Annotated in this window: 61 protein-coding genes and 3 riboswitches (1 of these 64 running past the window's edge); of the genes, 35 read left to right on the forward strand and 26 right to left on the reverse strand. The window is 56.9% G+C overall.

Annotated elements, in window-relative coordinates:
- Positions 1-89: 89 nt before the first annotated feature.
- The gene (speE, locus tag G3578_RS15715) at positions 90-986 is read left to right on the forward strand and encodes a polyamine aminopropyltransferase (RefSeq protein ID WP_165213911.1); all 897 of its coding nucleotides are present in this window, start codon (positions 90-92) and stop codon (positions 984-986) included.
- 81 nt (positions 987-1067) lie between these two features.
- Here the strand turns inward: speE and G3578_RS15720 are convergent, their stop codons facing one another.
- Positions 1068-2081: a DL-endopeptidase inhibitor IseA family protein gene (locus G3578_RS15720; RefSeq protein WP_165213912.1), complete on the reverse strand. Its 1014-nt coding sequence runs from the start codon at positions 2079-2081 to the stop codon at positions 1068-1070.
- Between the two features lie 223 nt (positions 2082-2304).
- Between G3578_RS15720 and G3578_RS15725 the strand changes: the two genes are divergently transcribed.
- From G3578_RS15725 to G3578_RS15760, 8 genes are all read left to right on the forward strand, one after another.
- On the forward strand, positions 2305-2553 hold the full coding sequence (locus G3578_RS15725; protein WP_165213913.1) for a GlsB/YeaQ/YmgE family stress response membrane protein: 249 nt from the start codon (positions 2305-2307) through the stop codon (positions 2551-2553).
- A 174-nt stretch (positions 2554-2727) separates the two neighbouring features.
- On the forward strand, positions 2728-3375 hold the full coding sequence (locus G3578_RS15730; RefSeq protein ID WP_241254657.1) for a CPBP family intramembrane glutamic endopeptidase: 648 nt from the start codon (positions 2728-2730) through the stop codon (positions 3373-3375).
- A gap of 229 nt (positions 3376-3604) precedes the next feature.
- Positions 3605-4816, forward strand: coding sequence for an MFS transporter (locus G3578_RS15735; protein ID WP_165213914.1), 1212 nt, complete (start codon positions 3605-3607; stop codon positions 4814-4816).
- Between the two features lie 153 nt (positions 4817-4969).
- Positions 4970-5446 carry a MarR family winged helix-turn-helix transcriptional regulator gene (locus tag G3578_RS15740; protein WP_165213915.1) on the forward strand — a complete coding sequence of 159 codons (477 nt, stop codon included), beginning with the start codon at positions 4970-4972 and terminating at the stop codon, positions 5444-5446.
- 39 nt (positions 5447-5485) lie between these two features.
- Positions 5486-7099, forward strand: a complete 1614-nt coding sequence (locus G3578_RS15745; protein WP_165213985.1) for an MDR family MFS transporter — start codon at positions 5486-5488, stop codon at positions 7097-7099.
- Between the two features lie 141 nt (positions 7100-7240).
- Positions 7241-8068, forward strand: a complete 828-nt coding sequence (locus G3578_RS15750) for an aldo/keto reductase (RefSeq protein WP_165213916.1) — start codon at positions 7241-7243, stop codon at positions 8066-8068.
- A 369-nt stretch (positions 8069-8437) separates the two neighbouring features.
- Entirely contained in the window at positions 8438-10294 is a 1857-nt protein-coding gene (locus G3578_RS15755; protein ID WP_165213917.1) for a WG repeat-containing protein, read from the forward strand.
- Between the two features lie 101 nt (positions 10295-10395).
- Positions 10396-11280 (forward strand): GNAT family N-acetyltransferase, encoded by an 885-nt coding sequence (locus G3578_RS15760; protein ID WP_165213918.1) that lies wholly within the window; start codon positions 10396-10398, stop codon positions 11278-11280.
- A 90-nt stretch (positions 11281-11370) separates the two neighbouring features.
- On the opposite strand, the gene G3578_RS15765 is transcribed toward G3578_RS15760, so the two are convergent.
- From G3578_RS15765 to G3578_RS15780, 4 genes are read right to left on the reverse strand one after another with little or no spacing between them, the layout of a single operon-like run.
- Positions 11371-12099, reverse strand: coding sequence for a fumarate reductase iron-sulfur subunit (locus tag G3578_RS15765; protein ID WP_165213919.1), 729 nt, complete (start codon positions 12097-12099; stop codon positions 11371-11373).
- Positions 12100-12128: 29 nt separating this feature from the next.
- Positions 12129-13952 (reverse strand): fumarate reductase flavoprotein subunit, encoded by a 1824-nt coding sequence (locus G3578_RS15770; protein WP_165213920.1) that lies wholly within the window; start codon positions 13950-13952, stop codon positions 12129-12131.
- Positions 13953-13955: 3 nt separating this feature from the next.
- Positions 13956-14585 carry a succinate dehydrogenase/fumarate reductase transmembrane subunit gene (locus G3578_RS15775; RefSeq protein ID WP_206529744.1) on the reverse strand — a complete coding sequence of 210 codons (630 nt, stop codon included), beginning with the start codon at positions 14583-14585 and terminating at the stop codon, positions 13956-13958.
- A 47-nt stretch (positions 14586-14632) separates the two neighbouring features.
- The gene (locus tag G3578_RS15780) at positions 14633-14800 is read right to left on the reverse strand and encodes a hypothetical protein (protein WP_165213922.1); all 168 of its coding nucleotides are present in this window, start codon (positions 14798-14800) and stop codon (positions 14633-14635) included.
- Positions 14801-15038: 238 nt separating this feature from the next.
- Here G3578_RS15780 and deoD point away from each other — a divergent pair, with 238 nt between their 5' ends.
- The 5 genes from deoD to G3578_RS15805 all read left to right on the forward strand — a co-directional run bounded on the left by deoD (position 15039) and on the right by G3578_RS15805 (position 18662).
- Positions 15039-15746 carry a purine-nucleoside phosphorylase gene (deoD, locus tag G3578_RS15785; RefSeq protein ID WP_165213923.1) on the forward strand — a complete coding sequence of 236 codons (708 nt, stop codon included), beginning with the start codon at positions 15039-15041 and terminating at the stop codon, positions 15744-15746.
- A gap of 112 nt (positions 15747-15858) precedes the next feature.
- Positions 15859-16305 (forward strand): SRPBCC family protein, encoded by a 447-nt coding sequence (locus tag G3578_RS15790; RefSeq protein WP_165213924.1) that lies wholly within the window; start codon positions 15859-15861, stop codon positions 16303-16305.
- A complete protein-coding gene (locus G3578_RS15795; RefSeq protein ID WP_165213925.1) occupies positions 16289-16648 on the forward strand; it encodes an ArsR/SmtB family transcription factor in 360 nt (119 codons plus the stop codon). The genes G3578_RS15790 and G3578_RS15795 overlap by 17 nt, the downstream gene beginning before the upstream one ends.
- A gap of 93 nt (positions 16649-16741) precedes the next feature.
- Positions 16742-17563, forward strand: a complete 822-nt coding sequence (locus G3578_RS15800) for an alpha/beta fold hydrolase (protein WP_165213926.1) — start codon at positions 16742-16744, stop codon at positions 17561-17563.
- Between the two features lie 133 nt (positions 17564-17696).
- Positions 17697-18662 (forward strand): SPL family radical SAM protein, encoded by a 966-nt coding sequence (locus G3578_RS15805; RefSeq protein WP_165213927.1) that lies wholly within the window; start codon positions 17697-17699, stop codon positions 18660-18662.
- A 175-nt stretch (positions 18663-18837) separates the two neighbouring features.
- Here the strand turns inward: G3578_RS15805 and G3578_RS15810 are convergent, their stop codons facing one another.
- Both G3578_RS15810 and G3578_RS15815 read right to left on the reverse strand, forming a co-directional pair.
- Positions 18838-19512, reverse strand: coding sequence for a DUF2642 domain-containing protein (locus tag G3578_RS15810; protein WP_165213928.1), 675 nt, complete (start codon positions 19510-19512; stop codon positions 18838-18840).
- 27 nt (positions 19513-19539) lie between these two features.
- Positions 19540-20892, reverse strand: coding sequence for an arsenic transporter (locus G3578_RS15815; protein ID WP_165213929.1), 1353 nt, complete (start codon positions 20890-20892; stop codon positions 19540-19542).
- 358 nt (positions 20893-21250) lie between these two features.
- Here G3578_RS15815 and G3578_RS15820 point away from each other — a divergent pair, with 358 nt between their 5' ends.
- From G3578_RS15820 to motB, 5 genes are all read left to right on the forward strand, one after another.
- The gene (locus tag G3578_RS15820; RefSeq protein WP_165213930.1) at positions 21251-21709 is read left to right on the forward strand and encodes a Rok-like winged helix domain-containing protein; all 459 of its coding nucleotides are present in this window, start codon (positions 21251-21253) and stop codon (positions 21707-21709) included.
- Positions 21710-21773: 64 nt separating this feature from the next.
- A riboswitch (cyclic di-GMP riboswitch) is annotated at positions 21774-21857 on the forward strand.
- 89 nt (positions 21858-21946) lie between these two features.
- A complete protein-coding gene (locus G3578_RS15825; protein WP_165213931.1) occupies positions 21947-22423 on the forward strand; it encodes a hypothetical protein in 477 nt (158 codons plus the stop codon).
- Between the two features lie 85 nt (positions 22424-22508).
- Positions 22509-23282 (forward strand): siderophore-iron reductase FhuF, encoded by a 774-nt coding sequence (gene fhuF, locus G3578_RS15830; RefSeq protein WP_165213932.1) that lies wholly within the window; start codon positions 22509-22511, stop codon positions 23280-23282.
- A gap of 176 nt (positions 23283-23458) precedes the next feature.
- The gene (gene motA / locus G3578_RS15835) at positions 23459-24271 is read left to right on the forward strand and encodes a flagellar motor stator protein MotA (protein ID WP_165213933.1); all 813 of its coding nucleotides are present in this window, start codon (positions 23459-23461) and stop codon (positions 24269-24271) included.
- Positions 24264-25043 (forward strand): flagellar motor protein MotB, encoded by a 780-nt coding sequence (motB, locus tag G3578_RS15840; RefSeq protein ID WP_165213934.1) that lies wholly within the window; start codon positions 24264-24266, stop codon positions 25041-25043. The genes motA and motB overlap by 8 nt, the downstream gene beginning before the upstream one ends.
- 153 nt (positions 25044-25196) lie before the next feature.
- Here the strand turns inward: motB and G3578_RS15845 are convergent, their stop codons facing one another.
- From G3578_RS15845 to G3578_RS15860, 4 genes are all read right to left on the reverse strand, one after another.
- On the reverse strand, positions 25197-25676 hold the full coding sequence (locus tag G3578_RS15845) for a low molecular weight protein-tyrosine-phosphatase (RefSeq protein WP_165213935.1): 480 nt from the start codon (positions 25674-25676) through the stop codon (positions 25197-25199).
- An 80-nt stretch (positions 25677-25756) separates the two neighbouring features.
- Positions 25757-26881: a site-2 protease family protein gene (locus tag G3578_RS15850; protein WP_165213936.1), complete on the reverse strand. Its 1125-nt coding sequence runs from the start codon at positions 26879-26881 to the stop codon at positions 25757-25759.
- 77 nt (positions 26882-26958) lie between these two features.
- Entirely contained in the window at positions 26959-27255 is a 297-nt protein-coding gene (locus tag G3578_RS15855; protein WP_165213937.1) for an iron-sulfur cluster biosynthesis family protein, read from the reverse strand.
- Positions 27256-27327: 72 nt separating this feature from the next.
- Complete coding sequence (locus G3578_RS15860; protein ID WP_165213938.1) at positions 27328-27681, reverse strand: DUF3905 domain-containing protein; 354 nt, start codon at positions 27679-27681, stop codon at positions 27328-27330.
- A 174-nt stretch (positions 27682-27855) separates the two neighbouring features.
- Between G3578_RS15860 and G3578_RS15865 the strand changes: the two genes are divergently transcribed.
- Positions 27856-28692 (forward strand): glycosyltransferase family A protein, encoded by an 837-nt coding sequence (locus G3578_RS15865; protein WP_165213939.1) that lies wholly within the window; start codon positions 27856-27858, stop codon positions 28690-28692.
- Positions 28693-28987: 295 nt separating this feature from the next.
- Here G3578_RS15865 and sspK read toward each other — a convergent pair whose 3' ends face one another.
- Positions 28988-29116: a small acid-soluble spore protein K gene (gene sspK, locus G3578_RS15870; protein WP_165213940.1), complete on the reverse strand. Its 129-nt coding sequence runs from the start codon at positions 29114-29116 to the stop codon at positions 28988-28990.
- A gap of 86 nt (positions 29117-29202) precedes the next feature.
- Here sspK and G3578_RS15875 point away from each other — a divergent pair, with 86 nt between their 5' ends.
- The 6 genes from G3578_RS15875 (at position 29203) to thiO (ending at position 33330) form a co-directional block, all read left to right on the forward strand.
- The gene (locus G3578_RS15875) at positions 29203-29487 is read left to right on the forward strand and encodes a DUF3886 domain-containing protein (RefSeq protein WP_165213941.1); all 285 of its coding nucleotides are present in this window, start codon (positions 29203-29205) and stop codon (positions 29485-29487) included.
- Positions 29484-29642 (forward strand): hypothetical protein, encoded by a 159-nt coding sequence (locus tag G3578_RS15880; RefSeq protein WP_165213942.1) that lies wholly within the window; start codon positions 29484-29486, stop codon positions 29640-29642. The genes G3578_RS15875 and G3578_RS15880 overlap by 4 nt, the downstream gene beginning before the upstream one ends.
- A 389-nt stretch (positions 29643-30031) precedes the next feature.
- The gene (locus tag G3578_RS15885) at positions 30032-30211 is read left to right on the forward strand and encodes a hypothetical protein (RefSeq protein ID WP_165213943.1); all 180 of its coding nucleotides are present in this window, start codon (positions 30032-30034) and stop codon (positions 30209-30211) included.
- Positions 30212-30339: 128 nt separating this feature from the next.
- A complete protein-coding gene (locus G3578_RS15890; RefSeq protein WP_165213944.1) occupies positions 30340-31701 on the forward strand; it encodes a glucose-6-phosphate isomerase in 1362 nt (453 codons plus the stop codon).
- Entirely contained in the window at positions 31688-31933 is a 246-nt protein-coding gene (locus G3578_RS15895; RefSeq protein ID WP_165213945.1) for an excisionase family DNA-binding protein, read from the forward strand. Before G3578_RS15890 ends, G3578_RS15895 begins: the two co-directional genes overlap by 14 nt.
- A gap of 72 nt (positions 31934-32005) precedes the next feature.
- A riboswitch (TPP riboswitch) is annotated at positions 32006-32119 on the forward strand.
- Between the two features lie 59 nt (positions 32120-32178).
- Positions 32179-33330: a glycine oxidase ThiO gene (thiO, locus tag G3578_RS15900; RefSeq protein WP_241254658.1), complete on the forward strand. Its 1152-nt coding sequence runs from the start codon at positions 32179-32181 to the stop codon at positions 33328-33330.
- Positions 33331-33365: 35 nt separating this feature from the next.
- On the opposite strand, the gene G3578_RS15905 is transcribed toward thiO, so the two are convergent.
- Positions 33366-34517, reverse strand: coding sequence for a glycosyl hydrolase family 18 protein (locus G3578_RS15905; RefSeq protein ID WP_165213946.1), 1152 nt, complete (start codon positions 34515-34517; stop codon positions 33366-33368).
- Between the two features lie 155 nt (positions 34518-34672).
- Here G3578_RS15905 and G3578_RS15910 point away from each other — a divergent pair, with 155 nt between their 5' ends.
- Positions 34673-35080, forward strand: coding sequence for a YugN family protein (locus G3578_RS15910; RefSeq protein ID WP_165213947.1), 408 nt, complete (start codon positions 34673-34675; stop codon positions 35078-35080).
- Positions 35081-35269: 189 nt separating this feature from the next.
- Here the strand turns inward: G3578_RS15910 and G3578_RS15915 are convergent, their stop codons facing one another.
- Positions 35270-35629: a L,D-transpeptidase gene (locus G3578_RS15915; protein ID WP_165213948.1), complete on the reverse strand. Its 360-nt coding sequence runs from the start codon at positions 35627-35629 to the stop codon at positions 35270-35272.
- 163 nt (positions 35630-35792) lie between these two features.
- Here G3578_RS15915 and G3578_RS15920 point away from each other — a divergent pair, with 163 nt between their 5' ends.
- Entirely contained in the window at positions 35793-36593 is an 801-nt protein-coding gene (locus G3578_RS15920) for an NAD kinase (protein WP_165213949.1), read from the forward strand.
- A gap of 21 nt (positions 36594-36614) precedes the next feature.
- On the opposite strand, the gene G3578_RS15925 is transcribed toward G3578_RS15920, so the two are convergent.
- Entirely contained in the window at positions 36615-37352 is a 738-nt protein-coding gene (locus tag G3578_RS15925; RefSeq protein WP_165213950.1) for an SDR family NAD(P)-dependent oxidoreductase, read from the reverse strand.
- 82 nt (positions 37353-37434) lie between these two features.
- Between G3578_RS15925 and G3578_RS15930 the strand changes: the two genes are divergently transcribed.
- Positions 37435-38658, forward strand: coding sequence for a WD40/YVTN/BNR-like repeat-containing protein (locus G3578_RS15930; protein WP_165213951.1), 1224 nt, complete (start codon positions 37435-37437; stop codon positions 38656-38658).
- A gap of 258 nt (positions 38659-38916) precedes the next feature.
- On the opposite strand, the gene G3578_RS15935 is transcribed toward G3578_RS15930, so the two are convergent.
- From G3578_RS15935 to G3578_RS15955, 5 genes are all read right to left on the reverse strand, one after another.
- Positions 38917-39654: an exonuclease domain-containing protein gene (locus tag G3578_RS15935; protein ID WP_165213952.1), complete on the reverse strand. Its 738-nt coding sequence runs from the start codon at positions 39652-39654 to the stop codon at positions 38917-38919.
- A complete protein-coding gene (locus G3578_RS15940) occupies positions 39654-40736 on the reverse strand; it encodes a DUF294 nucleotidyltransferase-like domain-containing protein (protein ID WP_165213953.1) in 1083 nt (360 codons plus the stop codon). Before G3578_RS15940 ends, G3578_RS15935 begins: the two co-directional genes overlap by 1 nt.
- Positions 40702-42051 carry an ammonium transporter gene (locus G3578_RS15945; RefSeq protein ID WP_165213954.1) on the reverse strand — a complete coding sequence of 450 codons (1350 nt, stop codon included), beginning with the start codon at positions 42049-42051 and terminating at the stop codon, positions 40702-40704. Before G3578_RS15945 ends, G3578_RS15940 begins: the two co-directional genes overlap by 35 nt.
- 132 nt (positions 42052-42183) lie before the next feature.
- On the reverse strand, positions 42184-43464 hold the full coding sequence (locus G3578_RS15950; protein WP_165213955.1) for an MFS transporter: 1281 nt from the start codon (positions 43462-43464) through the stop codon (positions 42184-42186).
- A 297-nt stretch (positions 43465-43761) separates the two neighbouring features.
- Positions 43762-44052, reverse strand: coding sequence for an ArsR/SmtB family transcription factor (locus tag G3578_RS15955; protein WP_165213956.1), 291 nt, complete (start codon positions 44050-44052; stop codon positions 43762-43764).
- 474 nt (positions 44053-44526) lie between these two features.
- On the opposite strand from G3578_RS15955, the gene G3578_RS15960 reads away from it, so the two are divergent.
- From G3578_RS15960 to safA, 3 genes are all read left to right on the forward strand, one after another.
- The gene (locus tag G3578_RS15960; protein ID WP_165213957.1) at positions 44527-44859 is read left to right on the forward strand and encodes a toprim domain-containing protein; all 333 of its coding nucleotides are present in this window, start codon (positions 44527-44529) and stop codon (positions 44857-44859) included.
- Positions 44860-44937: 78 nt separating this feature from the next.
- Positions 44938-45150, forward strand: coding sequence for a hypothetical protein (locus G3578_RS15965; RefSeq protein ID WP_165213958.1), 213 nt, complete (start codon positions 44938-44940; stop codon positions 45148-45150).
- Positions 45151-45188: 38 nt separating this feature from the next.
- A complete protein-coding gene (gene safA, locus G3578_RS15970) occupies positions 45189-45785 on the forward strand; it encodes a SafA/ExsA family spore coat assembly protein (RefSeq protein WP_206529758.1) in 597 nt (198 codons plus the stop codon).
- A gap of 141 nt (positions 45786-45926) precedes the next feature.
- On the opposite strand, the gene G3578_RS15975 is transcribed toward safA, so the two are convergent.
- The gene (locus G3578_RS15975) at positions 45927-46715 is read right to left on the reverse strand and encodes an undecaprenyl-diphosphate phosphatase (RefSeq protein ID WP_165213960.1); all 789 of its coding nucleotides are present in this window, start codon (positions 46713-46715) and stop codon (positions 45927-45929) included.
- Positions 46716-46934: 219 nt separating this feature from the next.
- On the opposite strand from G3578_RS15975, the gene G3578_RS15980 reads away from it, so the two are divergent.
- Positions 46935-47813: a CvfB family protein gene (locus G3578_RS15980; RefSeq protein ID WP_165213987.1), complete on the forward strand. Its 879-nt coding sequence runs from the start codon at positions 46935-46937 to the stop codon at positions 47811-47813.
- Between the two features lie 34 nt (positions 47814-47847).
- On the opposite strand, the gene G3578_RS15985 is transcribed toward G3578_RS15980, so the two are convergent.
- The 4 genes from G3578_RS15985 to G3578_RS16000 form a co-directional block, all read right to left on the reverse strand.
- Positions 47848-49674 (reverse strand): APC family permease, encoded by a 1827-nt coding sequence (locus G3578_RS15985; RefSeq protein WP_165213961.1) that lies wholly within the window; start codon positions 49672-49674, stop codon positions 47848-47850.
- Positions 49675-49790: 116 nt separating this feature from the next.
- Positions 49791-49915: riboswitch (cyclic di-AMP (ydaO/yuaA leader) on the reverse strand.
- Between the two features lie 192 nt (positions 49916-50107).
- On the reverse strand, positions 50108-52030 hold the full coding sequence (locus tag G3578_RS15990) for a TRAP transporter permease (RefSeq protein ID WP_165213988.1): 1923 nt from the start codon (positions 52028-52030) through the stop codon (positions 50108-50110).
- Positions 52031-52048: 18 nt separating this feature from the next.
- The gene (locus tag G3578_RS15995; RefSeq protein ID WP_165213962.1) at positions 52049-52579 is read right to left on the reverse strand and encodes a DUF1850 domain-containing protein; all 531 of its coding nucleotides are present in this window, start codon (positions 52577-52579) and stop codon (positions 52049-52051) included.
- A gap of 6 nt (positions 52580-52585) precedes the next feature.
- The gene (locus G3578_RS16000) at positions 52586-53587 is read right to left on the reverse strand and encodes a TAXI family TRAP transporter solute-binding subunit (RefSeq protein WP_165213963.1); all 1002 of its coding nucleotides are present in this window, start codon (positions 53585-53587) and stop codon (positions 52586-52588) included.
- A 187-nt stretch (positions 53588-53774) separates the two neighbouring features.
- Here G3578_RS16000 and G3578_RS16005 point away from each other — a divergent pair, with 187 nt between their 5' ends.
- Positions 53775-54836 carry a tetraprenyl-beta-curcumene synthase family protein gene (locus G3578_RS16005; RefSeq protein WP_241254659.1) on the forward strand — a complete coding sequence of 354 codons (1062 nt, stop codon included), beginning with the start codon at positions 53775-53777 and terminating at the stop codon, positions 54834-54836.
- Here G3578_RS16005 and G3578_RS16010 read toward each other — a convergent pair whose 3' ends face one another.
- Positions 54837-55010, reverse strand: a complete 174-nt coding sequence (locus tag G3578_RS16010) for a DUF5325 family protein (RefSeq protein WP_165213964.1) — start codon at positions 55008-55010, stop codon at positions 54837-54839.
- A gap of 135 nt (positions 55011-55145) precedes the next feature.
- Here G3578_RS16010 and G3578_RS16015 point away from each other — a divergent pair, with 135 nt between their 5' ends.
- Positions 55146-55162, forward strand: the 5' end (the start) of a protein-coding gene (locus tag G3578_RS16015; RefSeq protein WP_165213965.1) for a PilZ domain-containing protein. It continues 595 nt past the right edge of the window; 17 of the gene's 612 nt are visible here — the first part of the coding sequence; its start codon is at positions 55146-55148; the stop codon falls past the right edge of the window.

The raw sequence follows: 55162 nt of genomic DNA on the forward strand, positions 1-55162 counted from the left end.
GTGTTTTTGTGCCATTGAAACAGAGCAGGATGCGAAAATCCTGCATATTTTATGTAGACAATGCCAGAGTGAAACGGAAGGTGAGGGGGATGACGGATCGGGACTCTCTTACGTGCTACCGGAAAGACGATCGCGGGATTCTTTGGCTGTGGAATTACGTGGAAAAGATTCGCGTGAAAACCGGCTATAAAATCAGCACGCTGCTTCATTATGAGCAATCCCCGTTTCAAGAGATCAGTATTGTCGAGACGAAAGGCTTTGGGAGAATGCTGGTATTGGATGGAACCCCGCAGGTCTCGACCAAGGATGGATTTATTTACAACGAAATGATCAGCCATATTCCCATCGTGACCCATCCGGACCCGAAGAAGGTGGCCATGATCGGCGGGGGAGACTGCGGGCCTGCGCGGGAGGCGATGAAATATGCAGGCCTTGAGCAGATCGATGTGGTGGAGATTGATCAGCGGGTGACGGAGGTCTGCCGGTTATGGTTGACGCCTGCCTCCTATTATGAACACGATCAGCGGGTCCGCATGGTTCATCGCGATGGTCTGGAGTGGGTTCAGGCGCACAAGGGAAGCTATGACATCCTGATCATTGACCGGCCGGATCCCTACGGCCCCGCAAAGAAGCTGTACAAACCGGAATTTTACCAGCATGTGTATGATTGTCTGACCGATGACGGCGTCGTTGTCATTCAGTCAGGCTCTCCCTTTTACAACACGTCCACGCTGAAAGGGACGGTCAACAACCTGCGGGCATTATTCCCCATCGTCCGCACGTATTTGGCAGCCATCCCGCTTTTCCCCAGCGGCATCTGGAGTTTTACGCTTGCCTCCAAGAAGTGGGACCCTGTTCAGGCAGATCTGAGCCGGCTGCAGCATACGGATACGCAGTATCTTGACCCGGAGGTGTTTCGTTCCGCCTTTGTGCTGCCGAAATACGTGAGAACGATCGTGGATGAAGGGGCCACTGAAGGTCGCTAACCATGGCGGCGGTCGGAGGAGCTCATCCCAAGCAATGGCAAGCAAAGAAACCGAGGCGAAATCCTCGGTTTCTTTGCGGGTTTATCGGATCATGCGCGGAGAAGTGGCAATTCTCCACACGCCATTCTTTTCATACACAAACGACACGGTAAACGTCTCGGTCTCGCTTTCTCCGAGGGGCACCTCAAGGGTAGCGGTCGCCTGCTGCCCGTTTTGCTGCAGCTTCACCACTTTTGCTTTTCCCCAATCCCGCAAGCTGCCGCTGTCCGCATCCGGTTGTGCCAAGCGTTCCCCTTCCACGATCAACTGCTTGGAGGCGAGCAGGTCGTTGAGATAAGTCTGAACGGCATCGGCAGCGTATACATCGCGGAGATAAGCGGTCAGTTCTTCCGTTGTGTCGATATCTTCGCTCAGCCATCGATATACCGTATCCGTCCCCGCAGGCGTAAATTGGGGGGAAGCCGGATACGGATATCCTTTTCCGCCGCTCGCCAGATACCAGTATCGTTTCTGGGCTTCTGCCACCAAGCCAAGAACCGTTTCATTCGTTAATTGTTCTGACCATGGTTCCATGCCCGTATCGTATTGGACGGGGGTATACTTGTCGATGAGCCAGTAACCCTCCTGTTTTTTCACGGTAACGGCGACATTTTCATTGCCCAGATAACCCAGGGAGGTATATTCGAATAACTGCAGGTTGTATTCCGTCGTGGCGTCATCTTTTTCCACGCTCTTCACCACGCGGTATCCTTTCACCCAGGGAGAAGAACCGCCCAACACCCAGTTCTGCCCGGCAAATTGCGCATAGCTGCGCGGTTTTTCTTCCGGCGTCAGGATGGCGAAGAGCAATGCCCCGTTTCGCGTCTGCAGACTTTTCACAAACATGTCGATGGCTTTCTCCGCCGTATCCGGCCGAACGGCCAGCTCCAGCTGCTCCAGCCGAAGCTGTTCGGCGGACTGCGCAGCTGCAGCCCCTTTTGTGGCGGGATTGCTGACGCTGCCGGCGTTGGCCCATGCAGCAGCGGGGAGAGACACGGCAAGCAGCAGACCGGCTGCAATCATTTTTGACGATAAGGAAACAACGCTTTTGTTCATGGTGTAGCCCTCCATTTTGAGAAATGATTCCAATTGGTTAGACGGAAAGTTTGGTCGTGGGTTTCACCAGATACGGAAATTTTTGCAAGGCACGCCCCCGTTTCGGACCGGGCAAACGTGCAGGAACACTTTTGTGCGAACCAAATATGATAGTAGCAGACAGATAAGCTTCCTCATCGGTCATCATGAAATCGTTATCATCACATGAAAGGAGTGGATGGCGATGTTCTGGATTGTCTGGGCTGTGGTTGGCTTGGTTGTCTGGGGGATCATGAGCTACTGGCAGACAGGGGCACTGGCCGGCAAGGGGTGGTGGGCATCGCTGATCGCTGCGCTGGTTGGCAGCTGGCTCGGGGATTTGCTGCTGGGCGACTGGGGCTGGTTGGCTGCGGGGTACAACGTGATTGCCGGTGCCATCGGCGCCATCGTGCTTACCTGGCTGTGGAGCCTGGTCAGCAAAAAACGGGACTGAACACGCATGACGGCTTGAACTGAACAACTGCCGTGTTTCCTTTGGCGAAACACGGCTTTCTTCTTGGGGAGAGGTACTATGGAAAGATAGTACTACTCTCTTTTCTTATGACCCGATAAGATGTGTGTGATAGAAATACCAGGAAGTGGTGGAGATATGATGAGGCAGAGTATCATGATGCTTGGACCCGCTTTGATGATTCTGGCAGGCTTGCAGGTGATGAACAGTGTACCGTTCACGTTTCTTCTTTTTTACGGTTGGCTCCTTGCCGTTCCTTTCGGCGATCTGTTCGGTATCCAAAGAAAAAGATGGTCGGAGGCAATGCGGTATTTGGGATTCCTTCCTCATCGCACCAATGTATGGCTTGGTATGGGGTTGGGACTCCTTTTCTTTCTGGCGATCATGCTCGGCGGGTATTTTCTGCAGGAAGAGCTGTTTGACAAAGCCAGCTTGCAGGCGCTGTTGGCAAAATGGCATTTTTCGGGGGATCATGTCATTTGGTATATGCTGATCTTGATGCTTGTGAATCCGTTTCTGGAAGAAATGTACTGGCGGGGGTATGTGTGGAGGAAGCTGGAAGGAAGATTCCGCCCAAGCACGATCATGCTTCTTACCTCTTTGGGCTACAGCGTTTACCATGTTCTTTCCGTCATCTCTTTGTTTGCCTGGCCGTTTAACCTGATTGTGATGATTCCCGTCTTTCTGGCCGGCATGATCTGGGCCATGATGAGGCAGCTGCATCGTTCGCTGTGGGGCTCGATCATCAGCCATCTTTTGGCGGATGCCGGGATCATGGGGGTATACGCCCTGTTTTTGGCCTGACTGGATCTGCATCGGCAAACGTGAGCCGCCCTGCTGTCGACCTGGAGGCGGTTCAAAATGTAATTGGTTTCTTTTTGGTCATCTGTTTACCAATCAAATGTTAAGAACTATAATAATATTTGGATATGATGTTAACAAAATGTAAACTGCCTACCCAAGAAGGAGTCCTCCAGCATGCGGAAGGACTTTTCACTTTTCATGCAAATCATGCAAAGAAGGCGCATAGCGAATGAACTGGAAACGAACATTATGGATTTTGTGGGCGGCCAATTTTATCGCGGTATCCGGCGTCAGCCTGATCATCCCGTTTTTGCCCTTGTTTATCGAAGAACTGGGGGTTCATCAGATGGCGGAGGTGGCGCAGTGGACGGGATGGATCTTTGCGGCCCAATCCGTTACGGCGGTTATTTTCCAGCCTTTGTGGGGCTCTCTGGCGGATAAGTACGGGCGCAAGGTGATGCTTCTGCGCGCCGGGATCGGGATGGGGGTCATGACCATCATCATGGGCTTTGCAAACGCCCCGTGGCAATTGCTGGTATTGCGCCTGGTCAACGGCATCTTTTCCGGCTTTATTTCGATGTCGATCTCGCTGCAGGCATCTGTTACGCCCGATGAACATTCAGGCAAGGCATTGGGAACGCTGCAGACCGGCCAGATGGCCGGAAGCCTGATCGGCCCGCTCGGCGGCGGGGTGCTGGCGGAAGTGTTCGGCTTCCGGAGCGTTTTTGTTATCACCGGTTTGCTGCTCCTGCTCGCTTCCTTGATTGTGGCCATGTTTGTGAAAGAGAATGTGTCGGCCAAGTCCTGGCAGATCAAGGCAGAGGGGAATGGGGCGGCGGCTGCGGCCTGGGCGGAACTGCTTCCGCTCCTTCCCGTATTCATTGCGACCATGGTGACACAAGTCGGGATGATGTCCATCCAGCCCATTCTGACGATCTATACCAAAATGCTGTATCATGGCTCCCATTTGGAACTGATTGCAGGGCTTGTCGTGGCGATGGCCGGGATCGCCAACCTGATCGGTTCTCCCCTGCTCGGCCGCATCGGGGACAGGATCGGGCAGCGGAAAGTGCTGATCCTGTCGTTGACGATGGCGGCGGTCACCTTTGTGCCGCAAGCATTGACACACAGCATCCTCGTCCTGCTGGTGAGCCGTTTTCTGCTCGGCTTGTTTGTCGGAGGCATGCTGCCCTCGCTCAACGTGTTGGTGAAAAAGCTGGCCCCACGGCAGATGCAGGCGAAAGCGTTCGGCTTCAACTCGTCCAGTCAATTTCTGGGGAACCTGTTGGGACCGCTGATCGGCAGTTCGGTTGCGGCCTCCTATGATATCCGTTATGTCTTCTATATCACCATGGGCGTGCTGCTGTCCAATGCGCTTCTGATCCTGTGCAGCCGCAAGCTGGAAATCCCGGTGAGACCGGAAACCTCCCATCTCGAGTAGATGGTTTTTTTTTCAGGAAATGAATGCCATGGGGTTGACATCATTGTTTTACACCGTATATATTTAAACAGGTTAAATATTATCATCATTAGAATTTTAGTAAGAAAGATATACGACAGGCGCTCCATGCGACGCTGACAGAGGTGATTGATCATGCAGCCAAACGATGAGATTGAAGCTAGTATCGACAGGCTTCAGCTGGCGTTCGCCAAAACCATGAGGAAATTGGGGCCGGAGCTGTCTGAACAGGAACCGGCTTTGACCGGGCCCCAATTTTTTATTTTGAACCTGCTTTCCAAAAAGGGAAGGTGCACCGTGACGGCATTGGCGGAGGAAATGCGGGTGAAGCCGAGCGCGATTACGGCCATGGTGGATCGTTTGGTGAAGCATGGGTTTGTCCTGCGGGACCGGGATGAACGGGACCGCAGAGTGGTGTATGTCCAACTATCCGGGACGGGCGCCAAGGTGTTGGAGCAGGCTGCGCAAAAGCGCAAGCAGATTATCCGGAAGTACCTGAGCCAACTGGAACATGCGGAATTGGAATCCCTCGTCCGTATTTTTGAGAAGCTGGCTCGCATTGTCACAAGAGACTCCGCGCATGAAGATCTTGGACAACCAGAAAAGGAGTGAAGGTTGATGACAGAGAAAGAAGCAGTATTCTCCGGCGATATCGGAAATGAAGAAAACAAGCGAGGCGTCCTCATTGCAGGACTTCTGATCGCGATGCTTTTCGCGGCGTTGGACAATACCATCGTCGGGACAGCCATGCCGCGCATCGTCGGCGAACTTGGCGGCTTGGGGGTCATGACGTGGCTGACCACGGCTTATTTGCTCAGTTCCACCGCCGTCGTCCCGATCGCGGGGAAACTGGCTGATATACTTGGCCGCAAAGCGGTTTACGTGGCCGGATTGGTGCTGTTTATGCTTGGTTCCGCGCTGTGCGGTGCGGCACAATCGATGACGGAGCTGATCATCTTCCGCGGTTTGCAGGGGATTGGCGGCGGCGTCATGATGCCGATGGCCATGATTATCATCGGCGATCTGTTCACCGGCGAGCAGCGCGCCAAATGGCAGGGGATCTTTGGGGCGGTCTTTGGTCTCTCCTCCATCATTGGTCCCCAGGTGGGCGGATGGATTGTAGACGCGGCCAACTGGCGATGGGTGTTTTACATCAATCTGCCGGTCGGGATTCTCGCCACGGTATTGATCGCGTTGGGGCTGCGCAGCCATTCCGCAAAGGATGCTCCCAAGATTGACGTTTGGGGCATGGTTACCATGATCGTCGGGGTGGTCAGCCTGCTGTTGGCCTTGACATTGGGCGGGAAAGACTACGCCTGGACATCCTGGCAGGAACTCTCGCTCTTTGCATTATCCCTGGTCTCTCTCGCTGCATTTGTCATCGTGGAATCCAAAGTGAGCGATCCCATTCTGCCGCTGCGCCTCTTTCAAAACAGAACGTTTACCCTGATCAACGGCATCGGGTTTCTGATGGCTGTCGGCATGTTTGGGGCGATCATGTTTGTTCCGCTGTTTATGCAGGGGATCGTGGGCATCAGCGCCTCTTCGTCCGGCACGATCATGCTTCCGCTGATGCTCTCCATGATGGCCATGAGCATCCTGGGCGGCAGGATGGTGCGCAAAATCGGGGCACGTACCCAGATGATGGCCGGCATGCTCATCATGGGGGCAGGCTTCTGGCTCTTATCCACCATGGGGATGGACACGTCGAAAATGACGGCGATGGGCTACATGATTGTACTGGGACTGGGAATGGGGCTGGTGATGCCGATTACGACGCTGGCCCTGCAGGAGGCGTTTCCCAAATCGGAACTCGGGGTGGTCACCTCCTCCAGCCAATTCTTCCGGCAGATTGGCGGAACTTTTGGGGCGACGATTCTGGGAGCGATCATGAATCATCAATCCACCAACCTGCTGACCGATCGGCTGGTTCCCTATCTGGAGAAGCTCCCGCCGAAGGCCCATGGCATGGTGGATCAGTTTGAATCCATGATTCAGACCAATCCACAGGGCTTGTATTCCATGCTGTTGAGCCCGGAAGCCCTGCAAAAGATTCCGGCAGCGATCCGGGATACCTTGCTGCCGATTTTGAAAACATCCATGGTGGAGACGCTGCACCATGTGTTTCTGTACGGGATGGGATTTGTGCTGTTGGGGGCGGTTCTTACCCTCTTCCTCAGAAAAGTCAAGATAGCCGCAGATGGAAAGCAAACGAGTCCGGCCGACAAGGAAGCAGCGTCTTCGATCCAACAGGAAATGGTGTGAACGCCAACAATCAGGCATCCCGTTTCACTGTCATAGTGGGGCGGGATGCTTCTTTTTCATGTAAACATGTGCGGAAGGAATTTTTTCCATCCTCTTTTTGTAGTATAGTTCCAGTAGGACAGAGAAAGGGAGGAGGAGCTTATGGCAAAGCATATTGCGGACTATACGGTACTGAACAATGGGGTGAAGATGCCCTGGTTTGGACTTGGGGTGTGGAAGACCAAGGAAGGGGAGGAAGTGGAATACGCCGTTTCCACGGCCCTGCGCCTTGGGTACCGCAGCATCGATACGGCGGCCATCTACGGGAATGAGGCCGGCGTGGGGAAGGCGATTCAGCGGAGCGGTATCCCCCGCGAGGAGATCTTTCTTACAACCAAGGTGTGGAACGCGGATCAAGGGTATGATGCGACGCTGCGGGCTTTTGAAGAGAGCCGCCAAAAACTGGGCGTCTCCTATGTCGATCTCTATCTGATTCACTGGCCCGTCAAAGGGAAGTACAAGGAAACGTGGAAAGCCCTTGAAAAGCTGTACAAGGACGGCGTGGTCCGGGCCATCGGGGTCAGCAACTTCCAGATCCATCATCTGCAGGACCTGATGGCGGACAGCGAAGTGGTCCCCGCGGTGAATCAGGTGGAATATCATCCGCTGCTGACCCAAAAAGAGCTGCTGGCGTTCTGCCGGGATTACCGGATCCAACTGGAGGCGTGGAGCCCGTTGATGCAGGGCAACCTCGACCTGCCGCTGCTGAAGGAACTCGGCCAAAAATACGGAAAAACCCCCGCCCAGATTGTGCTGCGCTGGGATCTGCAAAATGGCGTGGTTACCATTCCCAAATCGGTCAACGAGAACCGGCTGAAGGAAAACGCCGATATCTTCGACTTCGAGCTCAGCCAGGAAGATATGGAAAAAATCGGCCAGCTGAACGAAAACAAGCGATTCGGCCCCGATCCGGACAATTTCAACTTCTAAGTCAAAAACACGGCTTCTGCCGTGTTTCAGACTGAAGACAAACTTCTGTTTGGGGCATGGAGGAATGGGGCCAGGCGAGCTCCTTTGACGACCGACTCAGCGGAGAAACAAAGACGCGGGGTCCCAAGGGGAGTGAGTCTCACATCGCTGAGGCGCCCAGATGTTGAGCCCCCTGCCCGCGTCGCGTTTCGAAGCGGACAAAAGTCCACTTCCTCGCGGGTCGTCAAGAGAGCGAGCAGGAACCATTACTCATGATCGACCGACTTTGTCTGAACACTGACACGGCTTCTGCCGTGTTTTTTTGATGGGCACCACCCCGCTTCCTTCCACATACGATATCAAAAATATCTTTACGAGGAGTAACGACGCATGTGGAAGGAACAGGATGTCATCTATTGGTACCACGTTGCCAATGCGCAGGTGAAAGCGGGCATGCTGACCAAGGCGAAAGAGTCAATAGCCGTGGCGAAAGGGATCATCCACGAGCTGCGGACGACGCTTCAGCCAGCCGCTCCCCTTCTCTATCCCGCATCGCTCAGCACGGTCCATGGGGTCAAATGGGGCTATATCGATGACAAGGGGCGGTTTGCCATTTCCCCCCGCTTTGAATATGCCGAGGAGTTTCAGCCAAACGGGCTTGCCGTTGTGCAGCTGAACGGCAGAAACGGTTTGATCAACCGCAGCGGAAGCTTTGTGGTACAACCTGTCTACAGCACCATTACCCGGTTCTCCGAGGGGCGGGCTGCGGTATTGAAGGAAAACGAGGGGTTTCAGGTGATCGACGAAAGCGGCAACATCCTCACGCCCCAACCGTACGCCTATATCGGGAGGTACCAGGAGGGGAAAGCCTTGTTTTCGCAGACGGATGCGGAAGGCCGGAGCCTGTACGGGTATCTGGACCGGCGGGGGCAGGAAGCGATACCGGCGCAGTTTGCCTCGGGGGGAGACTTTGCGGACGGCAGGGCGGTCGTGCAGATCAAAGAGGGGGAATTCGCCCTGATCGGCCGCGGCGGTGAACGGCTTCAGACCTATCCGTACGCCTTCGTAGGGCCGCTGGGCGATGGGCTGCTGGCTTTCCAGGAGAAGAGCGATGGGCCTCACGGATACCTGGATGAAAAGGGAACGGTTGTGATTCCGCCCCAGTACACCTCGGCGCTGCCTTTTGAACAGGGAAGGGCCGTTGTAAATGTGTCAACAGATCCCCTCCACAATCAATACGGATTGATAGACAAAAAAGGGAACTTTCTCATCAAGCCGGCATACAACGATATTCAGCTGCTGGGGGAGGGAAGGGTCGCAGTCGGGAAAGCAAAGAGACCAGACCAGCCGTATGTTGGTTCGATCTATGCGATTGCCACTACCAACGGCCGTTTTCTGAGCGACTTTCTGTACCGTGACGTGACAAACTACCGGAACGGCTACGCTTCGGCCAATAACGGCAGCCGCACCTTTTTTCTTGACCGCAGCGGGAAGATCGCCAAAAACCTGCCGATGGTGGGCGGAGCGGGCACGTTATCCGTGGCGGGCGGCTTGATCAGGGCTGCGGTTGATCTGCGGGTCTCCTATTATGACCGGAAAGGTCGGCTGGTCTGGAGACAGAATACCGTCATTCCGCTGTCAGGTCCGTATCGGGTCAGAGAGAGAAAGTTCGCGCCAAACAACGATTATATACTCTACTATCCGCAGATCGAAGGCATGGCGGACAGGGCCGCGCAGGAGCGGGTGAATCAGCGGTTGAAAGAGCTGGCGCAGGTGAAACCGATCGCTCCCGACCAACAGCTGGATTCCAGCTATTCCGGTGACTTTTCCGTGGCGTTTTTCCGGGATCACCTGGTGGTGCTTGAACTGACGGGGTATCAGTATCCGTTCGGTGCCGCTCACGGCATGCCCTCCATGATCTATGCCCATGTGGATCTGCAGACGGGAAGGATCTATCGGCTGAAGGATCTGTTCAAGCCCAACAGCAACTACGTCCAGGTGCTCAGCGATATCGTCGGGGAGCAGATCAGGAACGATTCGAAGTATTCCTATGTGTTTCCGGACAGCTATCACGGCATCCAGCCGGATCAGCCTTTTTATGTCACGGCAGATGCGCTTCATCTCTACTTTGCCCCTTATGAAATCGCCCCGTTTGCCGCAGGCTTTCCGACATTCCGCATCCCCTACAGGGAGATCATGCCCATCATTGATACAAGCGGCCCGTTTTGGCAGTCTTTTCACGCGTAAATGCCTCAAAGGTCATCCGTCATCGGACGGCCTTTTCTCTTGTACGGCCGCTCCGTTTCTCCTATAGTGAAGGCAAGACGGAGGAGAAAAGGAGGACGCGGATGTCCCATCTTGCTTACGCTGTCGGCTATTCGTCGGATGACGCCATGCGGGAAAAGCTGTACCCGCTGTTTGAACAGGTTTTTGGCATTGAGGTGTCGATACTCGCCGATTTCCATCGGCGGGGGTTTTGGAATCCTACGTATCGGCCGTATACGTTTTTTGATGGCGAGGCTGCCGTTGCGAATGTCTCCATGTTCACCCTGCCTCTGATGGTGCAGGGGAGCGTGCGGAAAGCCGCCGGCATCCAATCCGTGATGACACATCCGGAGTACCGGGGAAAGGGGCTGATGAAGCAGCTGTTCCGCAGGATGCTGGAAGAGATCGACCAGGCTTTTGATGCCTCCTTTCTGCTGACCGATCAACCGGAGTTGTACAAGCCATTCGGCTTTCGGGTGGTGCAGGAGTATACGTTTGCGGCACCGATCGGACATTTCCCCAAACAGGAGGGAGATGCCGTACGAAAACTGGATGCTTTTGCGAAAAACGATCTGCGGTGGATCCGGGAACGCTTTGCCCGGCATCAGCCGCTCTCCTGGCGCTTTGCGCCTGTTGGGTACGCATCATCCTTTTTCCTGAACATGTACCATCCCGCTTATCAAAAAAAGCTGTATGCTGCGGATGATCTGGGCGTGATCGTCGTCTATGAGGTAGAAGAAGAAACGCTGCGCCTGTACGATTGTATCGGGGAAAATCTCCCGCCGTTGGAAGCGTTGTGCTCCCGCATTCCGGAGCCTTTTTCCCGCATCGAGTTTCATTTTCCGCCCGATCGCTTCCACGGGGCGGCTGAACCTGTCCCGGCGCAGAAGAGGAACCTTCTGATGGTGAGAGGACGCTTTGAGTTGGACAACCTTCCGTTGAGACTGCCGATCACGGCCGCCTTCTGACGGAGAAGGGGATATGTCAAAACGCTGTCTTCCTGCACGCACAAGGAAGACAGCGTATGGGAGACGACGGCCGCCTGCACGCGATGGCCGCTATCGTTTCCAGCCGGCAACCGCCATTTTCCTGCGGACGTAGGCGAGCTGCCCCTGCAGCGGGATGCCGATCGGGCAGTTATCATCGCAAGCCATCAGCCCGATGCAGCCGAAGATGCCGTCCTCCGACCCGACCACATCGAAGTACTGCTGGTCGCTCCGCTCGTCACGAGGGTCCACCATGAAGCGGGCGACACGGTTGACGCCCGCCGCCCCGATGAAGCCTGGCTTGATGTTGGCGGTCGCGCAGCCGCCGATGCAGCAGCCGCATTCGATGCAGCGTTCCGCCTCGTAGATCGCCAGGGCCGTGTCATTGCTCATGCGTTCTTCCTCGGCCATCGGGTCAAAGCGCTTTTCCGTATGCACCCAGGCTTCCGTCCGCAGGGAGACGTGGCGGAACCAGGTGCCCGTATCCACCGAGAGATCCCCGAGCAGTTGGAAGACCGGGAGCGGCATGAGCGAAATGCGGTCCGGCAGGTCCTTGGTCAGGGTCTTGCAGGCCAGGGTCGGCTTGCCGTTGATCAGCATGCCGCAGGAGCCGCAGATGCCGGCCCGGCAGACGAAATCAAATTTTAACGTGGGGTCCTGCTCTTCCCGAATCTTGTTCAGGGCGATGAACAGGGTCATGCCGGGCTCTTCCGGCAGCACGTAGCTTTGTGTCCGGGGCTTGGCGTCGGGCTCCTCCGGGTTGTACCGGAAAATGTGAAAGGTTAATTGCCGCTGACTCATCGTTTCCCCTCCGTTCCTGTTCCTCACGGTTATCCTTTGGCCGTGACCGAGTGGGCGCTTGCTTCTCCATAGCCTCTGTCGCCGGGAGGCAGTTCGGTGATTTTGACAGGCTCATACGCCAGGGACGGCTGGTCGGCCCCCACCGGCCAATAAGCCAGGGTCCGCTTCAGCCAGTTGACATCATCCCGCTTGGGGAAATCCTCCCGGTAATGGCTGCCCCGGCTCTCCTGGCGGGCCAGCGCACCGGCCGCGATGCAATAAGCCAGGCGGATCATGCCGGTAATCCGCAGGGCGGCGGCCAATTCGGGATTGGCTCCCCGGCCGTCGCTTCTGAGGCCGACGCGCAGGGAGCGCTGGTGCAGCTCGTGCAGTTTGGCAACCGCCTTTTGCAGCGGTTCTTCGGATCGGAAAATCCCGACATGTTCCGAAAGCGTCTGTTCCATCTCCCGGCGCAGCTGGTACACGTTCTCCCTGCCATGGCGGCCTTCGATCAGTGCCTGGATGCGGTCCTCCTGGAACCGGACCTGTTCCTCGATCAAGGCGGAGGAGACGTGGTAGGAGGCTTCTTTGGCACAGGCGGCGATTTTGCCCCCCACGATCATGCCGGCCACGACTGTTTCCGCCAGGGAGTTGCCGCCCAGCCGGTTGAAGCCGTGCATGTCCCAGCAGGCGGCTTCCCCCAGGGCAAAAAGTCCTTCCAGGCCGTAAGCCATGCCGTCGATATTGGTGCGGATGCCGCCCATGCTGTAGTGCTGCGTCGGGCGGACGGGAATCAGATCGTGGACCGGATCTATGCCGGCAAAGTTGCGGCAGATCGTGGCGATCTCCCGCAGGTTAGTGTTGATGTGCCTGGCCCCGAGATGGCGGATGTCGAGCCAGACATGGGCACCGTACGGGCTTTCCACGCCATATCCGCTGCGGATATGCTGCATGATGCGGCGGGACACCACGTCGCGGGAAGCCAGTTCTTTTTTGTTCGGTTCGTAGTCGGGCATGAAGCGGTGCAGGTTTTTATCCAGGAGGTAGCCGCCGTCGCCCCGCGCCCCTTCCGTAATCAGGATCCAGGAGGGAACGATCCCTGTCGGGTGGAACTGGACCGCCTCCATGTTCCCCAGCGGAACCACCCCCGTTTCCAATGCGACAAACATGCCGCTTCCTTCGTTGATGACGGCGTTGGTGGAGGCACCGTACAGTCGGCCGTATCCGCCCGTGGCGATCACGGTCGCTTTGGCCGTGTAGGCGCGCAGTTTCCCCGTGCGCAGGCAGCGGGCGACGACACCGAGACATCGTTTGCCGTCGTGAATGAGAGAAAGGACTTCGGTTCGGTCATGGACGGGGATGCCCATCTTTAGCACGACGCTGTCCATGGTATAAAGCAGGGTGTGGCCGGTGCCATCGGCCGTATAGCATGTACGCCATTTGGCCGTGCCGCCGAAGTTGCGGGCGGTGATCAGCCCTTCCTTTGCCGGGTCTTCCTGAATCTCTTTGCCGTCGTACAGGCGCGTGCCGGGCACCACCCGGTTCCAGGGGACGCCCCAGTACGACATTTGCCGGACGGCGATCGGAGCCGTCTCGGCGAAGAGGCGGGCCACATCCTGATCACAGCCCCAGTCCGAGCCTTTCACCGTATCGGCGAAGTGGATATCCGGATTGTCCCCTTTTCCCATGGCGCTGTTGCCCAGGGAGGCCTGCATGCCGCCCTGCGCCGCCGAGCTGTGGGAGCGGCGGGGAGGAACGAGGCTCAGGAGAATGACACGGAGGCCGTGCGAAGCCGCCTCCACCGCTGCCCGTTCACCGGCCAGGCCTGCTCCGACGATGATGACGTCTGTCATGAAATGGTCGTATCGGCTCATCCTTCAACCCCCCAGCGAATAAAATGCCCACAGGCTCAACAGGCCAAGCCCGATCGTACAGACGGTAATGACGGTCAGCACCCTCTTCAGGCTGTGCCGCTTCACAAACCCCCATTTCACCAGCGTCCGGTAGAGGCCGACGCTGGCATGGTATTCGGCAAGAAAGAGCAGAACGATATAAAAGCCGAGCATCCACGAATGGACCCGATCGGCGCTCAAGGTCGCATCAATGCCGACATAGACGACCACGAACACATGGATAATGATCAGGAGCAGCATGGCGCTGCCCGTGACGGCCTGGAACAGCCATGACCAGGTATCCGGATGCCTGATGATGGCGGCGTGCTTCCAGACGATCTTTTGTTCCTGCCAGCGCCCCGGTATCCGCCGCAAAACCGCGCCGACATGCGTGGCAACCGTCAGGATGATAAAGATGACGGCGAGATCGAGCAGCCGGAACCGTTCCATAAAGTGGGCCAGGGCGTCAAACGCCTGAATGCCCAACAGGATGCTGGCGACAAAAAGCATGTGCGTCCACAGGAAGCCAACCAGCAGCAAGCCGCTTACTGTCTGGGCCGCTTCCACCAAAAAGTCGGTTTTGTTGCCAGGGGTCAAGGCCCTCTGCAACTGCATACCCATTCACCCTCCTCGAGGTGAGACCCTGTCAGACGGTGCAGCCCTTACGGCGTGTTGGAACCGCCTTCCCTTGACAGAGGATCAAACACCTTCCCGCATTTGGTACAGACCAGGGCCGGAACCTGAAAATCATACGCGTCATCGTACAGCAACGGATGATCCGACCGATTCTCCACCTTCGTCGCAGCGCCACAGCAGGGAGACAGCTTCATGCTTTTCCTTCCTTTCCGCGCGAGATTTGCTGTGGTGAATCCGTAAAGAAATCTCCATGTTGATCTGAGAAGGATCAGTTGGATCATGTCATGGTATGTAGTAAAGAATATTCGGGATACGGTGCAAACATGCTGTGAGACGGCGTGTTTTCCACCCTTGCGCCAAGGCGCGTGATATGTTTTACTCAAATAGCTGATATCCTTTTTGGAATGATTCAGGTAAATGGAGGGAATCTGGATGAGCATACATATTGGCGCCAAAGAAGGGCAGATCGCAGACAAGATCCTGCTGCCGGGAGATCCGCTCCGCGCGAAGTATATCGCGGAGAATTTCCTGGAGAATGCCGTCTGCTACAACGAAGTGCGCGGCATGCTGGGCTTTACGGGAACCTATAAGGGAGAGCGCGTTTCCGTGCAGGGAACCGGAATGGGGGTCCCGTCCATTTCCATCTATGTCCATGAACTGATCGAAAGCTATGGGGTGAAAAGCCTGATCCGCGTCGGCACGTGCGGCGCCCTGCAGGAGGCGATCAAGGTGCGGGATGTGATCCTCGCCATGTCCGCCTCCACCGATTCGGCGGTCAACCGGCTCCGTTTCAAGGGAATTGATTACGCGCCGACCGCCAGCTTCGATCTGTTGAAAAAAGCGTACGATGTGGCAGCAGCCGCGAAGATGTCGGTCCATGTGGGCAGCATCTTTACCAGCGATTCGTTCTACAGCGATGATCAGGAGATCACCAAGCTCCTGAGCAAGCACGGAGCGCTGGCCGTCGAGATGGAAGCGGCCGCTTTGTACACCATCGCGGCCAAGTTTAACGTGAACGCGTTGGCCATTCTGACCGTCAGCGACCATTTGATCACCGGGGAGCTGACGACGGCGGAAGAGCGCCAAACCACCTTTAACCAGATGATCCAGGTCGCACTGGATGCCATTATCCAGCCGTAACACCATGCAAACTGCGCAGAACCTTGTTCTGCGCAGTTTTTTTGGGTGGATCTTTACAAAATATGTTACTATACAGTAATATATAAGAAACATTTCCCATTGGAGGTGCAATATGGTAAAGGTTGAACGGTCGGTCGTGATCCATGCGCCGCTGCAGGTGGTGTGGGAGCTTCTGGCGACACAGGAAGGGATGCGTCGGTGGTTTGAGGAGGATATGGAGATTGACGTCCGCATCGGAGGCAAGCATCGGCATGTGGACAAAGAGACGGGCCAGCTGATCACGGGTGAGGTTTTGGAACTGGTTCCGCATCAGCGGTTGGTCTTGTCCTGGTTGGAAGATGGGCCGGACACGGATTGGGTCCATCCGATCCGGTTCTCCTTCACCCTGGCGGAACATCCGGAGGGGACGGTTGTTCATTTTGTGACGGACGGGTTTGAGAAAATCGGCAAACCGACATGGTGGCAGACGTTTGAAGCTTATGACAGGGGGGCGGATCGTCACAAGCTTCTGTGGAAGCTGAGGGAGGCGGCGGAGGGCAATCATGTCGACCGACGCTGACAGACTGCAGGAATTGTTCCGGGCCCTGGGGGATGCGACTCGCCGGACGATCCTTGATCTGCTGGCCCAACACGGCCCCATGACCGTGACCCGGCTGGCCGATCATTTCCCCCACCTCGTCCGCTCCGGCATCTCCAAGCATTTGATGGAGCTGCGCCGATTGCAGCTGGTTCATGACAACAAACGGGGACGGGAGCGTTATTACCGGATCAATGCGGAGACGATCAGCCAACTGCTCCGTCCGTGGGTCGCGAAATATGAAAAGTATTGGGACGACCGGCTGCATAACCTGAAACAGGCGGCGGAAGAACAGGCGAACACCAAAAAGGAGGATCGCCCGTGAAATTGCCATATCTCAGTCGTCCGAATCATGGTTTTCACGACAGCGGCGGGCTGACCAAGGCGGCTCCATGCCGGGAGAAAGGGGAGGATTCACATGTATTGCCATTTGGAACAGGTTTCCGTCCATTATGAAGTGCGGGGAGAAGGCAGGCCGATTCTGTTGATCCACGGCTTTGGGCCTGACCACCGGCTGATGATGGGGTGCTTTGAACCGCTGTTTGCTAGCAGGCCGGGATGGCGGCGTATCTATCTGGATTTGCCAGGCATGGGGAAAACGAAAGGGGAAGCGTGGATCAACAGCTCGGATGACATGCTGGATGTTGTCCTGCGGTTTATCGATGCGGTGATCCCGGAAGAGCGCTTCCTTGTGGCAGGTGAATCGTACGGCGGGTATCTGGCCAGGGGCATTGTTTATCGCCGGCCGGAGCAGGTAAATGGCTTGGCCCTGATCTGTCCTGCCATCGAGCCGGAATCCTCCAAACGGGATGTGCCGGCCCATCAGGTATTTGACCAGGATGAGGCGCTGCTGGCCGAACTGACGCCCGCGGAGAGGGAGGAATTCGCCTCCGTGGCCGTCGTGCAGGACCGCTACAATTGGGAACGGTTCAACGAGGAGATTTATGCGGGTCTTCAGCTTGCGGATGAAGCGTTTCTGCAGAAGATCAAGCGGCGCTATGCGTTCAGCGTCGATGTGGATGCCTTGTCCGAGCCGTTTGCCAAGCCTGCGCTATTCCTGATGGGACGGCAGGATCGGTTTGTGGGGTATCGGGATGCGTGGCGGATCCTGGAGAACTATCCGCGGGCTTCCTTTGCGGTCCTGGATCGGGCGGGACATAATCTGCAGGTGGAGCAGCAGCGGCTGTTTGACGAGTTGGTCGGCGAGTGGCTGGAGCGGGTACAAAAGGAAACGAGATAGGCGCGAGGGCGGAGCAGCAAGCGCGCGGGATCAACCAGAGAGGGAAGCCCCCTCTCTTTCTTTTTGCCCAATGTTGTGGTAAGATAGAAACAAAATAGGAACATATGTTCTTGTATAAGGGAGGGATGCACGCATGGCGAGGAAAACCTACCAGGAAATCGTGACGAAGCAGACAATGAACCGGGTGAAGGCGCCAAGCATGCCGTTTGACTGGTCCATCAACCCTTACCGGGGCTGTACCCATGGCTGTAGCTTCTGCTATGCACGGCCCACCCACACTTTTCTCGGCATGCATGCGGATGATACCTTCCAAAACCATATCTTGCTGAAAACCAATGCGGCGCAGGCGCTGGAAGAGCAGCTGGCCAAAATGGCGAAACGGCAGCGGGGAGATCTGGAAGCGGTCGCGCGGCAGGTGGGGCTGGTCGCGATCGGGACGGCGACCGATCCCTATCAGCCGGTGGAAGCGAAGGCGCAGCTGACCCGCGAATGCCTGAAGGTGCTGGCCCGCTACCGGATTCCCGCCACGATCACCACCCGCTCTCCGCTGATTCTGCGCGATCTGGATGTGCTGCGCAGCATGCGGATCACGTCGATCAATATCAGTGTCAACACCGTCAATGCCGAGCTGTGTCGCCGTTTGGAACCGGCGTCGCCCCACCCGGCCAAAAGGCTGGAGACGGTTGCCCGGCTGGTGGAAAACGGCCTGCCCGCCGGGATTTTTATCGCGCCGATCCTGCCTTTCCTGACGGATTCCGCGTCAGAGCTGGAAGCATTGATCGTCCAGGCCAAGGAGCACGGGGCCCGGTTTGCGATGCCGTCCGTGCTGCGTCTCGTGCCCGAGGTGAAGGCGTGGTATGTCAAGGCCCTGCGGGAGCATTTTCCCGCGCATGTCCCCGATACGCTCGCCCTCTATCGCTCCGCCTATCCGCCGGAAGCTTATGCGGAGACGTTGGGCATGCGCGTGCGGGCCCTGCTCGCCCGATACGGCCTGCCGACCGGGATCACGCCGCCCGATTGGCCGAAGCATGAGCCAGGGGCGATCATGCCGGAACACCGGCCCGAAGAGGGAGAGCAGCTTTCCTTCTCCTTCGATTGACCGGACGTCCCGGAAAACAAACCATGCCGACTCCCCGCTGAGACGGATAGCCGGCATGGTTGAACATGTCCCGGGGAACATCTTCCCCGCATCACGCATACAGTATAACGCGTTCCATTATTTCTCACGCAAGGATGTGGCATTCGCTACATTTCTTGCCTTTTTTCTCTCCTCATCAGGATAAGCCCGGTACGTGCAGGGTTTTCAGATGCTGCAGGTTCCATAAGAGAGTCTCTCCATTCGCATTTTTCATTTCCGCCTTGCTGCTTTCCACCCTTTCAAGCAGCCCGATTTTATCCGGGTGATCCCCCAGATCAAAGACAACCAGATTCCCTTCCAGTCTTTTGCACTGCTGTTCAAACGAACGGGATAAGGGAATGGTAACCGGACTGACCGGGAAGCAATGAGGCTGAAGCGCATAGGGAGTCGTGTTATCCGGATACGGGACCACCCATTTTACATGGTCGAGGGGAACGAAAACGGTCTTGTAGATGGGGGAATAGAAGGCAAAATAGTCATTCATGATGCTCGTGAGATACCCGTGGATCGCGTTGTTCCCCGTCACATAAAGCTCGATGAAGCGTCCCTTGGCATTCTCCAGCATCTTCCGGTAGGAAATGCTGTCCGTTTGATGATGAATGGGGACGTCGGGAATATTCACCAACTCGTATTCTTGGCGGGCAGAGGATTTGATGGATTGTACATGAACCAAGGGGATATAGAAAAACTTCTCTTTGCTGTATAGAACCAGGATGTCTAATCCGGCGTCAATCAGGATTCCTTCCTTCTGTTTTTTTCCGGCGATTTCCATGACAATGTTCGTTCCAACCCATTGATGAAAAGGGTTCATTCTGACAACCTCCCGGCAGCTGTTTCATTAGAAAATCCAAGCGACCCAATAGTAGAGCAGCACTAACGTGAAGATCAAGGTTGGCGGGATGACGATCGCGGTCACCCGCACATATTCTCCCCAGCTGATTTTCACCTTGGATTTCTTTAAAATGTGCATCCAGATGAGGGTCGCAAGCGTCCCGATCGGCAGCAACAGGGAACCGATATCACTGCCGATGACGTTTGCAAGGTAGGAGATTTTCAAGGTGAGGGGATCCAGCCCCATATTGGTTAACGTCAGCGTTCCGATCATCAGGGCAGGATGATTGTTAAACAGGTTGGACATCACGGACAGCAGGATGCCCATCATCACACTTGCCTGCAGCAGACTTCCCGACACGATGGGTTCCATGTAATGAACGAGCCATCTTGTCAGCCCGATGTTATGCAAGCCATAAATGATCACATACATGCTGAAGGCAAATGCGAAGATATGCCAGGGTGTTTTTTTCAACATATCGGCGGGTGAGATGCGCAAGGAATACCAGCGCCACCCGAGCAGTCCCACGGACCCAAGCACAGCCATCAGCGAGACGGGGATGTGGAGATAGGAAGCGACAAACAGACTCACACGTACGGCAAGCACGAAGATCAGCATGTTGCGCATCAGGCGGGAACGATTCTCGGGCAGGAGGGAGGCCGAATCTTCCTTGAGCGGATGGGTGCCTCCCTGAAGGGAATACCGCCAGAAGCCTGGAGGGATATCCGGCAGACTGCGCGGCAGCAGGCGATAGAAGACGGCAAACAGGAGCAGCAGGAGGAAAAGGAGACCGGTCGTTGCGGGGACGAACATCATGGCGGTATGCATATACAGGTCCATACCGACAATTTTGAGGGCGATCAGGTTGACGATGTTGCTGACGCCGATGGGGGCGCTGGAAGCCGTCGCGATAAGGGCTCCAGACAGCAGATACGGGATTTTTTGGGAGTTTTTCACCTTCAGGTTATGCAGCAGCATGATCAAAATCGGTGTGGTGATCAAGATGCTGCCGTCATTGTTGACAAAAAGGGTCATGAGAAAACAGAGCAGGTTGGTGAACCAAAACAGGCGAATGCCGGACCCTTTTGCTTTTTTCGCCAGCTTTTCAGCCGTCCAGTGAAAAAAACCGAAGCTTTCCAGGACAATCGCCATGACGATCGTCGCGATAATCGTAATGGCCGCTCCGCTGATCGTATCGGTTATCTTCCATAAATCGGCAAGGCTGACACTGCCGCTCAAGAGCACAAAAACCGCTCCGCACGTAGCTGGAATCGCCTCATTCACATGGGGGCGCCAAAAGATAAACAGGACGGTACATACGAAAGAAAGAATGGTAATGGGCACCATTAATTCGGACATGCTTCAGACATCCTTTCGTTATACGGAAATGGAAGTCGCAAAACCGACGGCGTTTATGAATGCATAGATTCTTTTTCCCCCCTTTTATCTGTCTCTGAAGGTAAGCTGTAATGTATCCATACGCCGGTCCCCGTTCGAGCGAACTAAACAAGTACCCTATTTTCCCTATTTCCACTACCATCCATCAACATTTATCAAGCAGAGATAGCTATACCGTATCGATAGATAACCAGTTCTTTGCGGGGAGGATGCGGCCCCGGCTGATTCCATGCCGAAAAAAAAGCGCCAACCACTGGCATTCTCCCATCGCTCGCGTTAAGATAGAATGAAGAATTGGCTTTTGAAGGATGGGAATGAAATGCGCACAGAGTTGGCTGCGTTGACAAAAAGTCTGGAAGCGCTCCTTGAGCATCGTGCAGCGCTGCGTAAGGATTACGTGGACAGAGACAAGGAATTGGGGCGGGATATCAAGGAGATACTCGCACGGATCAGAGAGCTGGAAGAGATGACAGCGGGCGATGCTGCGGATAACGAGGAGACAGCCGGCACGGAAGGAGATCGCAAGCCTCAACCTGCCCCTGCCGACGAACGCAAATCCAGAGCGAAATACGACTATCAGGCGGAAGTACTGCCGCTGGTGATCGAACTGCTGCAGGAAAACGGGAAGATGAGAGGCGCCGATATCATGCGCGTGCTGAAAGAGCGCCATAACATGATTTTCTCCAATCCGACGATTGCGATGAACAAAATCATGGCCCTTTCGCCGCGGATCCAAAAAGTGGACAAATACTATACGCTGGCGGAACAGCACGGTTGACAGGATTAACCAGCTTGATAGAATAGTAGTGAAAACAGATCGTCCGGCTCGATCAGCCGGATCTCATACGAACGGGCACGTTGAACCATGTCTTGTAAGTGGGCATCTGAGGCATGGGGAGTGAGTGATGCAACCGACCGACCTTTTCGAGGTTGGTCTTTTTTGTTTGAAAAAATATCCTGAGCGTTTTCAGGAAACGAAACGATGACCCAAGCGGTGGGAACAGGGAGGGCGGACATGGCAATTCAGGCTGCGCAGGCAAGACAGACGTATGCATTGATGGCGAGGTTCGAGGAATCGCTGCCGGCATGGCAGAAGCAGCGGTCAACCCCCGCTTCGATCCATTCGACGCTCGTTGCCGTATACGAAAAAAGGAAGCAGGCGGTCTCCCCCGCCTTTCTCTACACGCATCCGCAGGCGCTGACTGCCAACCGGAACACATCCGTACGGGAGACGGATGGGCCAGCTGACAAGGAGCGGGCCGAGCAGCAGAAACTGCAGGAACTGCAGGAACTGCTCTCTATCCGCCACAGCGAACTGGCCAAACAGTTGGAGGATATGCCTGCTGGGATTGCCAAGAAGCTGCTGGAGGCGGCGGAGATCGCGTTTGGGGTATTTGGCTCTTTCATGTGGCGGGTGAGGACCTCGTGGAACAATGAACCAGGTGGCGGAAGCGCTGGAAACGACAGCGGGAAGGCGGGAAGCATGTGCTGACGGGCTTGAATAACCCGTTTCCTCCTTTTATAATGATAATGAAAATCATTATAAATGCTAACGGGCATCAGGAAAGGAATCTGCCATGTCCCTCCCTCTTTCCGTATTGGAACAATCTTTTCGCATTGCCATCGCGCCGCAACCCGGCGGCCGCCTGCAGTTTGCCGCCGTCAAGCTGCTTGATCCCGATCAGGGACAAGCTTTTCTGGAAGAAGCGGGCGCCCATCTGCAGTCACCGTCTATGGCCGTGACGGCATCGCTGTTTGTCAAACGCTATTTGGCACTGGTGATCGGCGCTCTTTACAGCATGACCTTTCACACCTACGGGCTGAATATCCGGCTGGATAATCTCGTGCTTACCACGGATGACAGCTGGAAGATGCCCCGCTTTCTGCTGCTCCAGCCGGGGGAACGGCCGGCCGGCGGGGAGCGGGAGGTGTGGCGGGAACGGATGATCCGCCATATTTCCAATGATAACCTGCAGCCGCTGATCACGGCGATTGCGGCATATTCCCGGATCAGCCCGAACGTCCTGTGGGGACATGCCGCTTATCTGATCCACCATTACTATCGCCAGTGGGAGCGGGAAGCGGAAACGGCGGAGCTGGCCGAACGCATCCGGTCCGATTTCCGTTATCTTACCGAGGTGCAGGACCCGCTGCTCTTTGGTTCCTGCGACAAGAACCCGCTGAACGTCACGTTTGCGGAGGTTCCTCATCCGGCCAAGCAGGGGGAAGTGGTACGGATACGCCGGCATTGCTGCCTCGCCTACCTGCTGCCGGAGGGCAAATGCTGCTACACCTGCCCCAATCTGGACGAAGAAAAACGGATCGAACAAATCCTGGCAAAGGAGAGATAGCGTCTATCAAGACGCTGATTTTTTTTGATCAGGAGCTACGCCTCTCCATCGCCGGGTGGGCGGAGCGTCGGATGAAAAAAGTAACGAATCCAGCCATCTTCCCCTCACAAACCGGCCGCTTTTTACCGAAATCAATAATAGAAATGATTTCAGTACGTGATATAGGGAGTGTCAACATGGAAAAATCGACTTACATAGGACTTGCACTAGGGATTATCGCAGTCGGCTTCGGGATGATCTTGAAAGGCGCAAGCTTGTCGGCACTGATCAATCCGGCAGCGTTTCTCATCATTTTCGTCGGGACAGCCGCCTCTCTGTTCAACGCCTTTCCTATGGATGAAATCAAAAAAGTACCCACCTTGTTTAAAATTATCTTTCAAGAGCAGCCGCTGCCCTCGAAGCGCGAGCTGATCAATCAGTTCATGAACTGGGCTTCGATCGCCCGCCGGGAAGGGCTGCTTGCGCTGGAGAACACTTCCGATGAGATCGAGGATCCGTTTTTGCGCAACGGGATGAAGATGATCATTGACGGCGGCGAGCCGGAGTTCGTGCGTGACGTGCTGAACGAAGAGATTCACGCCATTGCAGAGCGCCATCGGGTCGGCGCGAACATTTTCCAGCAGGCCGGTACCTACGCGCCGACACTGGGGGTGTTGGGGGCGGTGGTGGGTCTCGTCGCCGCGCTGGGCAACCTGTCCGACATCGAGAAGCTGGGCCACTCGATTGCGGCGGCCTTTATTGCGACCCTGTTCGGGATTTTCTCGGGGTACGTGCTGTGGAACCCGTTCGCCAACAAGCTGAAGCGCAAATCCCAAAAAGAGATCGAGATCAAGAATCTGATGGTGGAAGGCCTGCTGTCGATCCAGGCCGGCGTGTCTCCTGCCGCCATCGAACAGAAGCTCCTTGTCTACCTGCCTTATCATGAGCGACAGGCGCAAACGGAGGAGAAAGCGGAGAATAAGGAAGAGGCGGTAGCGGCCAATGGCTAAAAAGGCGAGTCATCACCACGAGGATCATATCGATGAAACCTGGCTGATTCCGTACGCCGACCTGCTGACGCTGCTGCTGGCGCTGTTCATCGTGCTGTTCGCGTCCAGCGAGCTGGACGTGAAGAAATTCGATCAGCTTGTCCGCTCGTTCAACATCGCGCTGAACGGCGGGGTGGGCGTACTCTCCAATCCGTCAGCGGTTCCGTTTGACCCCAGTCAGGAGATGGCGACGGTCGCCAACAAAAAGGCGGACGACCAGGAGAAGACGGAAGAAGAGAAGAAGCTCCAGGAAGCCTTCGAAAGGGAAACAAGAGACCTGCAAAAGATGAAGGCGCAGCTGGACGGCTACATTCAGCGCAACAAGCTGCAGGACAAGCTCCAGACAAAGCTGACGGAGGATGGGCTTTTGATCACCATTCTGGACAACGCCCTCTTTGATTCCGGCAGCGCGGCGCTGAAACCGGAAGCGCGGAACCTCGCTTCCGAAATCTCCAAGCTGCTGGTGCCGCATCCCAAGCGGGTGACGGTAACGGGACACACCGACAATCGGCCGATTCACACGGCGGAGTTCCCGTCCAACTGGGATCTGAGCACGAAGCGGGCGACCAATTTCCTGAAGGTGCTGCTGGAAAACAAGGCGCTTGATCCGGCGAAGTTCAGCGCAACCGGCAAAGGGGAATATCATCCGGTGGCTAGCAACGATACGCCGGAGGGACGCGCGAAGAACCGGCGCGTCGAGGTCGCCATCCTGCGCGATCTCACCGATAAATAGCAAAGAACAGGGAAACAGCCCGGGGCATGGGATCATGCCTGCGGGCTGTTTTTGTACTTTCAGAAAGTTTAAGTTCGCTAACGCGATAAAGGTTGAAAGTATAAGAAAAACTTCGGCTTTCGCCATTAGGACTGGGCGACAAGCCGAGTTTTTCTAATCGGCTGGGTAAATAAGGCCGTGTTCGGCGCAGAGATGCTTCAGCAGGCCGCGGCAGCCTGCCTCGACCAGCCGGTAGACATGTTCAAACCGGCCGGTGTAATAGGGATCTTCCACGTTTCTTTCCGGCAGTTCCGGCGCGAAGTCAAGCAGACGGTACAGCTTCTTGCCGGCGGGCGCCCGTCCGCGCAGGCCCGCCAGATTCTCTTCATCCATGCAGACGATGTAGTCAAAAGAGGCAAAATCTTCTTTCCTGATCTGCCGTGCAACAATGGTATCATAGGCGATCTGGCGCTTCCGAAGCACCTCCTGGGTACCGTGGTGGGGCGCTTCCCCTTCGTGCCAGCCTCCCAGCCCGGCCGAGTCGACCGCAATCTGATCCGACAGCCCGGCCTCCGCCACAAGATGGCGAAAGACGGCTTCCGCCATGGGAGAGCGGCAGATGTTGCCCAGGCAGACGAATAATACGTGAATCAACCTCAATCATTCCTCCTTCCCGTATCTTGCGGATTCCTTCATGCGCCGCGTTGGAGGGGGTGTCAGCGCCGACCGGCCGCCTAGCGGGATGGCTCGATGATCGAATTCCCGTACCAGAAGGCGAGAGACAGCACGGCGGCTAGCGCCAGGTAGGCGAGCAATACCTTCCACTTGGTGCCGGCTGGCGCTTCGTAGTAATTGGAAAGTGTCTCCAGTTGGTTGTCGATGAGCGACAGCTGCCGTTCCGCATCGCGGCTGGCTTCCAGCAGGATGGGGGAGGGCAGGGGCTGCTCGGGGTCGGCATCCAAAAAGAGGACGGGGGTACGTTCCCACTGCTGGTACACATTCCAGGCCAGCTCGGCATACAGACGGTCAATCCGGGCGCGGTCAGCCGCAAAGCGCTTGTCGTCCTGCAAAAAAGGGAGGAAAAAGCGCTTGGTCTGCACCCGCTTGGCCGTCGCGGCCCGGTACTCGTTGTACAGCCGTTCCCTGGTCTCACCGACGGAGAGGAGCGTCGGCCACGTGCGCAGCTCGGTGAGGAAACGGGCCAAGCGTTCCTTCTCATAGGTGAGGACCCGTTGTTTATACCCTTCCCGCGCGCGGTTCCACCAGGTGATGGCGCCGAGGAGGAAGATCAGGAACAGCATCGGGCTGGGCGAGAAGAGCAGCAGCGCGAGGATGCCCAGCAGGCCGATCAGCCAGATTTTGGTCGAGAGAACCGTGACGATGCGCCCGCCGTCCAACGGGGAGACGGGCAGCAGGTTAAACAGATTGATCGTGGCGCCCAGATAGATGACCAGCGCCCAGAACGGATCGCCCGTCCCCCAGTACAGCGGCAGGGCGGGCAGGAAGGAGATGAGGCCCGCCAGCGGACCGCCGTAGGCCAGATACGCTTCCGTGGCGGCATCCCGCGGCTGGTCTTTCATCGAGATCAGCGCGCCGGCAAACGGGATGAAGATGGCCGGAGAGGTGCGGATGCCTTTTTGCTTGGCCGCGACCAGATGGCCCATCTCATGCACGAAAATCAGATAAATGAGGGCAGCGGCGAATTTCCAGCCATAGAAATTGGCGTACAGAACCAAACTGAGAATCATGGACAGAAAGGTTGCCCCGAATTTGGAAAATTTGAGCAGCCCCAGCAGCCATTTCAGATTGGCCAGCAGAAAGGCGCCGATCGCCAGCATCGTCGAGCGCTTTTTGTTCATGGAAAACCTCCTGAGGGCATGGGGGTTATCTGAATATACGTCCGCAGGGGAGAAAGGTTTCTTCCCGGTCTCCCCGGTCAATCAAGCCGCGGGTTTTCAAAAAAGAAGCCATATTCGCCGAAGCGTTCGTCATACCCGAGCCGGCCGCCGTCGAAATACCAGAAATCGCCCGGCCGGATCACAAACGTAAGCCCTTCCACATGGTAGACGGCATCTCCCGGCAGCATCTCGTCCTTTTCAAGCGCAAAAAACAGGCCGCCGGTGCCGGGACCACCCGTCCGCACATACAGCCGCAGAACGTCCCCCTGCCGGAAAGCGGCCATGCGCAGGTATGCGAGGGCAAACGCCGGTTGAATCTCCAATTGAATGTTCATGTGCATGCTCCTCTCCTCCCCCCATTGTAACACAGAAAAAAGCGCCGCTTCACATGAGCGGCGCACGCGTGTTCAATCTTTTCCATAGCTGGCATCCAGCGTCGGGTGCATGAAAGGAACGCCCTGCGGGGGCTTGTCCCGCAGCAGCTCCTGGTTTTCCGTGGTATTCCAGCCGATGTCGTTGGTTGGGTGAACCCAGCGATCCCCGGCCATGACGGACGGGTCGGTATCCGTGCTCCATTGGTTGTGGGGGGACTGGGGAGAATCGTAGAAGCTGTCGCCAATCACCACCCCGAATTCGTTGACAAAGGGTTTTTGCATGCGGCGGTTGGACTGTTTGTAATCGGGAGCGGACGCCTGATGGGGCAGCGTACCGTCTATCGCCACATCTTTGACCTTTTGATCCCTGCGCGGTTGATCCGCCATCCATATTCCTCCTCAGGGCGTGGTTTCTTTCTGGAGTATGCCATTTCGAAGGCGGGATTATGCACCGGAGAATGCGACGTTCCGCCTGCCCCGTTCGCCCACCCCGCTTTGGCGAAAGGCGCATATACTGTTGACAGCAGCTTACCCAAGGGAAGGCCGAGAGGAGGGAAGAAGATGTTTGCCAGCGTCGTGATCCCAACTCGCAACGCGGTCCATCGCCTGCTGTACACGCTCACCAGTCTCAATTTTCAGTATACGCCGTTTGAAGAATTTGAGGTGATCGTGGTGGACAACGCGTCAACCGACGGCTTGAGGGAGAAGATCAAAGCGTTTGCGGCCCATTTTCCGCTGCAGTATTGCCGTGTGTCAAACCCCGTCACCGCCAGGCAGGTATTGAACGCAGGCATTCTGAGAGCGCGAGGGGATGTGCTGATCCTGCTTGGAGAGAACATGATCGTCCCCCGCCATTTTGTCGGCACCCATTTGCAGGCCCATGCCCGCCGCCGACGTCTGATTCTGACGGGAGGCCCTACCAAACGGGTGTATTCCGTCTATTATCCCACCTTTTCCCGAAGACAGCACGAAGAATGCCACAAATGGCTGGAACAATATCCGCAAATCAAGCGGCCGCATACGACGGCGGAGATTGTGCCGCTGTTAACGGAGCAGCAGATCGCCACCGATCTGCTGGCCGCGATCGGTCTTCCCGGCGAAGACGGGGAGAAGCGGGAGGAAGTGCTCCGCCGCTACGGACACCGGCTGGACAGGTACCATCATCCGTGGACGCTTTTTCGTACCGATCATGTGTCGATGGAACGTTCGGCGTGCATGGATGTCGGGATGTTTCACAAAGGGCCGTCCACCCTGCGGCAGCTGGAGAGCGACATGGGACGGAGGCTGAGAAAAGCCGGCCATTCGTTTGAAATGGTTGACAAGCTGATCCTGTTGGAGCAGGTCTCCCCGCGCCCATCCGCCATCGCCCGATATGGAACGGGCCACTTCGGGCGGTAAAAGGAACCCGCCTGACAGGGCTGTGCCTTCACGTCGTTGTATCGGGAAATGGAAGCTCCTGATAGCGCCGAAGCGACGACGAAAGGTTGGGGGGCCCCAGCCGACACAGGCAGGGCCCCCACTCGGTACCGGAGTAACCAGCACCGAGCGGGCGGAGCGTTCGCTTCAGTCGGCCGGGTTTTCATAGTCAGAAAAGAAAGTTTAAGTTCTTTAAAGTGATAAAGTGACGAAAAAAGGTTGGGGCCCCGCCCGGCGCAGCGTTAGCTATAGCCGGGTGGGTTTTCTTAGTGGCGGCTTACCGGTTTTCTTTCAGCCGTTCTTGTGGTTCACTATTGATGGAACCGTCGGATCGGACTGCCTCCGATTGGGACTTGGGGCCGCGAATGTCGGCCGTTTTTCCGAAATCCTTTTCCTTGTTGCGCATGTTGCATTCCCCCTCCTCTTGCCAATATGCTTGTAGTATGACCAAATGCGGCACATCGAATCATGGAGGAAGCAGGTGACAGAGACATGGCAAAAAAACGACCAAAGCAACACGATCATGGCTATCAGGGGCGTCAGGCGGAAGCGGCTGCCCTGACGGAAGCAAAAGCGGGCCACAGCCTGAAGGAGCTGCTGGCGGAAGATGCGCTGAACAAACTGAAACAGTTCGAGAGGGAGATGAAGGCGCAGAAGGAACAGGAAGCCCGGGAAGAAGCGGAGCGCCGCCGCGAGCAGGAGGAGCGGGAGCGCAACAAGAGCTTTGCCGAGCTGCTGGAGGAATACGACAAGAAGGGCGGAGGCAAGTACGCGTGAGCGGTCCAAAACGATCCCCGCGGCCGGACACGTCCAAAAACGGGCTGTTGAAACGGCATCCCCTGACCATCCGGGATGAATCGGTCCGCACACGCGGCAGGGCGGTTCTCTCCCGGCTGGGAAAAAGCAAGGAGCAGCAGGAAGAGAGGAAGTAGGGGGCTTCCTTCCTTGCAGAATGCACGAGCAAAGCGCTTCCGTTATTTGGAAAACAGAGGCGTTTCTTTGCTCCGCTTCGTTGTCAGCCAGCAAAGATGTGGTTTTTGTCCGCTTCGCAACTTAGCACTGGGCGGGTGCAAACCGATTGGGTAAGAAAAGAGGGGAGCGGGTTGCACCCGTTCTCCCCAGTGCCGACGTTGCTCCGCTGGCTGGCTGACAAAGGCGCTCCGCAAATGCAAACAGCCTCCTTTTCCCTCCGCCATCACCCATGACATTGGACGGACTTTGTCTACACGCCAAAGAGCACTTTTGCAGTGCTCTTCCCGGCAGCCTCATTTTTTGGCGCGCTTTCCCATATAGGTAGTAGGAAGGGGAAAGGGGGAGGGAAATGGGGCCGATCCTGCTTGTCATCAGTCTGCTCTGTATTGTCGTGGGCACATGGAAGCTGCTGGGGGTCGTGAAAGAGGGGAAACCGGGCAGCAAGTCATTGTGGGCGGCCGTTGCGATCTTCGGGATTATGCTGTTTCTCCTGCTGAAGCTGCTGACGGATCTTCAAAAGGTGATATAGAAACGGAAAATGCCCCCTGCGCCGCAGCAGGGGGCATTTTGGGGAGCGTTGTTTAAGGTCGGCTCACGTCATCGCGGCGTGAACATGGTACAATATAAGGGAAACTGTTCCAAGATCAGGAGGGCGCAATGAGAGAGACGATACAGTTGGATTATACGAAGGCACTGTCATTCGTACAGCCGCACGAGTGGGCGTACCTGGCTCCGGCCGTCCGCGAAGCGCACCGCATGCTGCATGAGAAAACCGGACCGGGCAGCGATTTTCTCGGATGGGTGGACCTGCCTGTCGCCTTCGACCGCGACGAGTATGCGCGCATCAAGCAGGCGGCGGCGGCCATCCAGCAAAGCTCCGATGTGCTCCTGGTGATAGGCATCGGCGGTTCCTATCTGGGGGCGAAAGCGGCGCTCGATGTACTGGGCCACACGTTCCACAATCTGCTGCCCCGGGAGCGCCGCAGCGCGCCGGAAATCTACTTTGTCGGCAACAACATGAGTCCCGTCTACATGGCCCATCTGCTGGAAGCGATCGAGGGCAAGGAGGTCTCGGTCAACGTGATCTCCAAATCCGGCACCACGACGGAACCGGCCGTTGCGTTCCGCATCATCCGGGCACTCATGGAGAAAAAGTACGGCCGGGAGGAGGCGCGCCGCCGCATCTACGCCACCACGGACAAGGCGCGCGGGGCCTTGTACAAGTTGGCGGTGGAGGAAGAGTACGAGCGGTTCATCATTCCGGATGATGTGGGCGGGCGCTACTCCGTGCTGACGGCGGTAGGTCTGCTGCCCATCGCGGTGAGCGGCGCCGACATCGATGCCCTGATGCAGGGGGCGGCGGATGCCCGCGACCGGTATCTGACCCCGGAGCTTGCGGACAACCCGTGCTACCAGTATGCGGCCATCCGCAACGCCCTCTACCGCAAGGGAAAAACGACCGAGCTGCTGGTAACCTACGAGCCGCAGTTCCGTTATTTTGCCGAATGGTGGAAGCAGTTGTACGGCGAATCAGAGGGCAAGGACGGCAAGGGCATCTTCCCGGCTTCCGTCGATTTCACGGCCGATCTGCATTCCATGGGCCAGTACATTCAGGATGGCGTGCGCAACCTGTTTGAGACGGTGCTGCACGTGGTTAAACCGGCCGTGGATGTGACCATCCACGAAGATCCGGACAATCTCGACGGACTCAACTTCCTGGCGGGCAAAGGCATGGATTTCGTGAACAAGAAAGCGTTCGAGGGCACACTCCTCGCCCATGTGGACGGAGGCGTTCCCAACCTCGTCGTGGAGATTCCCGAGGCGAATGCCTACCATCTTGGCGGCCTGATCTATTTCTTCGAAAAAGCATGCGGCATCAGCGGCTATCTGCTCGGCGTCAATCCGTTTGACCAGCCGGGCGTGGAAGCGTACAAGGCGAACATGTACGCGCTGCTGGGCAAACCGGGCCACGAGCAGCGCAAAGCGGAGCTGGAGGCTCGCCTGCATGGACGAGGGTAAAACCTATCTGACGCTGCAAGAGACGGCCGAATATTTGGAACTGCCCGCCTCCTTCATTCTGGAAAAAATCCGGGAAGGACGAATCCGGGCCGTCCACAACGGCGAGGAGTATCTGATCAACAAGGATCAGTTCGCCCATCATCTGGAACAGATGCGGAAGCTGAAGGAGTTCCTGGAGGAATGGCGCAACGAACCGATTCCGGAAAGCTACGATGTGAAGGACGAGGATTGAGCAAAACGCTGTCGCAGACGGCGGTGCTGTGATATACTCATAGCGGAAAACAAACGAAATGAATACCGGATACAAAACTGCTGGGGGAGCCCGTCATGCCGGGCTGAGAGGACGGAGCAAGAGAGCCGTCGACCCTTTGAACCTGATCCAGGTCATGCTGGCGCAGGGAAGTGGTGAGCAAACGTATATTGCTGTTTTGGCGTTACCCAATGCCCACCTTTCCCGGCGGAACAGGTGGGTTTTTTATGTCAAAGATTCGAAAAGAAAGCAGGGAGAGAACCATGGAGTGTTTGATCACCGGAGGAGGCATCATCGGGCTTAGTCTGGCCAGGGAACTGGCGGACAGGGGCATGTCGGTCACCGTCGTGGAGCAGGGAGAGTGGGGCGGGCAGGCGTCATCCGCTGCAGCGGGGATGCTGGCGCCGCTCAAGGAGTTCAAGGAAGAGGGGCCCCTGTTTGAACTGGGCATCGGGTCGCTCGCGCTCTATCCCGCCTGGATTGAGCGGCTGAAGGAAGAAACGGGGCTCGATCCCCAAATGAAGCTGGACGGCGTGTTGACGGTGGCGCAGCACGAGCAGGAGATCGAGGCCCTTTTGGCCCGATACCGCTGGCAGCAGGCGGTCGGCTGCGCGGTGGAATGGGTGGAAGGGCAGGCGCTGCACGAACTGGAGCCGCTTCTTTCCCGCGAGATGAAAGCAGGCATCTATTCCCCCGGGGAAGGGGATGTGAACAACCAACTGTTGTTAAAGGCGCTGCTGGCGGACTGCGTGCGGCGCGGGGTCCAGCTGCGGCAGGGCACCATCGTGACGGGATTTCTCACGGCAGGGACGCGCGTGACCGGCCTGCAAACAACGGCAGGCGACCTGCATGCCGATCATACGGTCGTGACCGCCGGGGCATGGGCGAGCGTGATCGCCGCCATGCTGGATGTGGAGCTGCCCGTCTATCCGGTGCGGGGACAGGTGGCGACCGTCGCTTCCGCCGGCATTCCCCTGCGCCATGTCATTTTCGGGCCGACGGGATACATGGTTCCCAAGCGGGATGGCCGGATCGTGATCGGGGCCACCGAGGACGAGGCAGGCTATCGCAGGGAGGTTACGCTGGGCGGACTCAGCCAGGTGCTGAACGGCGTTCTTCCTCTCGTAACGGTGCTGCGTGACGCCGCTTTCCTGCAGGCATGGGCAGGCCTGCGCCCCGCCACGGCGGATGGTCTGCCGTTCCTGGGCCCGCTGCCGGGCTGGGACGGCGTATCCATGGCGGCGGGCCATTTCCGCAACGGCATTCTCCTGGCCCCCATCACGGCCAAGCTGATGGCCGACTGGCTGTGCGAAGGGAAGATGACGCCGCTCGTGCCGTTTTTGCCGGAACGGGTAACCGGTAAGACCGGAGCGGAATAAAAAGAGAGCCCCTGTCGTGAACGGGGCTCTCTTTCTTATCGCACTAGGGCATTCCAGAAGGACTGGTCTTCAAAGCCAAGCCGCCATACGCCGTAGCCGCCCAGATGATAGGCCTCGGCCAGCTCCCGTTTGGCGCGGAGGCTGCGCTCATCTTCATACCAGACGGTGCGGGTGACGCCGTCTTTTACATAGGTCAGGGTCGGTGACTTGGCTTTGTCATCCCATTTGACAGTCGCATGGTACTGCGCAATCAGTTCGGGAATGGCCTTGGAGGGGAGCGCCCGGTTGCCGGCGCTGCTCCATTCATAGCCGTAAAAGCCGACGCCGAGCAGCACTTTTTCCGGCGGAATCACTTTCGTCGCATAGCGCACCACGCTTTCCACCCACGGATAGGAGGCGACCGGCCCTACCTCCGACCACGGACCGTGCTCATCGTACGTCATGATCTGCACGTAGTCGCTCTTGGCCCCGATTTTGGCGTAATCGCAGCCGTAGCTCCAGCTGTCGGCCGGGTTGTCGGCGGTCTTTGCCGGCACGGAGACAATCAGTTTCTTGCCGGCCCGGTGGAGATCGTCTGCCAGATTGGCGACGAACGCGGCGTACGCGTCACGGTCGCCCGCCGGCACGTTCTCAATATCCAGATTGATTCCCGTTGCCGACAGCTCCTTCGCTTTGGACAGAAGGTTTTGGCGCAGACGCAGGGAGACGGTCTTGTCGGTCAGCAAGGTATGCGCCAGGTTGCGGTCAAACAGCTTTTCCCCATGATTGGTCACCACCAGATATGTATGCAGGCGCTTCGCGCGCGCGGCCTCAAGCCCGGGCGGGGACGGCTTGCCCTGCAGGCTTCCGTCGGGGGCGGCATTGTAGATAACCATCGCCACATCCGTCAGCATGCTGCCAAAGGAGGCGAGCGCTTGATAGGAAGCGCGGTCCGTTTCGCCGTATTCCACATAGTAGCCGAGCACCGTCTTCGTAGCGGCGGCCGGCGCCTTGTTCGCTGGCAGCGGCACGCCCTCTTTCATGACGGCCAACCAGCTTTCCGTGGCCAGGCGATCCTGCACCTGCTGTTCAGGCGATTCTACCTGATGCAATTGAAAGAAGGTGGCGGAATTGACGGTCAGGATCGGTATGATCACCATCACTGTCAGAATCAGCAGGAAAAAGAGAAACGTTCTGAATTTCCTCAATGCTGTCGGCTCCTTTCCTGAAAACAGTCCTCTCTTCTGTATCGGGCGAATCCATGAGGGCGTAGAGGTCCAAATGTTTCCTGTTTGCCGGATGCGTGTACATGGCTGCCTTTTGTTGCACACTAGGAGAGAGATTGGGAAAGGCAGGGATGGGCATGCAAACGATAGAGAGCCGACTGGCGGGTGTGGAGGGGACGTTCGGGGACGTCCGCGATTTGCTCGCTCCGGACGGTTTTTCTTTGGCGAACAACTGGGAGTATTACGCGGGTTTTTTCGACCGGAAGCTGGACGAGGAGGGGATGGTCTTCCTGCGGCTGCCGTTTGACGTGATTCAAGGCAAGCTGGATACCGCCGATGCCCGTATCCGATTCGGCACACCGTTCGTGCTGAAGCATGTGTACCAGACCGGGGTGGAAGAACATATCGGCTATACCTCCGGGCCGCTTGTGGCGCCGGTGGTCAATCAGTTTCAGGAACCGGTGGACAAGGATGCGCCGCTGGAAAGGCACTGGGTGCAGCAGGCGGAGGCCATCGTGCGCCAGCTGGAAAAGCGCTGGGCATGAGCCGTGCGGTTCGGGCCTGAAAGGAAAAAGGGTGGATTCCCTGCTGGAAATCCCACCCTTTTTTGATATTGAAGTACATGGAAGGAAGATGGAAAGGTTGGCCCCCGCCGACACCAGCAAGGGACCCCACTCGGCAAAGCATTAGCGATCCAGCGGGGGAACGTTCGCTTAAGTCGGCGGGGTTTTCCGTCATGGACGGATTTTGACCGGTGTGCCGATGGGGACGATCCGGGCCAACGCTTCGACGTCTCTGTTGTACATCCGGATGCAGCCGTGCGACACGTACTTGCCGATAGAGGACGGGTTATTGGTGCCGTGGATGCCGTAATGCGGCTTGTTTAACCCCATCCACATGGTGCCGAAGGGTGTGAGCGGTCCGCCTCTGTAGGTGTTGGGATAAGGAACCTTGCTGATGATGGAAAAGTCGCCTCTGGGTGACTGGGTGGCGATTCTGCCAACACCGACGGGATAGGTGCGGATCAACCGGCTTCCGTCATAGAGAGAGAGCCTTCGCCTGGAGAGAGAGATGCGAATGTTGTACTGCGGCATCTCCTCACATCCTTTCTGGTTGCTTGCTATTGCATATGTCCGGAAAGTGTGGATGGTTCGAGAACACCGCATGTCCCAGCGACAGCATCTTGTGTCAAACTGTGGTATAGTGAGGGGGAGAATGATGGCGGGGAGGATCCCCCTGACGAAATGGTGAGAACAGATGAAAATAGCAACGGTTCTGCGCAATGACGACTATTCACGGGAAGTAAACGAAGCGCTCCGGCAAAAACTGGCGGCAAGCGAGGCAGGGACGTATCAACTGGTTGAACATGGGGACGAACAACCCGATCTCGTGCTGTCCATCGGGGGAGACGGCACGCTGCTGGAAGCCGTGCATCAATATGGCTTTCAGCCTACCTATGTGGGCATCCATACGGGTCATCTCGGTTTCTATGCGGATTGGCGCCCGGATGAACTGGACGAGTTCGTGCGGGCGCTCGGTTCCGTGGAGCCGTTGATTGCGGAATATCCGACGGTGCAGTGCCGCATCCAGACCAAGGATGGGCAGATTCATCACAAATGGGCCTTGAACGAGCTGGTGATCCGCAATGCCACGCTCTCGACGCTGGTGGTCTGCGTCTTCATCAACGGAGATGAGTTCGAAACATTCCGGGGGGATGGCCTGATCGTCTCCTCCCCCTCCGGCAGCACGGCCTACAACAAGGCGGTGAACGGCGCGATCGTCCATCCCTCCCTCGAAGCGATTCAGCTCTCGGAGATCGCTTCGATCAACAACCAGACCTACCGAACGCTCAACAGTTCGCTGGTGCTGCCGAAGCACCACGAGATCGAGCTGATTGTCATGAACCCGGAGATCATGATCGGCCTGGATCGCGAGCAGGGGGTGTGGCGGGACGTGCGCGCCATTGTATGCCGGGTGGGCACGGACAAGGTGCGTTTCGCCCGGTATAAACGTCTGCCGTTCTGGGGGCGCGTGCGCAACGCATTTATCAAGGATTGACGGCAGCACGGCATGAATGCCTCAGGGAGTTTCCCTGGGGTATTCTTTTTGACCGGCCAACATGTATTCGTTGATGATGGCAGCCGCCACGTCGTCAGGCGAGGCCAGCATGCCCTGCTCCTTAAACTGGACAAAGCGCTCCAGCTGGGGAAAATGCACATGGGTCGCGCTGCGGATCGTCTCCTGCATGGAAGTATCCATAATCCCCGGATCGACGTTATGGACGGATACGCGGTCGTTGTCCTGAAACTGCTCGGCCAGCACATGGAAAAACATTTCCCCGCCAGCTTTTGTGGCGCAGTAGACCGACCAGCCGTCCCTGGGGCGTTTGGCAGCACCGGAGGAGATGAAGAGGATCTTTACCGGCAGGGATGCGACCGTGTCAGCGGCAAGCAGCGCATTGGTCAGCAGGATCGGTGCCGCCAGATTGACCTGCAGCGCCTCGCTGATCTTGCGGGGATCGAGCTGACCGACGGCTCCGATCGGTTCAATGACAGCCGCGTTGTGCACCAGAATCACTTCGCGACAGTCGCGGCCGTCCAAAAAACGCTGGAACTCTTCCGTTGTCGGCAGCTCGTCCGTTCTCGACAGATCGGCACGCCGCAGATGAATGCGGCTGCCGGCGGCCTGCGCCAATTCCTCCTGGTAGGGCAAAAAACGGCGGGCAATGCAAAAGAGCGACGCATCTTCCTTGGACAACCGATCAAAAAGGGATTTGCCGAGACCGTTGGAAGTGCCTGTGAGGATAATTGCTTTCATGATTGGGATTTCCTTCCTTTTTTAAGAGTTGTTATGTTACGATCTTAGCAAAGCGGAACCAATCAGGAAAGGAATGAAATTCATGCACACCCGTTCCTTGCGGCGAGTCGGTCTGTTGATGCTGATCGCGTTGTCAATCGCCACGGCATGCAGTTCCACACCAACCGCGCAGCCCGCCCCCCAACCGGCGATGCCTGCTTCTCCCGGCAGCGAACCGGTGCCCCCACCTGCCCAGCAACCGGCAGACACAGCGCCAGCGGAAGAGAGTACCCCTCCCTTCCTGAAGATCGTCGATTTTATAGATGCCCAACACGGATGGGTGGCCGGGGACAGGAGGGGTTCCGGCTCCCTGTGGAGGACGGCGGACGGAGGGAAGACCTGGAAAGAGGAGCGTTTTCCCCATCTCTTCATCAGCGGGATGGCCTTTCTCAGCCAGGATACGGGGTGGATCGTCGGCGCATCGGATTGCCGGATTCAAGAGGGGCAGATCACCTGCCAAAAAGTGAACATCCTGCACCAGGGCACGAAGGACGGATCATGGGAAGAACAGTGGCAAGCCGATGCGTCCACCACAGAGAATGACCGTCCCGGTCAAATCGCCTTCCTCGATCCGCGCCACGGCTATGCCATTGCCGGCTCCGTGATGCTGCGCACAGTGGATGGAGGGACCCACTGGCAGACCGTCTCCTTCCCGGACAGCCGCTTTATCCCGGACCGGATGAGTTTTCCCAGTGCTGGCACCGGATGGGTTATCGGCAGAACGGGAACGGGCTGCAGCTTTCACGAACATGCCCAGGCACCAAATTGTACGCTGGCCGTTTACCAAACAGCGGACGGCGGCACCCACTGGGAAAGGCAGTACATGGCGAAACAATCCCCGACCGGATTGCTGGCCGCCATCGGCCTCGCATTCGTCAACGAGAACCAGGGATGGTTTCTGCAACATGAACTGGACATGCGGACCTCCAGCCTGTATGGAACCTCAAATGGGGGGAAGACGTGGACAAAACTGCTGCAAATGGAGGGAGGCCGCCCGTATACGGCTGGTCTGCAGTTCGTGTCTCCCGCCGTGGGATGGATCCCGTTAAGCATAGGAGCGGGACCGATCGAAGGCGGGCTGTTGGTCACGCGCAACGGGGGAAAACAGATGGAGACCGTCAGACAGCATACGCTGCTCAGCGTGGAGTACGTCGATTTTCTTTCCGAGCGGGAAGGCTGGGCAATCGGCAAGGAGGAGTTCGTTCCCGACAACAGCCTCTATTATACCGCTGACGGCGGAGAAACATGGCGGCGGATCAGCTTGTAAAGCGATCCCCCCTTGGGACAAAGCAGCCCAAGGGGGGATCTATCCGTATATCAGAAGGGTTTAGTGCTTTAAATCAATAAAGCGAAGGCTGAAAGGATAGGGATCCCCGCCGACAACAGCGTTAGCTTAAGTCGGCGGGGTTATGGTTGGGGCCCCCGCCGACAACAGCATGTTTAGGGGTCCCCAAAAAGTACTCGGATTAAGCATCGAAGGCCAACGTCACTTTTTGGGGTTGAGCATAGCTTACGCCGGCGGGGTTTACGGAAGGTTCCCGATCTCTTCATATACCTGTTGCAGATCCTTATAGCCATGCTTGACCGCCCGATCCAGGTAAATGCCCCACAGAAAGGCCGTGGCCAGCGCGTCCTGGTACGCGTCATGCCGTTTGACGATGGGAATGCTGTGCATGGCGCAAAAGACATCGAGCGAGCTGTTTCCCATCGGTCTGGAGACCAGGCGGATCAGCATCATTGTGTCGAGCAGGCGGTGAACAAACCGGGATTTGCTGGTTTTCCACAGCGCGGCCCGAAAGAACTCCCGCTCATGCCGGGAGTGATGGGCCACCAGCGGACGACTGCCGACAAACTGAAAAAACCGGGAGAGCGCCGTCAAGGTATCGGGCGCATCCGCGACTGCCTGGGACGTGATGCCTGTGAGCGCTTCGATATGGGCCGGAATGGCCCTGCCGGGGTTGACCAGCGTCGAAAAGCTCTCGTTTGCCAGAACCTGCGAGCCCCGCATGGCTACGGCGCCAATGGAGATGATTTCATCGCCGCGTTGCGGATAAAAGCCGGTGGTCTCCAGATCGACGACGACCACTTCCAGCTGCTCCAGCGGCATTTCAATATTGGGAAATGGATGAAGTTCCTTGGCGAGCGAACGCAAAAATGCCTGATCCTTCAGATCGTTGCCGGAGACCGCCGACGACAGCTTCGACGGGATCCGGTTCTCCCGGTTCGCATTCCAGAGGCGGTTCAGCGGATTCCAGCCCGGCATCAGCGATCCCCCTCATAGCGGGATGTGATTTTCTGCAAGTAGAGCGCGACCTTCATCGCCTGTCTTACCATGCCGATCGTCTCCCGGGGCAGTTTTGCCAGCTGCAGATAGCTGCTGCTTTCATACAGATCGTCCTGCCACTGGGTGGCCGCCAGCAGGCGCAGGTCGGCGATTCGGTGAAAATGGCGCTGAACCGTCTCGCACAATTCCTCTTCCCACAGGTGCATGCTGCGGATGGCGTCGATCCGCTCCAACGTGCCGGTGGCGGTGATGCCGTTTGCGAGCGACCAAAGGCGGACGCAGTTGACATAAGGCAGATACAACCCGTTTTTCAGATGGATTCCCCCCCGGAACTTTCCGTTCACTTCCGTGATGATGCGGCCGAACAGGCCGAGCGGAACGCGATGGCGCAGCGTGTTGCTGACGCAGCGTGCGATAAGCGGGGGATTGTCGGCGAGAAGCTGGTGGTAATCCGCTTTCCATCGGGCAAACAGCTGGTCATCCCCCAGGAGAAGACGTCCGTCGCCGGTTACGAGCAGGTAGCGGATGTTTTCCCAGGTGGGCGTCTCGTTCCACTCGCGAAACATGGTGTCCCAATCCTGCAGGGATCGGTTCCAGCGGGAATTGGACGCCAGCACGTTTCCCTGACAGGGCGGATACCCCACCTCGGACAGCTTCGTCACCACCAATTGGCCGAACCGCCGGAAATAAGCGGCGATTTCTTCCTGTTCCCGTTGGCTGGCTTCAGGGGGAAGACGATAAACCATGCCGTTGTCCTGATCGCTGGCAAGCGACTGTTCCCTTCTGCCGCCGCTGCCAAACAGGAGAAACGCATAAGGCACGGGAGGATCTCCCATGCCCGCTGCCTTCATTTCCGCCAAACAACAGCGGATGGTTTGGATGATCAGCCGGTCGTGCAGCTGATTGATCAGCGGCGTCAGCCCTGCCGGCACGCCGGATGAGGCGTACGAGGCCGGAGCAAACGCTTCCCGGTGCAAACGGCTCAACTCCCCGACGGTGGTGGCGTTCGACACCCGCTGCAACGCGTCATGTAAGGGATTGTGCAGAGTATGCAGAGGCACTCCCGCCTTCCCGATGCACCTTGCTGTCGTGATGCAGCAGCTCCGGATAGCCATAGGTGCCGTGTTCGCTCAGGTCGAGACCAACCACCTCTTCTTCCTCAGTGACGCGGAGTCCCATCGTCGCCTTCATGATTGCCAACAGCCCATACGAGACGGCAAACACGTAGACCAATGCACCGGCAAGGCCAAGCGCCTGTACGCCCAGTTGGTGGAACCCGCCGCCATAGAAGAGGCCTGGTGCGCCGATGCCCACTTTTTCAACCAGTTCAGGCGTGGCGAACAGCCCGGTAGAGAGCGTGCCCCAGATCCCGGCGATCCCGTGTACGGAGAAGGCGTATACCGGATCGTCAATTCCGAGGCGATCGAAGAGGATAGCGGTATAGAATGTCACGATTCCTGCCACCGCGCCGATTACTACGGCCGCCCATGGCTCCACGAACGCGCAGGATGCGGTGATGGCGACCAGCGCGGCGAGCACCCCGTTCAGCATGCTGGGGATGTCCGCTTTCCCCATGACGATCCAGGAGATGGCCAGCGCGGCTACGGCACCCGCAGCGGCAGCCAGGTTGGTCGTCAGGGCGACGTACCCGAAGAAGCCGGAGACGGAGCCAAGCGTGGAACCGGCGTTGAAGCCGAACCAGCCTACCCACAGAATGATGACGCCCAAGACGGTGTAGACCTGGTTGTGGCCGGGAATCAGGTTGGAGCTGCCGTCCCTGTTGTATTTGCCGATACGCGGCTTCAACAGGATGGTGGCAGCCAGCGCAGCCACGGCTCCCTGCAGGTGGACGACGGTGGAACCGGCGAAGTCCTGCATGCCCAGCGAGCCGAGCCATCCGCCCCCCCATACCCAGTGGCCCACCACCGGATAGATCAGGACCGTAAACAACACGCCGAAGACGAAGTAGACCGACAGTTTCGCCCGTTCGGCAAATCCGCCCCAGGCGATGGCCAGCGACACACCGGCAAACCCGAGTTGAAAGAGGAATTTGATGCCGGCCGGAATGGAAGCGTAGGAAAGCGACTGAAATGCGGCCGCAGCCTGTTCTTCCGACCCGTCAAAAAAGAATCCGGAAAGACCGATAAAAGAGTTCCCTGTACCAAACGTAAACCCGAATCCCAACGCCCAGAACGCCAGCGAGCAGATGCCAAACGTCAGGATCGTCTTGCCGGCGACGTGGCCGGCGTTTTTCATCCGGGTCGAGCCTGCTTCCAGCAGGGCGAAGCCTGCCTGCATGAAGATGACCAGGACAGCGGCCACCATGACCCAGGTGGCATCGACCGCGGAAGCAACTTGTGACAAAGTAGGTTCCATATCCATCACTCCCATCCGCGTCAGAAAACCTGACGTAATTTATATATGTCAGATTATATGACATTGAGGTGTGATGCGCAATTGTTTTCCATCCATTCAACGAGTCTTTTTCCATAAAAAAAATTCTTCTCCCTATGCGGAGAAGAATTGCTCCTGTTCCGTTCGTTTCCGTCTCTCCCGCCGGTCAAGCCAGAATCCGGCGGCCACGGCTGCCGCCAGAAACAGGCCGCTTGCCAGAAAAAGCCGTTCCACCGGCCATGCTCCCAACCCGAAAACGCCCAGGGAAGAGGAGAGCACACAGCAAAAGGTAAATGTCAGCATATTTAACGCGAAAACTTTTCCGGTGTTGGCATTCTCCACCTTCGTTTGAATGGCTGTGGTCTGCGGGATGCCGATCAGCGGTCCGCCGATGCCGGCGATGCTGGCCGACGCGAACGCGAAATGCGAGTATTCCCCGCCGAGCGACAGGGCCAGAAAGCCGACGCTCTGAAACAGCCATCCCGTCAGGATGACGAGCAAATGGTTCTGATAGGAAAAACGCGCCATAAACAAGCTGCCGAGCAAATTGCCGGCTCCGTAAAATCCGACAAGAACGCCTAGCATCCCGGCATCGCCGCCGCCCATCTGTTGGGCAAGCACCGGAAACCCGACGCTCCAGCAGAGCTGCCAGACGAGAAAGCCGATGTTGCCAAACAGCAGAATGTACAGGAGTTGGCGTTTGCCTGCCACTTCCCTGCAGGCGGAGCCGATGTCCCGGATGTACTGCCGCGCCGGAAGCCGCCCGCTTGCGCTGTCGCCCTCCGCCCGGAGCTGTTCGCGGATGGAGTAGACGAAGAGGGCGGACAGCAGATAACTGCCCGCATTGACAAAAAAGAGCGCGGCAATCGGCACGCTGGCAGCAAAAAGGCCGATCGCCATCGGAGCCAGAATGCGGATGGTGCGAAAGGTGGTATCCAGGATGGCGTTGGCCTGGCTCAGCTGTTCTACCGGGACAGTGGCTTTCAAGGCGACGGTTTTGGCCGGAAAGAACAGGGTGGAGAAGACGCCGAGCACAAACTGCGCCGCCATGAAAAAAAGGAGCTTATCCATCCCGGCGATCACCATGCTGCCCACCGCCAGCACGACCAGGAGGCGGGCTGCGTCAGCGCTGACCATCAGCAGGCGGGAACTGTACCGGTCCGCCAGCACGCCGCCGATCAGATAGAAAAGGAAGCCGGCGACCATGTCCGGTATGGGGATGAGGCTGAGGGCGGTCGCCGATTTCGTCTGCTGGAGCAGGTACCAGAGCAGGGCGATGCCGTAAAACTGGTCGCCGATGTTGGAGGTAACCTGGGCAAGCCACAAACGCAAAAAAGAACGGTTCTTCCATAATGACGCTTGAGCCGTTAGCGCGACTCCCCCTGAATTGGCCATAGGTATCTCCCATTTTGATCAAAGATTTTTTACCAGGATAGCAGGAAGGAGTTGGAAAGTAAAGAGGGGATTACAATGGCGCTTTGCATCCGGACAGGTCCGCGGAAATGCCGTACGCAGCGCGCAGGGTGGGGAGAAGCGGCGAGACGAGAAACGTATCCGTCCCGATCAGAAAACGGCCAAAAAGAGAATCGCAACCATTTTCCCCATGTGAATGCACACATCCTTTTTTGAAAATTTTATAGTTAATTAGTTAAACAACATTTGAACTACATAACGAAAAAAAAAGATACCTGCTCAAAGGGTATCCAGAAAACCGGGTAAGAACCGGTCGAATGTTTCCTTATTCAGGCTGACAAATTTGGTTTGGGCCTCCTTTCTCACCTTGATCAAACCCGCTTCCCGCAATGTCCGGAAATGATACGACGCATTGGACTTGGAGGAAACGCAATCCGCACCGGCCTCGGTACAGCTCATTTCCTCCTTTGATGCGTACAGATTCTTGATGATGCCAAGCCGGGTATCATCGGCCAGAGCCTTAAAAATCTTCACACGCTGCTCGGTAATGGATGGTTGTTCAATATTCATAGAACTATCATAGCAGGTATCTGGAAAAATGCAACCCGTCAGTACAGCCTGCGTGCTCCCCCGTTACGGAGACGCCTTTTGCGCGGCGCGATGTTGGCCAGCCACTTGCCGGTCCCGACAAATTCACAGTATCCTGCTTCGGTATCATCGTCAAACAGGCTGCTGGCAGTGCACCACCTCTTCTGACAGGCAGGAAGCCATCTCGAAGCATCGGATGGGCCATCATGCATGGAGCGGGACATGAACGGCATATTCCTCTCTCCTTCTTATCGATTCCTTGTCACCTATTTTATGGTCGCCCGTTTTTAATCATTCGAAACGGGGCATCGGAAAATACAGCGAAACCGGCACGCCTTCTTCTGTACCTGCGGCTTGGGTTGCGGAAGGGAGAGCGGCTGGTCAACCCATTTTTTCGGGACGGGACGCGATGCGCTATACTATACCTGATGGATTGGATAGCAGGAGGATAACCGGATGGACGAGCGTGTCATCATCGTGGAAGGAAAAACGGATCGGGAGCGGCTGAAGCGGGTGTTGGCCGAGACGGTTGCCATTTATTGCACGTACGGTTCTTATCATGCGGAAAAAATCGAACGGTTGGCGGAGAAGATCGGTCCGGCAGCCGAGGTGTATATTTTCACGGATGAAGATTACAGCGGCAGGAAGCTGCGGGCCCAACTGCGGGAGGATTTCCCCGATGCGATTCATCTGTATACGAAAAAAGAGTTCGCGGAAGTGGCCCGCACGCCTGACGAGGTCCTGGCGGAAATTCTGGAGGAAGCAGGTTTTCTGGTTCAGAGCGGGTAGGTTGATCCAAAGAATAAGTTCGCTCCCCAATGGCAATACCAATGCTAACAACAGACTCTACACCCGGGAGTGAATCTTGTGCGCCAATTGCTTGCCTATGTCGGGCGGATGAACATCCTCGCGTGGTTTTTGGGCCTCTTCGTTGCCCATGCCGCGCTGTACCTGCTGCTGGGAACGGCCACCTGGCTGTCCACCTCGCTGCTCGCCGCAGCTGTTTGGGGGGCGGTCCTGCTGTTGGTCAGGTGGGGCGTGAGACGATGGGCGGGGAACGAGGAGGGATTTCGCCGGTGAAACGCCTGTTTCTATGCCTTGTCACACTCAGTCTCTGGATGGCGGCCGCTGCGGCTGACATCAGCCATGCCCAGACGCAGCCGTCCGGCATCGATGTCTATACCGTGCAGCCTGGCGACAGCTTATGGAAAATCGCGCAGAAATACAAGGTGGGGCTTGCGGAGATCATTCGCGCCAACCCGCAAATTCGCAACCCCAATCTGATTTATCCGGGCCAAAAGGTGAAAGTGCCGCTCGTCCCCGTGCAGATCCGGGCGGTCGAGGAGCAGGTGGTGAAGCTGGTGAATGCGGAGCGGGCAAAACGGGGCCTGAAACCGCTCACCGCCAACTGGCAGCTTTCCCGGGTAGCCCGCATCAAATCGCAGGATATGCGGGATCGCGGCTATTTTTCCCATACCTCCCCCACCTACGGCTCGCCGTTTGACATGATGCAGGCGTTTGGCATCGCGTATCATGCGGCGGGGGAAAACATTGCCGCCGGACAGACGACGCCAGCCGCCGTGATGCAAAGCTGGATGAACAGCGCGGGACACCGGCAGAACATCCTGAATCCGCAGTTTACCCAGATCGGGGTCGGATACGCGACGGGCGGCTCGTACCGTTACTACTGGACCCAGATGTTTATCCGACCGTAATTTCCGTAAAAAAGCGCTCCAGCTTCTATGGCAGGAGCGCGTGATTCTTTATAGGCCCCTGCCCGCACCGCGTTTCGGGACGGACGGGGCCGTTTCTTCGCAGATCGTCAAGAGAGCAGGCGGGAGTCATCATCCCAGGCCCTAATAATGCCAGTACCCGAGGAACTGCATCGCCAGGATGATGGCGCCCAGAATCCAGACGTAGATCGCGAATCCTTTCATCGATCCCCGGCTGATGATCCGCAGCATCCAGCGAATGGCGAAATAACCGAAAATGGCGGCAAACAGGGTGCCGATCAGCATGGGGAGAAGATTGGCGCTTTCCGCCGGATTTTCCACCAGCTTCTTCGTTTGCAGCACTACCGCCCCCAGAATCGCGGGCAGAGAGAGCAGGAAAGAGAAGCGGGCGGCTTCTTCGCGTTTGATCCCCCGCAGGAGCGCGCCGGCGATGGTCAGCCCGGAGCGCGAGATGGCAGGCAGGATCGCGGCCCCTTGCAGGGTTCCGATGATCAGGGCGTCCAGATAATTGATCTGGTCAAAGCTGCGGTGCCCTTTCCGCATGGATTCCACGCCCCACAGGATCAGCCCGGTCGCGATAAACTCATAGCCGATCGTCGCCCCGGTACGGGCGATTTCCTCAAAATAGTCTTCAAAGGCCAGGCCGATGACGGCGGTTGGAATGGTTCCCACCACCAGCAGACGGGCCAGCTTGCCGAACGGATTGGCCAGCAGGTGCCTGATTTCCGGCCAGAAGACGATGACGACGGCAATCAGCGTGCCGAAATGAAGCATCGTGTCATACAGCAGCCCCGCCTCCTGGAGGCCAAACAGCTCGCGGAACAAGACGAGATGACCGGTACTGGAGATCGGCAAGAATTCGGTCAATCCCTGGACAATTCCCAGAATGATATGCTCAATTAAGATTAACATCGGCTTCTCTCCTTGCTCGATAGTCACTTGCTATGTATGTCCCGTTTGGCGACCTTGCCTATTTTACCACGTTTTCGTGCGTGTGTCCGTAAAAATTTACGGTAACAGGCTGGAATGGATTGATATAATGGGGAAAGGTCAAGCAGGGAAGAAAGGAATGTTCTGGACGTGAAAAAACAAGCAGGCAGCAGACAAAACAGCGGTTTCCTGCAGGCGGGGATGACCGCCTCCCTGATCGTGTCGCGCAGGACTGCGTACGGCTATTTCCTGGATGATGCGGGCGACGGCATCCTTCTGCACCAAAACGAAGCGGTGGGAACGCTGGAAGTGGGGGATCAGGTAACCGTTTTTCTCTACCTTGACGCCGAAGACAGGCTGACGGCGACGATGCACATGCCCATCGTCGGCTACGGGGAGTACGGCTGGCTGGAAGTGGTTGCCGTGTCGCCCCGGCTGGGGGTGTTTGTCCATAACGGCATCAGCAAGGATCTGCTGGTGTTTGTCGATGATCTGCCCCAAAGGCAGGAGGAGTGGCCGCGCGTGGGAGACCATTTGCTGGTCACGATGAAGCGGGATAAAAACGGCCGTCTGATCGCCAAGCCGGCGACGGAAGAGGTGATGCGCGAGATCAGCGTTCCGGCCGACAAATCCATGCTGAACAAGTGGGTGGAAGGCACGGTCTACAAGGTGATCGGAGCAGGGGCTCTCCTCTTTACCGATGAGGAGCATATCCTGTTTGTGCACCGGGACGAGATGACCGAGCACCTGCGGCTGGGGCAGACGGTGCGCTGCCGGGTCAGCTTCGTGCGGGAGGACGGGCGGCTCAACGGTTCCATGCGCGGCCGCAAGGAGCAGCAGTACGGCGAAGATGCGGACAGCCTGCTGCGCTATCTGGCGAGCCGCGGCGGCGCCATGCCGTACACGGATGATACGCCTGCGGATATCATCAAACAGAAGTTCGGCATCAGCAAGGCCGCCTTCAAACGAGCCATGGGCAAACTGCTCAAGGAACGGCTCGTCGAGCAGCGGGAAGGCTGGACCTATCTGAAGCGGGAGGCAGCCGCCCTCCACGCGGAGAAGGATGGCTTGGAATCATGAAAAAACCCGGCGCTTGGCCGGGTTTTTCATATGCCTAATGATGCAGATGGAACGGAATCGTGGATACCACCACATCCTTGCGGTTAATGAGCACGGTTCTCAGCAGCAGGGCCGTCTGATTGTGCAGCAGGGTATGCCACCATTTTTTGACGACGAATTGGGGGACGACCACCGTGAGAAATTCCGCTTCTTTTTCCTTCTCCAGCGTATCGATGTATTTCAGCAGCGGCCCAAGCAGGGTGCGGTAAGGGGAACGCAGGATGATCAGCGGAATGTCCAGGTCCCACTGCTCCCACTTGTCCCTGATCTTCGCCGCCTGCTCGTCATCAAATCCCACGGTGACGACGACGATATCGTCCGAAATGCTTTGGGCATACGAGATGGATTGCAGCACCAGCTTGCTGATCCCGGATATCGGGATGATCACTTTCGTTTTCAGCTTGGTTGGCTGGGCGCGCAGATCCAGACGCAGTTCCTTGGCGATTTCGGTGTAATGGCTGCGAATCGTGTAGAAGATCCATACCAGGAGCGGGATCGCCAGGGCGACCATCCAGGCCCCTTCGGTGAATTTGGACACGATCGTGATAAGCGTGACCAGACCGGTGATCAACGTCCCGAAGGCCGTAATCCCCATCTGCAGGAATTTTCTCTGGGGTTGGCCGAGAAACACTTTTACCATGCCCCATTGGGCGATGGTAAAGGAGAGAAACACGCCGACCGCATAAAGAGGGATCAAGGCATGCGTATCTCCCCCAAACCCGATGATCAGCAGGATGGCCAGCACGCTTAACAGGATGATGCCGTTTGAAAAGACCAGGCGGTCACCGCGCATCGCCAAGGGGCGGGGAAGGAATCCGTCCTGGGCGATGATGGAGGATAGCTGCGGAAAGCCGGTAAAGCTGGTGTTGGCCGCCAGAAACAGGATCAGCATCGTCGCCACTTGAATCAGGTAGTAAAGCGGGCCGCGTCCGAATACGTGCTCGGCAATCTGGGAGACGACCGTCTCATGTTCTTTCGGCCCGATGCCGAAAGCAGAGGCCAGGATCGTAATGCCAAAAAACATCGTGCCCAGCAGGAGAGACATCCATGCCATGGTGATGGCCGCATTGCGGGGAGCAGGCGAACGGAATGCGGGAACGCCGTTGCTGATCGCCTCCACGCCGGTCAGCGCGGAACAGCCGGAAGCGAATGCCCGCAGGATCAGCAGAACGGCTGTCCAGGAGGCGATGTCCCCCAGCTCGCCCGCTGCGGGGGATGCATAGCCGTGCCAGCCTTCTCTCCAGATCTGGAAGCCCCCTGCGCTGACCATCAGCAGGATCGACACGATAAACAGGTAGGTCGGATAGGCGAACACGGTGGCCGACTCCCGGATCCCGCGCAGGTTGAGAATCATGAGCACCAGCACCAGCAAGACGCCGATCTCCACCTTCCAGGGAATCAAGGCAGGAAAGGCGGACAGCAGGGCAGCCACGCCGGAACTGATGCTGACCGCCACTGTCAGCACATAGTCGATCATCAAGGCGGCGCCGGCGACCAGGCTGGAAGCGGTGTTGAGATGTTCCTTGGCAACGATGTAGGCTCCCCCGCCGGACGGGAAGTTGTGCACGATCTGGCGGTAGGAGAGCGTCACCACCAACAGCAGGATCAGAATGCCGATGGCGATCGGGATGGAATAGGAAAACGCCCCGACCCCGATGACGGCCAGTACGAGCAGGATCTCTTCCGTCGCGTAGGCCACGGATGACAAGGCGTCGGAGGAAAAGATGGCCAGTGCCTTCCATTTCAGCAGTTTTTCATGGGCCAACTGCCGGGTGCGCAGTGGTGAACCGATTAGCAATCGCTTGAGTTGACCGACTGTCATTGATGAGCAACCTTCTTTCGGGATTCATGACTTGTTCAATAATAACGCGTGAGATAAAAAAGACCGCAAAGGTAGTATTACCCTTGCAGTCACAACTATGACCAATGCAAGTGAATCCCCCTTTCCAGCTACGCTTACGAGGTTAGCTGACGGATTCGGGCAGTGGAATTGCCCTACGCAGGTTCTGCGATTCACCCCAATGTGTGGTTCCCCCGTTCTTGCGATTCAGCGTAATTAAATATGATTAAGTTTGATATTGAACATAATCCTTCGATTGTGTTCCCGGCAATGGTGAAGGGAATCGATGTAAGCGCATACAAGCACCTTTTTAGATTTTTTTTGCCTTCGCGCATCGGCGGGCGCAGCGGGATGATTTCATGAGAAAACCGCCGGTTCATGACCGGCGGTTTTTCATTGGTTCGTGATAGGGGTATCAGGAGGATGCTTGCAGCTGCTTGTTGCGCCCCTTGTAGTAGGAGTACCCATAGGCCAAGCCGAGCAGCGCAAAGCCGATCAGGTCGGTCGTCAAGCCTGGAATCACGCACAGGACCCCCCCGGCGATGGCGGCCAGACGCTCGATCGGATTCATCTTGGCCATCCAGTAGCCGATCAAGCCGGCCCCTACGCCAATCATGCCGAGCGTCGAGGTCAGCATGATCCAGATCGACTCGTACCAGGTGGTATTAATCAACAGAAGCTGCGGCGAATAGACGAAGATGTACGGAGCCATAAACGCCGCGATGGATAATCTCGTGGACTCCACGCCCGTCTTGATGGGATCCGAGTTGGCGATCCCGGCTGCCGAGAATGCTGCCAGGGCAACCGGCGGCGTAATGTCGGCCACGATCCCGAAGTAGAAGGTAAACATATGGGCCGCGATTGCCGGCACACCCAGCAGCACCAGGGCAGGAGCCGCGATGGTCGACGTAATGATATAGTTGGCGGTGGTTGGTGTTCCCATCCCCAGGATCAGCGACGCGATCATGGTGAAGAACAGCGTCAGGAATACGGAGCCGCCGGCCAGATCAAGCAGACCATTGGCCAGCTTCAACCCGATACCGGTCAGGGTGACGGTTCCTACAATGATTCCGGCGCAGGCGGTAGCCGCAACGACACCGAGCGCCTGCTTGGCACCGGTCGCCAGCGCTTCGATGATATCCCGCAGGCCCATGCGCGTCTCTTTGCGGAACGCCCCGACGATGATGGTGGAGATGATTCCGACAATGGCCGACATTTCCGCCGACAAACCTGCCGTCAGCACGCCGATAATGATGAAGATCGGCAGCAGCAGGTACAGTTTTTTCAGCACTTCCTTGCGATTCGGCATCTCTTCTTCGGTCAGGCCGCGCAGCCCCAGACGCTTCGCTTCAAAGTGGGTCATGATCCAGACGCCGGCGAAGAACAGAATGGCAGGCAGGGCAGCCGATTTCGCGATTTCGAGATACGGGACGTTGATGAACTCCGCCATCAGGAACGCTGCAGCCCCCATGATCGGCGGCATGATCTGTCCGCCGGTCGACGAGGAGGCTTCCACCGCGGCGGCAAACTCCGAGCGATACCCCAGCCGTTTCATCATCGGAATGGTAAACGCCCCGGAGGTGACCACGTTGGCAACGGAGCTTCCGCTGATGGTTCCTTGCAGCGCGCTGGAGAAGACGGCTACCTTGGCCGGACCGCCGATGCGCCGGCCGGCTATGACGAGCGAAAGATCGTTAAAGTATTCGCCCACGCCCGTTTTGTCCAAAAAGGCGCCAAACAGGATGTACAAAAAGATAAACGTGGACGAAACCGCCAGCGGTGTGCCAAGGATGCCTTCCAGTGTGTAATAGCTGTGGCCGATGATGCGGGCGACGTCCACACCCCGATGCTCCAGGAAGCCGGGCATGTACGGCCCATAATACGTATAAAGCAAAAAGGCAGCGGCGATGATGGCGATCGGCAGCCCCACGACGCGGCGAGCCGCTTCCAGCACCAGCAGGATGATGATGCCGCCAATTACCAGATCAAGCGTGGTGTAGTTGCCGGTACGCAGTACCAGTCCCTCGTAATCGTATACCCAATAAAGCGACGTTAAAATGGCCAAAATCGAGAGAATGATATTCACAATGCCGACTTTGTTGGTTGCCCCTTTCGCTCTCGCCGGGAAAAGGAGATAGACCAGTCCAAGCCCAAAGGCCAGGTGAATCGGACGGTGTATCTGCGGGGGCAGGATCAGAAACGTACTGCTGGCCAGCTGATAAACGGAGAAGAGCACCAGCATGACGAATGTGATCCATTTCATTGGACCGGTAACTTTTCGGAACGCTGATTCCTTGTCGTACTTCGCAATCAGCTCTTCCATCTCTTGTTGACTCATGGGTTGCGTGCTCACATTCTAACCTCCAATTCTTTGCCAAATAGATTGTTTCTCCACCTGAATCGTGACGGCAGAGCCGGGTGTATCCAGCGTGCCGAGAGGAATCTCCTGTCCCTGAAAGAGCAGCGTATGGTTCGCTCTGACCTGACCGATAAACAAATGGAGGGCGGGAAAGATGCGATTCATGCCGACGATGCGGAACCTGTCCTTTTCAATCAGCAGCTTTTCCCCGGGAGCCAGGCCGCTCTCCATCCCGATGCCGTACTCTTTGAACGTCTCTTCGACCAGGACAACCTTCCCTCCCTGCACCTGATAAAACTCTTCGACAGGCGTCCGGTGAATGGAGTGGGTCCAGCGTATGCCAAACCGGCTTCCTTCCTGGACGTCATGGCTCCACACCAATCGATTGCTGCCGATCTCGCGGATGGCGAGAACCGTAAAGAGCGGAATGCTCAAAAGGAAGGAAAGGGCTGCCAGAACGATCAGGAAGGAGAAAAGGCGGAACGCAGTCCGCCCTTTCGCTGTTCCCGCAGTTGTTGACTTGTGCATCTACGCTTATTTCACGCCTTTTTCGGTGAAATACTTTTTGGCGCCCGGATGCACCGGCAGGCTGATACCGGCCAGGGCTTCTTCCACTTTGATCTCTTTTGCTTTTGCGTGTCCCAGCTTGTCGATGTTGTCGAAGATCGCTTTCGTCACTTTGTACACGAGGTCTTCGCTCAGATCGGAACGAACGACCAGCAGGGATTTGACGGATACGGTGGTCACATCGTCCGGAACCGTTTCATACGTTTTGCCGGGAATCGTCGTTTTCACATAAAATGGATATTTGCTGATCAGGGCATCGATCTTGTCGGCATCAACCGGAATGATCTTGACGCCTGTGGTAGCGGCCAGCTCCGTAATCGCCGCGGTCGGGGTTCCGGCCGTTTGGAAGGCGGCGTCAAGCTGACCGTCCTGGATCGCCTTGGCAGAGTCGGCGAAGGAGAGGCGCTGCAGCTGCAGATCTTCAAATTTCAGCCCATATGCTTCCAGGATTTGCTTCGCGTTCAGCTCGGTACCGCTGCCGGGTGCGCCGACGGATACGCGCTTGCCTTTGAGGTCGGCGACGCTGTTGATGCCACTGTCCGGCGCTACCACGATCTGAATGGTTTCGTTGTACAGGGCGCCGATGGCCTGGAAGTCGATTTTGCCATCCTGCTGGAACATCTCCGTTCCCTTGCTGGCATAGTCCGCGATGTCGCTTTGCGTGAAAGCGATATCCGCTTTCTTGTCGCGAATCAAGCGCAGGTTCTCGGCAGAAGCGCCTGTGGATTGGGCAGTGGCCGTGATGCCGGCATTTTTCGTGATTTGTTCAGCCATGCCGCCGCCCAGCGGATAGTAGGTTCCGCCCGTACCGCCGGTGGCAATGATCAGCTGGTTCGGATCGTTGCTTGCCTGGCCGCCTCCACCGCCAGCGCCGCCGCCCGCATTGCCTTGGCCGCCACCGCCGCCACAGGCCGTCAGCGACAAGCTCAGCAGAAGAGCCAGTGATACCAACAGATTACGTTTCTTCACAGTGTAATCCCCCTTTTTCTTTCTCTTGTAATGATAGGTATATACCTATATTTTTCCATTATACAGTATTCTCTATAGATTCTACAAAAAACTACAAAAAGTTTTTCGGTTCATTTGGATGGCAACAATAGGGAGAAGGGAGGACAGATATGCTAATATAATGCTATCGTGACAAAGGAGGACCTGCATGATGAGGCATGAGATTCGGCATCCGTGGCAGCTGCTGTATCGGGTATATCGACACGTGAAACCCGTGATGGAACGGGAATTTGCCGCCTGGTACCGACGAGCCGGGGAGATTCCTGATGCGGAATTGCGCAAACAGGCGCTCTCCAGCATGACGACGAAGAAATTTCACTGCCAGGGCGGGGCCGTTTATGCCGCGCAGGCCCTTTCCTACGTCGATCATCTCGTGCCGTTGATCGTGGCCTACCAGACGATCAGCGACTATCTGGACAATCTGTGCGACCGCAGCACGTCGCTCGACCCGCAGGATTTTCGGCATCTGCACCGCTCCATGCAGGATGCCCTGACGCCGGGAGCCCCCCTGCATGACTATTACCGGTACCGGGAGGAGAAGGACGACGGCGGTTATCTGGCGGCGCTGGTAGAGACCTGCCAGCGTCACGCTGCGCAGCTTCCCGCTTATGCCAAGGTGCAGGAGCGCGTTTTGGAGCTTTCCCTTCTGTACAGCGATCTGCAGGTATACAAGCATATCGCGCATGCACAGAGGGAGGCGGAACTTCTCGCCTGGTGGAGAAAGTATCAGGAGCGCTATCCGGAGATATACTGGCAGGAGTTTTCGGCGGTGACGGGTTCAACCATCGGCATCTTTGCGCTGTTTTGCCTGGCGACGGATGAAAAGCTTGACGACGAGACGATTGCGGCCGTGGACGCGGCCTATTTTCCGTGGGTATGCGGCCTCCATATCCTGCTCGACTATTTGATCGATCTGGAAGAAGACCGGCTGGGGGGCGATCTTAATTTTGTCAGTTACTATTCTTCCACGGAAGAAGCGTTGGAGCGGCTGCAGTATTTTGTGGAGCGGGCCAAGGAGAGTGTTGCCGGCCTGCCGAACGAGCCATTTCACAGGATGATTGTGGACGGACTGGTGGCGTTTTACCTGGCCGATCGCAAGGTGAACCGCAGCCAGCCCGCCATTTACACCATTGCCAGGCAGCTGCTCAGACAGGCACGCGGGCTGCCCGGCGTGCTCTTCTATTTGAACAGCTTGCTGGTGCGGCGCTAGCTAGCTCAAATGCTTTTTCTTGTACCGAAAGCCTGCGCCCATCAACAGACCGGAGCCAATCAGGCAGACGATGGTGCCGAGCACGCTTTTTTCCGCGATGGCGATGCCTACCGCCACAAAGCAAGCGGCAACGCCGATCGCAAGGGCCAGGGTAACAAGCTGATATCGTGTCATATGGTTTGTTCGCCCTCCTCTTACACAATGAGATCATTATACCTTATTTTCGAACAGGATGATTACATTTCGCCAAATGCGGGTATATCTTTGGGGAACCATCCAGTTGCATAGGGAACACCCGGAGGAAGACAGATGGAGAGCATTTTACA

This window comes from Brevibacillus sp. SYP-B805 (assembly GCF_011059135.1).
Classification (GTDB): Bacteria; Bacillota; Bacilli; order Brevibacillales; family Brevibacillaceae; genus Brevibacillus_F.

Excerpts from the sequence above, each read along its gene's own strand:
- speE (WP_165213911.1), top strand. The coding sequence starts at position 90 with ATGACGGATCGGGACTCTCTTACGTGCTACCGGAAAGACGATCGCGGG.
- G3578_RS15720 (WP_165213912.1), bottom strand. The coding sequence starts at position 2,081 with ATGAACAAAAGCGTTGTTTCCTTATCGTCAAAAATGATTGCAGCCGGT.
- G3578_RS15725 (WP_165213913.1), top strand. The coding sequence starts at position 2,305 with ATGTTCTGGATTGTCTGGGCTGTGGTTGGCTTGGTTGTCTGGGGGATC.
- G3578_RS15730 (WP_241254657.1), top strand. The coding sequence starts at position 2,728 with ATGATGCTTGGACCCGCTTTGATGATTCTGGCAGGCTTGCAGGTGATG.
- G3578_RS15735 (WP_165213914.1), top strand. The coding sequence starts at position 3,605 with ATGAACTGGAAACGAACATTATGGATTTTGTGGGCGGCCAATTTTATC.
- G3578_RS15740 (WP_165213915.1), top strand. The coding sequence starts at position 4,970 with ATGCAGCCAAACGATGAGATTGAAGCTAGTATCGACAGGCTTCAGCTG.
- G3578_RS15750 (WP_165213916.1), top strand. The coding sequence starts at position 7,241 with ATGGCAAAGCATATTGCGGACTATACGGTACTGAACAATGGGGTGAAG.
- G3578_RS15755 (WP_165213917.1), top strand. The coding sequence starts at position 8,438 with ATGTGGAAGGAACAGGATGTCATCTATTGGTACCACGTTGCCAATGCG.
- G3578_RS15760 (WP_165213918.1), top strand. The coding sequence starts at position 10,396 with ATGTCCCATCTTGCTTACGCTGTCGGCTATTCGTCGGATGACGCCATG.
- G3578_RS15765 (WP_165213919.1), bottom strand. The coding sequence starts at position 12,099 with ATGAGTCAGCGGCAATTAACCTTTCACATTTTCCGGTACAACCCGGAG.
- G3578_RS15770 (WP_165213920.1), bottom strand. The coding sequence starts at position 13,952 with ATGAGCCGATACGACCATTTCATGACAGACGTCATCATCGTCGGAGCA.
- G3578_RS15775 (WP_206529744.1), bottom strand. The coding sequence starts at position 14,585 with ATGCAGTTGCAGAGGGCCTTGACCCCTGGCAACAAAACCGACTTTTTG.
- G3578_RS15780 (WP_165213922.1), bottom strand. The coding sequence starts at position 14,800 with ATGAAGCTGTCTCCCTGCTGTGGCGCTGCGACGAAGGTGGAGAATCGG.
- deoD (WP_165213923.1), top strand. The coding sequence starts at position 15,039 with ATGAGCATACATATTGGCGCCAAAGAAGGGCAGATCGCAGACAAGATC.
- G3578_RS15790 (WP_165213924.1), top strand. The coding sequence starts at position 15,859 with ATGGTAAAGGTTGAACGGTCGGTCGTGATCCATGCGCCGCTGCAGGTG.
- G3578_RS15795 (WP_165213925.1), top strand. The coding sequence starts at position 16,289 with ATGTCGACCGACGCTGACAGACTGCAGGAATTGTTCCGGGCCCTGGGG.
- G3578_RS15800 (WP_165213926.1), top strand. The coding sequence starts at position 16,742 with ATGTATTGCCATTTGGAACAGGTTTCCGTCCATTATGAAGTGCGGGGA.
- G3578_RS15805 (WP_165213927.1), top strand. The coding sequence starts at position 17,697 with ATGGCGAGGAAAACCTACCAGGAAATCGTGACGAAGCAGACAATGAAC.
- G3578_RS15810 (WP_165213928.1), bottom strand. The coding sequence starts at position 19,512 with ATGAACCCTTTTCATCAATGGGTTGGAACGAACATTGTCATGGAAATC.
- G3578_RS15815 (WP_165213929.1), bottom strand. The coding sequence starts at position 20,892 with ATGTCCGAATTAATGGTGCCCATTACCATTCTTTCTTTCGTATGTACC.
- G3578_RS15820 (WP_165213930.1), top strand. The coding sequence starts at position 21,251 with ATGCGCACAGAGTTGGCTGCGTTGACAAAAAGTCTGGAAGCGCTCCTT.
- G3578_RS15825 (WP_165213931.1), top strand. The coding sequence starts at position 21,947 with ATGGCAATTCAGGCTGCGCAGGCAAGACAGACGTATGCATTGATGGCG.
- fhuF (WP_165213932.1), top strand. The coding sequence starts at position 22,509 with ATGTCCCTCCCTCTTTCCGTATTGGAACAATCTTTTCGCATTGCCATC.
- motA (WP_165213933.1), top strand. The coding sequence starts at position 23,459 with ATGGAAAAATCGACTTACATAGGACTTGCACTAGGGATTATCGCAGTC.
- motB (WP_165213934.1), top strand. The coding sequence starts at position 24,264 with ATGGCTAAAAAGGCGAGTCATCACCACGAGGATCATATCGATGAAACC.
- G3578_RS15850 (WP_165213936.1), bottom strand. The coding sequence starts at position 26,881 with ATGAACAAAAAGCGCTCGACGATGCTGGCGATCGGCGCCTTTCTGCTG.
- G3578_RS15855 (WP_165213937.1), bottom strand. The coding sequence starts at position 27,255 with ATGAACATTCAATTGGAGATTCAACCGGCGTTTGCCCTCGCATACCTG.
- G3578_RS15860 (WP_165213938.1), bottom strand. The coding sequence starts at position 27,681 with ATGGCGGATCAACCGCGCAGGGATCAAAAGGTCAAAGATGTGGCGATA.
- G3578_RS15865 (WP_165213939.1), top strand. The coding sequence starts at position 27,856 with ATGTTTGCCAGCGTCGTGATCCCAACTCGCAACGCGGTCCATCGCCTG.
- sspK (WP_165213940.1), bottom strand. The coding sequence starts at position 29,116 with ATGCGCAACAAGGAAAAGGATTTCGGAAAAACGGCCGACATTCGCGGC.
- G3578_RS15875 (WP_165213941.1), top strand. The coding sequence starts at position 29,203 with ATGGCAAAAAAACGACCAAAGCAACACGATCATGGCTATCAGGGGCGT.
- G3578_RS15885 (WP_165213943.1), top strand. The coding sequence starts at position 30,032 with ATGGGGCCGATCCTGCTTGTCATCAGTCTGCTCTGTATTGTCGTGGGC.
- G3578_RS15890 (WP_165213944.1), top strand. The coding sequence starts at position 30,340 with ATGAGAGAGACGATACAGTTGGATTATACGAAGGCACTGTCATTCGTA.
- G3578_RS15895 (WP_165213945.1), top strand. The coding sequence starts at position 31,688 with ATGGACGAGGGTAAAACCTATCTGACGCTGCAAGAGACGGCCGAATAT.
- thiO (WP_241254658.1), top strand. The coding sequence starts at position 32,179 with ATGTCAAAGATTCGAAAAGAAAGCAGGGAGAGAACCATGGAGTGTTTG.
- G3578_RS15910 (WP_165213947.1), top strand. The coding sequence starts at position 34,673 with ATGCAAACGATAGAGAGCCGACTGGCGGGTGTGGAGGGGACGTTCGGG.
- G3578_RS15915 (WP_165213948.1), bottom strand. The coding sequence starts at position 35,629 with ATGCCGCAGTACAACATTCGCATCTCTCTCTCCAGGCGAAGGCTCTCT.
- G3578_RS15920 (WP_165213949.1), top strand. The coding sequence starts at position 35,793 with ATGAAAATAGCAACGGTTCTGCGCAATGACGACTATTCACGGGAAGTA.
- G3578_RS15925 (WP_165213950.1), bottom strand. The coding sequence starts at position 37,352 with ATGAAAGCAATTATCCTCACAGGCACTTCCAACGGTCTCGGCAAATCC.
- G3578_RS15930 (WP_165213951.1), top strand. The coding sequence starts at position 37,435 with ATGCACACCCGTTCCTTGCGGCGAGTCGGTCTGTTGATGCTGATCGCG.
- G3578_RS15935 (WP_165213952.1), bottom strand. The coding sequence starts at position 39,654 with ATGCCGGGCTGGAATCCGCTGAACCGCCTCTGGAATGCGAACCGGGAG.
- G3578_RS15945 (WP_165213954.1), bottom strand. The coding sequence starts at position 42,051 with ATGGAACCTACTTTGTCACAAGTTGCTTCCGCGGTCGATGCCACCTGG.
- G3578_RS15950 (WP_165213955.1), bottom strand. The coding sequence starts at position 43,464 with ATGGCCAATTCAGGGGGAGTCGCGCTAACGGCTCAAGCGTCATTATGG.
- G3578_RS15955 (WP_165213956.1), bottom strand. The coding sequence starts at position 44,052 with ATGAATATTGAACAACCATCCATTACCGAGCAGCGTGTGAAGATTTTT.
- G3578_RS15960 (WP_165213957.1), top strand. The coding sequence starts at position 44,527 with ATGGACGAGCGTGTCATCATCGTGGAAGGAAAAACGGATCGGGAGCGG.
- safA (WP_206529758.1), top strand. The coding sequence starts at position 45,189 with ATGGCGGCCGCTGCGGCTGACATCAGCCATGCCCAGACGCAGCCGTCC.
- G3578_RS15975 (WP_165213960.1), bottom strand. The coding sequence starts at position 46,715 with ATGTTAATCTTAATTGAGCATATCATTCTGGGAATTGTCCAGGGATTG.
- G3578_RS15980 (WP_165213987.1), top strand. The coding sequence starts at position 46,935 with ATGACCGCCTCCCTGATCGTGTCGCGCAGGACTGCGTACGGCTATTTC.
- G3578_RS15985 (WP_165213961.1), bottom strand. The coding sequence starts at position 49,674 with ATGACAGTCGGTCAACTCAAGCGATTGCTAATCGGTTCACCACTGCGC.
- G3578_RS15990 (WP_165213988.1), bottom strand. The coding sequence starts at position 52,030 with ATGAGTCAACAAGAGATGGAAGAGCTGATTGCGAAGTACGACAAGGAA.
- G3578_RS15995 (WP_165213962.1), bottom strand. The coding sequence starts at position 52,579 with ATGCACAAGTCAACAACTGCGGGAACAGCGAAAGGGCGGACTGCGTTC.
- G3578_RS16005 (WP_241254659.1), top strand. The coding sequence starts at position 53,775 with ATGATGAGGCATGAGATTCGGCATCCGTGGCAGCTGCTGTATCGGGTA.
- G3578_RS16010 (WP_165213964.1), bottom strand. The coding sequence starts at position 55,010 with ATGACACGATATCAGCTTGTTACCCTGGCCCTTGCGATCGGCGTTGCC.